The sequence below is a fragment of the Pseudomonas frederiksbergensis genome (assembly GCF_900105495.1).
GTDB lineage: Bacteria > Pseudomonadota > Gammaproteobacteria > Pseudomonadales > Pseudomonadaceae > Aquipseudomonas > Aquipseudomonas frederiksbergensis.
The window spans coordinates 3,459,031-3,513,885 of record NZ_FNTF01000002.1 but is presented as its reverse complement, the minus strand read 5'-3'; the positions used below and the strand labels follow the sequence as shown (position 1 = coordinate 3,513,885).

The following is a 54,855-nucleotide window of genomic DNA, read 5'->3' as shown; positions in this document are numbered from 1 at the left end:
CGAACAGCAGCAATCGATAGAGCATCAGCGACCCGCCCGAGTACCATGGAGCCATTCGCATAACGCACCAGGGAGTCGACATGCTTTACCGAATCGCCGCCGACGGGCTGGTCCTGTTCCACCTGTTGTTCATTCTGTTCGTGCTGTTCGGCGGGCTGTTGGTGCTCAAATGGCGCCCCCTGGCCTGGTGGCACCTGCCCGCGGCTGTGTGGGGCGTGTCGGTGGAAGTCTTCCACTTGCCCTGCCCGCTGACGCAGTGGGAAAACCTCATGCGCGACGCAGCCGGGCAAACCGGTTATGGCGGCGGTTTCATCGAACATTACGTGTGGCCGGTCATTTACCCGGCGGGCCTGACGCCGGCGATCCAGCTGGGATTGGGCAGCGTCGTGCTGGTGATCAACGTGCTGGTCTATCTTCGGTTGATCAAGCGGTGGAAGTTGCGTCGCGCAGCCTGAAACCGATTCGGATCATGTTATCGATTGAAGGTCGCACCTGGCTGGAAGCCATCCGGGCCGTTGGCAGCCTTGTTTGAATTCAATTGGCAATGACGCTCATGTTCCGACCGCTGGCCTTGGCCACGTACAGCGCCTTGTCGGCAGCCCCCACCAGGTCGCTGGGCTGGGCTTGTGACGCCGGATTGTAAGCGGCGACCCCCAGGCTGACCGTCACCGTGCCTTCAACCCCTTCACTGTGCCGGATGCCGGCCAGATGAACCGCGCGGCGGATTTTTTCCGCCACCAGAAACGCTCCCACATAGTCCGTCCCGGGCAGTACCACCGCAAATTCTTCACCGCCATAGCGAGCAGCCAGATCGCCGGGGCGCTTGATGTTGTCCCTGATGATCGTGCTGATGTTGCGTAAACACTCATCACCGGCCACATGGCCGTAAAGATCATTGAAGCTCTTGAAGTGATCGACATCGATCATCAGCAGCGCGAGATGGGTCTGGTTGCGTCTGGCGCGGCCCATTTCGGCGAGGATGAACAGATCGAACTGACGCCGGTTGGACAGCCCGGTCAGTGCGTCCTCCAGCGCCAGCAACTCAAGACTGCGGTTGACCTCGATGAGTTTTTCCTGCGCGTCCAGCAATACGCCCTGCACGTGATTCTGCTGCCTCATGAGGCGAATCAGGCGATAACCGAGGACCCCGAGAAACCCCAGGAATAACGAGACGATCCCGGCACTCAGCAGTACCTCCTTGCGCCAGGCGGCCAGGACTTCATCTTTATTCAGCGCCGCATAGATGATCAGCGGATAACCGTCGACCCTGCGAAAACCGACCACCCGCTCGACGCCATCCACATAGGACGGGACCATCGCCGTGCCTGAATTGCCCTTGGGCAACAGTTGCGTAAACAGCGGTCCCTTGGCGACGCTGATGCCGATTTCAGTTTCTTTGAACGGCCGGCGAACGACGATACTGGCGTCATCGGCGATCAGATTGATCACGCCGTTTTGCCCCATGTCGATACTGTCGTAGAGCCCGAGGAAATGACTGAGATAAATCGTTGCCAGCGCCACGCCGGCAAACCGGCCATCCGGATGATTGACGCGACGGGACACTGTCATGATCCATTCACCGCTCGAACGGCTCTTGATCGAGGGACCGATGTGAGGGCCACGGTCGGGATGATTGCGGTGGAAGGTGAAATACTCACGATCGGCGTTGTTGGCACCGGGCATGACGGCACCGTTGGAGTTGGCAATCCAGCGCCCGTCTTCGCCGTAGACAAACAAGCCATGGAGCTGGCTCAACTCACTGCGCTGGGCCTTGAGCAAACGCTCCAGTCGGGGTACCCGAGCCTGGTCGATGCCATCGTTTTCAAGGCGATCCACCAGGGTCAACAGCAACATATCGGCTTGCTTGATCGACGCTTGCGCTTGCGAGGCCAAAGTCTGGGCAAGGTTGGACATCGCCACTTCTTTGTCGTGCAGATGGTACTGGCGCGAGTTCCAGGCTTCCCAAATCACGATAGCCGCCATGGACAGGCACACCGCGACCAGCAGAATCACCGCAGAGCGAACCTTGAGTGTGACCCCGGCTTGCTCGGCGACCCGAGGCACACCATGGCGGGATTGTTCAATTCGATTGTTGACGGACGGATGACCCATGACGTTCCCTGAAATATTGATCACAGGGCGAATCTTCCCGTTCGCCCTTTTTACGACCCCTGATGGGTATGAGCTGCCTGGTGCCAGGCAACTATGCTTCATCAAACACCCGAAAGCTGATTTGCGCGAGAACTAATCTCACCTACGGCTCGCCAAGCCTGCGGCTCAGCAGTTCAGCGGTTGTCGACGAATCAGGGTTTATCCCGAGGCGTCTGCTTCACGGCCTCGATCCAGGCCGGATTCAATCGCGTTTGATCAGTCTCGATGCCTAGCGCTTCCATCCGTGCCTTGTGCTGATCCATCTCGCGGGTCAATTGGCTGTGATCACTGGAGTTGCCGTCCAGCTCGTGCATCTGACTCAATCCCAGATGGTAGAAACGCAGCAGCTTCATGGCCGTAGGATCTTCCTTCTCCACCGCCGCCGTCACCTGATGCATGACGTTGGTGATGCTCATCAGGCTGCGCTTGAGCTGCCAGCCATAAACCGCCGGGGCCATCCATGGCTGGGTCCAGAAGGTGCCGCGCATCAGGGCGGCCATCAGCAGCACCGACACAAACACGCCGCCGACGTTAAATCGCAGATTGTCGCCACCGGGTTCGCCGAACAGCGCCACCGCCGTGGTGGACAACACCATCGCCAGGGCCAGGAAAATCAAGGCTATGATTATCGTGCTGCGTCGCGTCTGGCTTCGATAGCGTTCGGGGTTCTGCGGCTGGATTTCGAACATCGCGACGGGGTTCCTTGAGGGCGTGGGTAAAAAGGCTGCGGCGCATTATCGCCTCTGCAGGGGATTTAGCTATGCTGGGGCTCCTTTTCATCTTTTCATCGTCAAACGGGGAAATGGCGATACAGCGCAGTTCGTGCCATCTTCTTTCATGGATACATACTATTCGGATGCCGGTTATCTGTATGAATGGCATCGTTTTAAGGATCATTGAATGACCCAACGACAAGTAATCAACGCCTCGGTCAGCCCCAAAGGCAGCCTGGAAACCCTTTCTCAACGTGAAGTACAGCAACTGAGCGAAGCCGGATCCGGCAGCACCTACACCTTATTCCGCCAGTGCGCCCTGGCCATCCTCAATACCGGCGCCCATGTCGATAACGCCAAAACCATCCTCGAGGCCTACAAGGACTTCGAAATCCGCATTCACCAGCAGGACCGCGGCGTACGCCTCGAACTGCTGAACGCCCCGGCCGACGCCTTCGTCGATGGCGAAATGATTGCCAGCACCCGGGAAATGCTCTTCAGCGCCCTGCGCGACATTGTCTACACCGAAAACGAACTCGACGCCCAACGCATCGACCTGAGCACCTCCCAGGGCATCAGCGACTACGTGTTCCACCTGCTGCGCAACGCCCGCACCCTGCGGCCGGGTGTCGAGCCGAAGATCGTGGTGTGCTGGGGCGGCCACTCGATCAACACCGAAGAATACAAATACACCAAGAAAGTCGGCCACGAACTGGGCCTGCGCAGCCTCGACATCTGCACCGGTTGCGGCCCTGGCGTGATGAAAGGCCCGATGAAAGGCGCGACCATCGCCCACGCCAAACAGCGAATCCACGGCGGCCGCTACCTCGGCCTGACCGAGCCGGGCATCATCGCCGCCGAAGCGCCCAACCCGATCGTCAACGAACTGGTGATCCTGCCGGACATCGAAAAACGCCTGGAAGCCTTCGTTCGCGTCGGCCACGGCATCATCATTTTCCCGGGCGGCGCCGGCACGGCCGAAGAGTTCCTGTACTTGCTCGGCATCCTGATGCACCCGGACAACGCCGGCCTGCCCTTCCCCGTGGTCCTCACTGGTCCGAAACATGCTGCGCCGTATCTGGAGCAACTGGATGCGTTTGTCGGCGCCACCCTGGGTGAAGCCGCCAAGCAACACTACGAGATCATCATCGACGACCCGGCTGAAGTCGCACGTCAAATGACTCAAGGCCTGAAAGCGGTCAAACAGTTCCGTCGCGAGCGCAATGACGCGTTCCATTTCAACTGGCTGCTGAAGATCGACGAAGGCTTCCAGCGCCCGTTCGATCCAACCCACGAAAACATGGCCAACCTGAAACTGAGCCGCAACCTGCCGGCCCACGAACTGGCCGCCAACCTGCGCCGCGCGTTCTCCGGCATCGTCGCCGGCAACGTAAAGGACAAGGGCATCCGCCTGATCGAAGAACACGGGCCGTACCAGATCCGTGGCGATGTGGCTGTCATGCAACCGCTGGATCAGCTGCTCAAGGCCTTCGTCGCCCAGCACCGGATGAAGCTGCCAGGTGGCGCGGCGTATGTGCCGTGTTATCAAGTGGTTGCGTAACTCGGCTAAAGATCGTTCCCACGCTCCCCCGTGGGAACAATCAGCAACCTTGAGCTGTAACGTCTATGGAAAGAGAGTTTTTTGATGCGCCAACGCAACTCTGCACGACTCCTCGTGATCAACCCCGCCCGCCAGGTCTTGCTGTTTCGCTTCCAGCACAAGGGCGATGCGCTGGACGGATGTGACCATTGGGCTACGCCGGGTGGCGGTCTTGAGGAAGGTGAAACCTTTGAAGCCGCCGCCATACGCGAATTGCACGAAGAAACCGGACTGCACATCGACGCGGTGGGCACTAGCGTGGCAGAGCGCAGCTTTCCGATGATGTTGCCCAGCGGCGAAACCGTCTTGTCCGTGGAACGCTATTTTTTCGTCCGCGCCGACGGTGAGCGGCTGACGCGTGATGGCTGGACTGCCGATGAAGCCCGGGTGATGACTGAACACAAATGGTGGTCCGTCGCCGAGCTGCAAGAGACCGCTGAAACAGTCTGGCCAGAAAACCTGATCCAAATGATGGAGCAGGCCTGACCAGTGCCTGACGAATAACAAAAATCGAGTAAAGATCGTTCCCACGCTCCCGCGTGGGAATGCCTCAACGGACGCTCTGCGTTCGGCTGTCGAGGGACGCAGAGCGTCCCGGGCTGCATTCCTTTGCTGCGCGTGGGAACGATCTCGCGGCACTCATCTCAGAGGTGATCCGCATCGATCACTGCCTTGGCAAAGGCTTGCGGATCTTCCTGCGGCAAGTTGTGGCCGATACCACCGTTGATGAGTCGGTATTCATATTTGCCGGTGAAACGCTTGGCATAATCCTCGGCTGCCGGATGTGGCGCCCCGTTGGCGTCACCTTCCATAGTGATGGTCGGCACCGTAATCACCGGCGCCTTGGCCAGCCGCTGCTCCAGCGCTTCATATTGAGGTTCGCCCTGAATCATGCCCAACCGCCAGCGATAGTTGAAGATCGTAATAGCCACATGATCGGGGTTGTCCAGGGCCACCGCGCTGCGGTCGAAAGTCGCGTCGTCGAACGTCCACTTCGGGGAGGCCAGCTCCCAGATCAACCTGGCGAAGTCGTGGCGATTTTTTTCGTAACCGGCCTGGCCGCGTTCGGTCGCGAAGTAGAACTGGTACCACCATTGCAGCTCGGCCTTGGGCGGCAACGGATTCTTGCCGGCCGCCTGATTGCCGATGAGGTAGCCGCTCACCGAGACCAACGCATCCACCCGCTCCGGCCAGAGCGCCGAAACGATGTTCGCCGAGCGCGCGCCCCAGTCGTAGCCACCGAGCACCGCCTTGTTGATCTTGAGCGCATCCATAAAGTCGATGACGTCACTGGCCAACGCGGCGGGCTGGCCGTTGCGAACAGTCTTGTCGGACAGGAAATGCGTGTCGCCGTAGCCGCGTGCATACGGGATCAACACCCGGTAGCCTTTGGCCGCCAACAAGGGCGCCACTTCGCTGTAGCTGTGAATGTCGTAAGGCCAACCGTGCAGAAGAATCACCACCGGACCATCGGCGGGGCCGACTTCGGCGTAAGCCACATTCAGCAATCCGGCGTTGACATGCTTCAGCGGGCCAAACGAATCCGCCTTGAGGGTGCCAGCGCTGGCCAACACTGGCTCTGGCGTTGCGGCCTGCGCATGGGCAGCACCAAAGGCACCTGCCTGCATCAGCGCGAAAGCGAGGACCGACGGGGCAAAGAAACGACGACGCGAGTCGTTTTTTTTGCTCAACACATTCATCTTCATGGTGGTTTCCCTGGAAGTCATTGACCTGCTGTTCTGGACGATGTGAGTCAGCCAATACGGGCTGATGAGCAGACTGCGCGGTCATCGTCTTTGACAGCGATCAGCGTAGAAGAAAGATCAGCCGCCCTGATTGCCGCACTCTGCGAATTTGCTGTAATCGAGGGCTTTCTGCATACCGCTGGAATCGAGATAGGTCAGGCGGGCATCGACAATGCCGCAATTGCCATCGCCGTTATCGACGACGGAAATCACTTTCTTGATATCCAGGTGGGTGCCGTGAGAAGTTTCTTGCGACGGCGCTTGAACATCGGCCTGGGCCGAAAACGCTGCAACGTTCAGGACTGCAAAGAAGCTGGCGGCAATCAGTGCGTTCCAGTTCATGGTGATTTCCTCTGGGTGGCAATGGGCAGTGGTTGTGAGGCAAGTCATCTTGTCTCGATGGAACCCATTTAATCGGCCCGAGGTATCTGCCATGTGTCGTAGAACCGGAATTAATAAGGCGTAAGGTGTCTCCGGGGGCATCAGATACAGTGCGATACAAAACCAACAACAAGAGGCTGAGCGATGGAACATGTGGACCACATCCTGATCGTCGACGACGACCGGGAAATTCGCGAGCTGGTCGGCAATTACCTGAAAAAGAACGGGCTGCGCACCACGGTGATTGCCGATGGCCGGCAGATGCGCAGCTTTCTGGAAACCAATCAGGTGGACCTGATCGTGCTGGACATCATGATGCCCGGCGATGACGGCCTGCTGCTGTGCCGCGAATTGCGCTCGGGCAAACACAAAGCCACGCCGATCCTGATGCTCACCGCACGCGACGACGAAACCGATCGCATCCTCGGCCTGGAAATGGGCGCCGACGACTACCTGACCAAACCCTTCGCCGCCCGTGAACTGCTGGCGCGGATCAACGCCGTGTTGCGCCGTACCCGGATGCTGCCGCCCAACCTGCTGATCACCGAGACTGGCCGGTTGCTGGGCTTCGGCCGCTGGCGCCTGGACACCACCGCCCGGCACTTGCTCGACGAAGACGACACGATGGTGGCCCTCAGTGGCGCCGAATACCGTCTGCTGCGGGTGTTCCTCGATCACCCGCAACGGGTGCTCAGCCGTGACCAGTTGCTCAACCTGACCCAGGGTCGCGACGCCGACCTGTTCGACCGCTCGATCGATTTGCTGGTGAGCCGTCTGCGCCAGCGACTGATGGATGACTCACGGGACTCGACCTACATCAAAACCGTGCGCAGCGAAGGCTACGTGTTCTCCTACCCGGTGGAATTGCTGGGCGCAGAATCATGAAGCTCTCCCCCAAGCAAACCTGAGGAGACTTTTTCATAGGGCTTTGTATCCGTCTGTATAAGAACCCGCGACAGATACGCAGACACCGACTTCGGCGTGTTCGAGCACACATCACCGATACACCCGAGCGTTTAACTGTGATCACCGGATAGCAACAGCTACCGACCCACTCAAACTAAACGCACGGAGAATTACCCATGTTCAACTTCTCGAAAGTCTCGTCCCTGGCACTCGGTCTGGCCCTGGTTAGTGGTCTCGGTCTGTCGAGCCTGGCTTCGGCCACCACTGGCAATGCCGCGTCCCCTGGCCAGGTTAAACAACTGTTGGTTGAAGGCGGTTCCGATCGTCTGATCGAGAATCGTGTGGCCGAAGGCGGTGCCGACCGTTTGCAAGAGCTGCGCGAACGTGTGGCGCTAATCAGCCCGAACAACGCCGTACTCAGCGGTGTGGTCGTCGCGGAAAACCGCGCCGAGTTCGGCTCGAAATATCAACGATATTGATTGCCAGGGCTTTTGGCTGAGCTTGGCGATCCCCATGATCATTCCCGCGCTTTGCGTGGGAATGCGTTCAGACAATGAATCATCGCTCTCGATAACAACTATGCGTCAGAGTGTTTTTTCATCGCGCAGCTCCAGCACTAGAGTGGCCCCCATCTTCTCCCCACACTCTGGAGCAACTTCATGAAAAGCATCATCAGTCTTGGTTTCGCCCTTTCGGTTCTTGGCGCCACCTCCGCCATCGCCGCCCCACACGCCACCCCGCAGGTCGTTGCAGCGGCCAAAGTCAGCCAACCGGCCACACTGAACGTGAACGCCGTCGGTGTTGATCACAAAGACAGCCAGGCGAGCACACTCTATGTCGCTGAAAACCGCCCTGAATTCGGTTCGAAGTATCAGCGTTATTGATCAATGGCTTTGCGCCGCTTGAAACAACAAACCCCGGGGAGATCCGATCTCCCCGGGGTTTGTTGTCTTTAGTGTTGAAATACAGGCTCGAGATATTCGTAGCAGCTGCTACAGGGACGGCGTTGTTGTCAGGCGAGCGGCGAGTGCCTTGGCCTGGCTCGCGACGTCGGTCACTGCGGTGCTTTCCCACCACATGCCGCGCAACGGTGGGCCCATGGCGAATAGACGGCTCGCGGCTTGTTGATCGGCGCCCAATACCGCGCCATCGACTGCCGCCGCAATCCCCAGCGCCAACGGCCCCGGCCGGACAAGTCCGCGGGCGAGCAGTTGCTGTGGCAGAGGTCGGGCGACGCGTCGCCAGTCGTATTCGATGCCGCTGGAATTGATCAATGCCGCGCCGCTGACAACGCTGCTTTCTGCTTCGCCTCGACGCCGAAGGCGGATGCTCACTGCTCCGTCCGCTGAGGGCTCCAGCCCTTTGAACGACGCCGCCTGAATCCGCAACCGCCCCTCTTTGTGCAACCGCGCCACCAGTTCGGCACTCAACGGCGGCGAGCGATGGTGATGACTTTCCCACCACGGCCGCACATGCCGCACGAACTGTCGACGCTGCACGTCCGTTGCCTGATTCCACAAACGGCCAATATGCGCGCGCACGGTGTCGAGCGGTGCCTGCCAGTCGATGCCTTGAGCGATGGCGTCCCGGCAATGCCGACGCAGCTCGCGCATCAACTGTCGCGGTGTACGAACGCTCTGATCCTCGGCGAGAAAATCCACCCAGGCCGGTGGCTGCCGACGTACATGAGGCAGCAAACCATGCCGCGAAAACACTTCGATCGGCCCGCGATGCCCGGCCTGTTCCAGCGACACCACTGCATCGACCATGGTCAGGCCCGAACCGATGATCAGTACGGTCGACTGCGGATCGAGTTGCTGCATGGCCGCGACGTCCCACGGATCAAGCGCCGCCGCGTTCAAGCCGCTGGACTCGGTCTGTGGCGTACGCGCAGCGGGGAACATCCCCGTGGCCAACACCGCATAAGCGCCCTGCAAGTGTTGCCCGTCGCTCAACGTCAGCAACACAGAATCGTCCCCGTTCTGCAGGTCAACCACCTCGGCCCGCACATGCTCGACCGTTGACCCGTTCAACGCCCCCACCGCTTGCGCTTCGGCCAAGCGCTGCTGCACGTACAGGCCGAAAATCCCCCGGGGCGGGAACAATTCGCTGACCGGCATTTGTTGCTCGTCAGACTCCGGCCAACCACCGGCCGCGATGTATTCGGTGAGCCATTGGGTCAGGTCATCGGCGTTGTCCGGATCGACGCTCATCCGCGCCGCATTGCCGTTGAGCGTATGGCCCAGTTCGACCGCGCTGTACGCCTCGCCCCGTCCCAGTTCGGCGCGGGGTTCGATCACCAGCACCTGGCGTTTGCCCGGCAGGCGCAGCAACTGCGCCGCCAGCATCGCGCCGCTGAGGCCGCCGCCGACGATCAGGATGTCCGCATGGCGGATGGCGTCGGTGGCCAGTCCGCTTTGGGTTTCAGTCATGGCGTTCTCACTGCTCAGTGTTTACCTAAATGGAAGTCATGCCGCCGATGCGTATTTGAGCGCCACAAAAATGTTTTGCTCGGCCATCAGGAAGCTCACCGACTCGGCGCGATTGAGCTGGGCGACGATCTCGAAAGTCTCCGGGACGATCATAGGCGCCAAAGCCATGGAAGGTTCGTCAAGCAGTACCAAAGTAGGACAGGAAAATATCGCTGACGAATCTTTGTATTGAGCCTCTGCGTTCGGCGTCTGTGGGCGATAGCTTCGGCGTGAGAATGGATGACGTGGGCGCTGCGAGAGGGTGAGACTGAAATTGTCATGGCGCGCCCCCGGCGACGGGTGAACACCCAAGAGCCAAGACAGAGGTCGTGCCAATTGATTTTTACCTATGTCAATGTTTTATCATAAACAACTAAATCGATTTGCAAGAGCACGCGAAACAAACTCCAGATTCACTGTTGCCAGTTAAACATTAATAACAGCAATTGTTCGACATCATCAGCGAAGTCGAACAACTGCTTTTGAGTAACTCGTCAAGAATGCAAAATGTCATACTCGGTTGATTCAGAGTAATCTGCGTTACCACCACCTTCAGCGTACAAGATATATGTAAACGCCTTATTCAGTCCTGTGTGATTCAATAAGCCGCTCCTTGGCACCAGGACTTTATAAAAACCGCTTTCTGGTTCCCCAACGGGTTGCTGGGCTACAACCTGGTCAGCAATTAACACTTCGATATTGCTATTAGGATTCGGATTTAGAGGTAGCGGAATGCGTGCGGTAGCGCCTTGAACCGGAACATTCGTCAGTTTGATTTCCTTTCCTACAGCCTCTTGGATTTCAAGCCGTTCCAATGCCATTTTTAAGTTTCCTTCCGTTGACGTTAGAAAAAGTTATTCTGCCCATCAGGCAAGAACTGTGAGCAGCGCGCTGAACTCCATTTGAAGAGCAATCGCGCGGCGCGTCTACTGTCATAAATAACAGGTATCTCATCATTTCCGATGAACGGTTACCAACTATCAGATCACCACATTTCGCACAAACCACGCCGCCCCCTCGTTGCGATAGGCACGGAGCTGTTGCTGGCAAACTTGTAGAAGTGGCCGGCAGCGATCAATCGCTGCTGCCCTGCCAACAGCCAGGCCTGCCTCACAAGCGCATCGACACGCCTAAATCGAGCACTTCGCTTTGTTGGAATGGATCGTCGACCCAATATCGAATCCGCATTCCCACACTGTTAATAAACGCGCAAGCAGGAATCACAAATAATGCCCCACCACCAGTAAGTGGGGTCGTTAATGTTTTGGAAGTGCCGCCATTGCTGTATTCGAGGGTCACCTGGATGCCCGGATAAACACCCCGGTTCAGTACAATCTTGACCTGAGCGCCGGCTAAGACATCTTCGAGAAAGACCATGTCACCGCAGGCCACCGGCAGTACGGGTGCAGGTAAAAGCGCTGACGACTTTCTGTGATGAATAGGCATACGTGAACCCAATGTTGAGGAGTGGACCGCCATCCGCCGGCGCACTCATCATTGTCTGGATCCAAAGCCAATCGTCTACTGTAAGAAGTAACAGGTCTATATATGTTTGATGTGGAATCAGCGCAGATCAAATCACCACATTACGCACAAACCGCGCCGCCACCGCCCCATCGTTGCGATAGGCGTGTGGCTGGTTGCTGGCGAACATGTAGAACTCGCCGGCAGCGATCTCATGGGGTGTATCACCCAGCATCAGGGTCAGGCAGCCTTCGAACACGTAGATCTGCTCACTCCAACCCTCGGCGTCCGGTTGCGACGGGTAAATTTCCCCCGGTTGCAGGCACCATTCCCACTGTTCCACTTCGCGGACAGCCGTGGCTTTGGATAACAAAACGGCTTTGCTGCCAGGAATTTTCCCGGCCCAGGCCACTTCGTTGATGCGGCTCGGGTCTCGGGCATCCGGGGCCTGGATCAGGTCGCTGAATGCGACATCCAGCGCTTCGGCCACGCGGTCGAGGGTGGTCAGGCTGACGTTCTTTTCGCCGGCCTCGATCGCCACCAACATCCGGCGGCTGACGCCGGATTTTTCCGCCAGCGTCGCCTGGCTCATGTCGGCGGCGTGGCGCAAGCGTCGAACGTTCTGGCTGACGTGCTGGAGGACCGAAGCCCGCTGGGTAGAATCTTTGTGCACTATATTGCTCACTTGATGGGGTTGGGCAGTATACTGCGCAACATTCGGCGCATTGTGCGTCCCCCTCAGGTAGCGCGCAAGGTCATGACGTCGGTGAATCCCCCTCACACTTCCTCCCGTTTCTCGCGGTTCAGCAAAGCCGAGTGCGTGCTGGTGCTGATCACCATGGTCTGGGGCGGCACCTTCTTGCTGGTGCAGCATGCGATGACGGTCAGCGGGCCGATGTTCTTCGTCGGCCTGCGCTTTGCCGCAGCGGCTATCATTGTTGCGCTGTTTTCCTGGCGGCATCTGCGGGACCTGACCCTGTTCGAACTCAAGGCCGGGGCCTTTATCGGTGTGGCAATCATGCTCGGTTATGGTTTGCAGACCGTCGGGTTGCAGAGCATTCCCAGCAGCCAGTCAGCGTTTATTACCGCGTTGTACGTGCCCTTCGTCCCGTTGCTGCAATGGCTGGTGCTGGGACGGCGTCCGGGGTTGATGCCGAGCATCGGGATCATGTTGGCGTTTACCGGGTTGATGTTGCTGTCGGGACCGGCCGGCGCTTCGTTCAATTTCAGCCCTGGCGAAATCGCCACGTTGATCAGCGCCGTGGCGATTGCGGCGGAGATCATTCTGATCAGCACCTATGCCGGCCAGGTCGATGTGCGACGGGTGACGGTGGTGCAATTGGCGGTCACCTCGGTGCTGGCGTTTTTGATGGTGGTGCCGACTCAGGAAATGATTCCGGATTTCTCATGGCTGCTGTTATGCAGCGCACTGGGGTTGGGCGCAGCCAGTGCGGCGATTCAAGTGGCGATGAACTGGGCGCAGAAGAGCGTTTCGCCGACCCGGGCAACGCTGATCTATGCCGGTGAGCCGGTGTGGGCCGGGATTGTCGGAAGGATTGCCGGGGAGCGGTTGCCGGCGATTGCGCTGGTGGGTGCGGGATTGATTGTGGCGGCGGTGATTGTCAGTGAGTTGAAGACCAAGGGTAAGGCTGTTACGCCTGAGACCGAGGGCGACCCGGAAGGCGAAGCCGAGCATTGATCGTTCCCACGCTCTGCGTGGGAATGCCTCAACGGACGCTCCGCGTTCGGCTCTAGAAGGGACGCGGAGCGTCCTGGGCTGCATTCCCACGCAGAGCGTGGGAACGATCAAAGTCCCCCCTTGGAAACAACGGGAATCAGGCTTTTTCCGCCTACCTTGTAGGATTCTGCGACAGCTTGGCGTTTGGTGATCCGGGAACTGGCACGTATGATGCTTCACAAACTTCCGCAGATTAGAAGCCTATGTCCCTGATAGTTCTACTGCTTCTGCCTTTTATCGGCAGCTGTCTGGCAGCCTTGCTGCCGCACAACGCGCGTAACACCGAATCTTTGTTGGCTGGCCTGGTTGCCTTGATAGGCACCGTTCAGGTCGCCCTGCTGTACCCGCAAATCGCCGATGGCGGCGTGATCCGCGAAGAATTCTTCTGGCTGCCCAGCCTGGGCCTGAACTTCGTCTTGCGCATGGACGGTTTCGCCTGGCTGTTCTCGATGCTGGTGCTGGGCATCGGCACTCTGGTTTCGTTGTACGCCCGCTACTACATGTCGCCGGACGATCCGGTGCCGCGGTTCTTCGCGTTTTTCCTGGCGTTCATGGGCGCCATGCTCGGGCTGGTGATCTCCGGCAACCTGATCCAGATCGTGTTTTTCTGGGAGCTGACCAGCCTCTTTTCATTCCTGTTGATCGGCTACTGGCACCACCGCGCCGATGCGCGACGCGGTGCTTACATGGCGCTGATGGTCACTGGCGCAGGCGGTTTGTGCTTGCTGGCGGGGGTCATGCTGCTCGGCCATGTGGTCGGCAGCTATGACCTGGACAAGGTCCTGGCCGCCGGCGATCTGATTCGCGCACATGCCCTCTACCCTATTCTGCTGCCCCTGATCCTGATCGGCGCACTGAGCAAAAGCGCACAATTCCCCTTCCACTTCTGGCTGCCGCACGCCATGTCGGCACCGACACCGGTATCGGCCTATCTGCACTCGGCGACCATGGTCAAGGCCGGGGTGTTTCTCCTCGCACGGCTTTGGCCGTCGCTGTCGGGCAGTGAACAATGGTTCTACATCGTCAGCGGCGCCGGTGCCTGCACCCTGTTGCTCGGCGCGTACTGCGCGATGTTCCAGAACGACCTCAAGGGACTGCTGGCTTACTCGACCATCAGTCACCTGGGCCTGATCACTCTGCTGCTGGGCCTGAACAGTCCGTTGGCCGCCGTGGCCGCGGTGTTTCACATTCTCAACCACGCCACGTTCAAGGCCTCGCTGTTCATGGCCGCCGGGATCATCGACCACGAAAGTGGCACCCGGGACATTCGCAAGCTCAGCGGCCTGATCAAGCTGATCCCGTTCACCGCCACCCTGGCCATGGTCGCCAGCGCTTCGATGGCCGGTGTGCCGCTGCTCAACGGCTTCCTCTCCAAAGAGATGTTCTTCGCCGAAACCGTGTTCATCAATGCCACGGCCTGGATCGAGATGACGCTGCCCATCGTCGCGACCATCGCCGGCACTTTCAGCATTGCCTACTCGTTGCGCTTTACCGTCGACGTGTTCTTCGGCCCGACCGCCACCGACTTGCCGCACACCCCACACGAGCCGCCACGCTGGATGCGCGCGCCGGTGGAGTTTTTGGTGTTCGCCTGCCTGGTCGTGGGAATTTTCCCGGCGCAGGTGGTCGGCCCGTTGCTGGCCGCGGCGGCCTTGCCGGTGGTAGGCGGCACCTTGCCTGAATACAGCCTGGCGATCTGGCACGGCTGGAACGCGCCGATGATCATGAGCCTGATCGCCATGTCCTGCGGCATCGTGCTTTATCTGCTGTTGCGCAATCAGCTCAAACTCGGGCGTTTCAAGTACCCGCCGGTCATTGGCCGGTTCAACGGCAAGCGCCTGTTCGAACACAGCCTGGTGATCATGATGCGCCTGGCCCGTCGTCTCGAGCGGCGGATCAGCACCAAGCGCCTGCAAACCCAATTGTTCCTGGTGGTGTTCGCGGCCGTGTTGGCCGGGTTGATCCCGATGCTCCACAGTAGCCTGAGCTGGGGCGACCGGCCGAAGATTCCGGGTTCGATCGTGTTCGTGACCCTCTGGCTGCTGGCGATTGCCTGCGCCCTCGGCGCGGCGTGGCAGGCCAAGTATCACCGTCTCGCGGCCCTGACCATGGTCAGCGTCTGCGGCCTGATGACCTGCATCACTTTCGTCTGGTTCTCGGCGCCGGACCTGGCGCTGACGCAATTGGCCGTGGAAGTGGTGACCACGGTGTTGATCCTCCTGGGACTGCGCTGGCTACCGCGCCGGATCGAAGAGGTCTCGCCGCTGCCGAGCACCCTGCGCAAGGCGCGCATTCGCCGTATCCGCGACTTGCTGCTGTCGACCGTGGTCGGTGGCGGCATGGCGCTGCTGGCCTATGCGATGCTGACGCGCCAAACGCCGAACGATATTTCCTCGTTCTACCTCAGTCGCGCCCTGCCCGAAGGTGGCGGCAGCAACGTGGTCAACGTGATGCTGGTGGACTTCCGCGGCTTCGACACCCTCGGTGAAATTACCGTGCTGGTGGCCGTGGCCCTGACCGTATTCGCCCTGCTCCGACGCTTCCGACCTCCGAAAGAAAGCCTGCAGTTACCGGCCCAGCAGCGGTTGCTGGCACCGGACGTGGTCACCGATCTGGTCAACCCGCGTCACGCCAGCGATACAGCGCTCGGGTTCATGATGGTGCCGGCGGTGCTGGTGCGTCTGCTGCTGCCGATCGCGTTCGTGGTGTCGGTCTACCTGTTCATGCGCGGCCACAATCAACCGGGCGGCGGTTTTGTCGCAGGCCTGGTGATGTCGGTGGCGTTCATCCTGCAATACATGGTCGCCGGCACCCAGTGGGTCGAAGCGCAAATGAGCCTGCGACCGCTGCGCTGGATGGGCACCGGCTTGCTGTTTGCCACGGTCACCGGGCTCGGGGCGATGGCCGTCGGGTATCCGTTCCTGACCACCCACACCTGGCATTTCGAACTGCCGGTGTTCGGTAACATTCACATCGCCAGTGCGCTGTTCTTCGATATTGGCGTGTACGCCGTGGTGGTCGGTTCGACCCTGTTGATCCTCACCGCCCTCGCTCACCAATCGGTACGGGGTCACAAGACCGCTGCCCTGCCTCGATCCGTCGCCATGCAAGGAACCGTCTGATGGAAGAAGTCATCGCAATCGCCATCGGCGTGCTGGCCGCGTCCGGGGTCTGGCTGATCCTGCGGCCACGGACGTTTCAGGTGGTGATGGGCCTGTGCCTGCTGTCCTACGGCGTCAATCTGTTCATCTTCAGCATGGGCAGTCTGTTCATCGGCAAGGAACCGAACATCAAGGACGGCGTCCCGCAGGATCTGTTGCACTACACCGACCCGCTGCCGCAAGCACTGGTGCTGACCGCCATCGTGATCAGCTTCGCCATGACCGCGTTGTTTCTGGTGGTGCTGCTCGCTTCCCGGGGCCTGACCGGTACCGACCATGTGGATGGCCGGGAGCCTAAAGAATGAATCTGATGCCGCACCTGATCGCTGCACCGATTCTGCTGCCACTGCTGACCGCCGCCCTGATGCTGATGCTGGGCGAAAAGCACCGTCCGCTGAAGGCCAGGATCAACCTGTTTTCCAGCCTGGTGGGGTTGGGCATTGCCGTGCTGTTGCTGCAATGGACTCAGGAGACGGACGTCCCCGGTTCCATCGGCGTGTACCTGCCGGGCAACTGGCAAGTGCCGTTCGGTATCGTGCTGGTGGTCGATCGGCTGTCGGCGCTGATGCTGGTGCTGACCGGGATCATCGGCGTCAGCGCCCTGCTGTTCGCCATGGCCCGCTGGGACGGCGCCGGTTCGAGTTTCCACGCGCTGTTCCAGATTCAGATGATGGGCCTGTACGGCGCGTTCCTGACGGGGGACCTGTTCAATCTGTTTGTGTTTTTTGAAGTGCTGCTGGCGGCCTCTTACGGCCTGATGCTCCACGGTTCGGGTCGGTCGCGGGTGTCGTCGGGACTGCATTACATTTCGATCAACCTGCTGGCCTCGTCGCTGTTTTTGATCGGCGCGGCGCTGATCTACGGCGTCACCGGCACCCTGAACATGGCCGACCTGGCGTTGAAAATTCCACTGGTGCCGGAAGCCGATCGCGGCCTGTTGCATGCCGGCGCGGGGATTCTGGCCGTGGCGTTCCTGGCCAAGGCCGGGATGTGGCCGCTGAACTTCTGGCTGGTGCCGGCCTATTCCGCAGCGAGCGCACCGGTAGCGGCGATGTTCGCGATCATGACCAAGGTCGGCGTCTACACCTTGCTGCGTCTGTGGACCCTGCTGTTCTCCGGTCAGGCTGGCGCGTCGGCGTACTTTGGCGGCGACTGGCTGATCTACGGCGGCATGGCGACCATCGTCTGCGCCGCCGTGGCGATTCTCGCCGCACAACGGCTTGAGCGCCTGGCCAGCCTGAGCATTCTGGTGTCCGCCGGGATTCTGCTGTCGGCCATCGGTTTCGCCCAGCCGAACCTGATCGGCGCGGCACTGTTCTACCTGGTCAGCTCGACCCTGGCGTTGAGCGCGTTGTTCCTGTTGGCCGAGTTGATCGAGCGTTCGCGTTCGGCCAATGAAATGCCGTTGTTCGATGACGGCGATCTGCCGCGACCGATGGAATCCTTGCAGCCGCCCAAAGGCATCAACCTCGATGACGAGCAGAAAGCCGTGGTCGGCCAGGTGATTCCCTGGACCATGGCTTTCCTCGGGTTGAGCTTCATTGCCTGCTCGCTGCTGATCATCGGCATGCCGCCACTCTCGGGATTCATTGGCAAACTCGGCTTGCTCAGCGCCCTGCTCAATCCGCTGGGCCTGGGCAATGGCAGCGATGAGCCGATCTCGAACGCCGCGTGGGGCTTGCTCGCGTTGCTGATCCTGTCCGGGCTGGCGTCGTTGATTGCCTTCTCGCGCTTGGGCATCCAGCGGTTCTGGACGCCCGAGGAGCGGCCTTCACCGTTGCTGCGACGTTTCGAATGCGTGCCGATCATTGCGCTGCTGGGGTTGAGCATTGCGCTGACCTTCAAGGCTGAACCGCTGCTGCGCTACACCCAGGCGGCCGCCCAAACCTTGAACAACCCGCAGCAATACGTGATGGCGGTGCTCGGTACCCGTGCGATTCCAAGCCCGGAAGCCAAAGCCGCGGTAGCGGAGCTGACACCATGAAGCGTCTGTTTCCTGCTCCCTGGTTGTCGCTGGCCCTGTGGTTGCTGTGGCTGGTGCTGAACCTGTCGATGAGTCCCGGCAATCTGCTGCTGGGCGCGGTGCTGGGGTTCTGCGCGCCGTTGATGATGCGCAAACTGCGACCACTACCGATCCGCATTCGTCGGCCGGGGGTGATTGTACGTTTGTTCTTTCTGGTCGGGCGCGATGTGGTGGTGTCCAACGTCGCCGTGGCCTGGGGCGTGCTCAACGCCGGCCGCCGACCACCGCGCTCACGCTTCATCAAGGTGCCGCTGGACCTGCGCGATGCCAACGGCCTGGCCGCGTTGTCGATGATCTGCACCGTGGTCCCCGGCACGGTCTGGTCGGAACTGGCGCTGGATCGAAGCATCCTGCTGCTGCACGTCTTCGATCTGGATGACGAAGCGCTGTTCATCCAGCACTTCAAGGCGACCTACGAGCGCCCCTTGATGGAGATCTTCGAATGAGCGCCTTGCTGTCGAACGCAATCCTGCTGAGCCTGTTCTTCTTTTCCCTGGCGATGATTCTGACCCTGATCAGGCTGTTCAAGGGGCCGTCGGCCCAGGACCGGGTTCTGGCGCTGGATTATCTGTACATCATCGCGATGCTGATGATGCTTACGCTGGGCATTCGTTATGCCAGTGACACTTACTTCGAGGCGGCGCTGCTGATTGCGCTGTTCGGCTTCGTCGGTTCGTTTGCCCTGGCGAAATTCCTGCTGCGCGGCGAGGTGATCGAATGAGCGCTGAACTGTCTCTGTGGGTTGAAATTCCGGTGGCAATCCTGCTGGTGCTCAGCAGTCTGTTTGCGCTGATCGGCGCCATTGGCCTGGTGCGGATGAAGGACTACTTCCAGCGCATGCACCCGCCGGCGCTGGCGTCGACCTTGGGCGCCTGGTGCGTGGCGCTGGCCTCGATCATTTATTTTTCGGCACTCAAGTCCGGGCCGGTGCTGCATGCCTGGCTGATTCCGATTCTGTTGTCGATTACGGTGCCGGTGACCACGCTGTTGCTGGCGCGGGCGGCGCTGTTTCGCAAGCGTATGGCGGGGGATGATGTGCCGGCCGAGGTGAGCAGTCGGCGCACGGAGAGCGGGAGTTAAACGCGAAAAAAGATCGCAGCCTCGTTTCACTCGACAGCTCCTACAGAGGAATGCATAACCTATGTAGGAGCTGTCGAGTGAAACGAGGCTGCGATCTTTTGATCTTGCATTACCTCAGATCAAATCCAGGCGACTGCCAACAACCCCGCCCCCAACACCACGCACAACGGCGAATAAGCCCAGGTGTCGAGTCGGGCAAACTTCGAGTCCTTCACCTGCTTGAAGAACCCCATCAGATGCGAGTCGCCGATCGCCCTGGCGAACATCAGCATTGCAATCGCGCTGATCACCCATTGCAGCGACCAGTGATGCACCGCCGGCAGATACAGGCCGACTCGCATGCACACCAGCATCGCAATCAGCAGCAACCCGACCGCCACCAGTAACGTGGCAAAGCCTGAAGGCTTGAAGGCCGGCCGGGCTTGCGCGCTGTCCTCTGCGGATATTCGCGGGACCGCCGCCTCGCTACCCAACTTGCCGCCCGCCGCCCAATACAGGTGGATCAGACTGATCAACAGGAAGATGGCAGCCATCCATTGCGCGATCAATAGGCTCATGTTCGGACTTCCAGCGTGAAATGTCGCAGCACAATGAACTTCCTTGAACGATTTTGTAAGGGTATTCGTCAGCAATGGCGCACGGCCATCAGCGCTGATCGATGACTTTGCGTCGCCATGGCCCATCCTTTACTTCAATTTTGCGGACACCTTGTCGGCCACATCCTTGGGCACCCAGGCCTGCCACACGTCCGGGTGCGCCTTCATGTACGCCTGCGCCGCCTGACGTGGCGGAGTGTGCTTTTCGCTCATCTCGGCCAGCGCCTTGTTCAATGAATCGATTGGCAAGTCGACCTTGCTGAAGAACTCGGCGATCTGCGGATACTGCTTCTGGAATGGCGTCGACACACCGATGGACAATTTCGAGGGCAGCGAGCGTGTCGGTTTCGGATTCGGGTTGTCGGCGTCGGTCAGGGTTTTCCAGGCATCAGCGTCGAACGGCGGCTCTTCAAGCTGAATCAGTTTGAAGCGGCCGAGCAAAGGGGTTGGCGACCAGTAATAGAACAGCACCGGTTTGCCGCGCCGAATCGAAGAACTGATCTCCGCATCCAGCGCTGCTCCTGAACCGCTGCGGAAATTCACATAGCTGTCGTCCAGCCCATACGCCTTGAGTTTCTGTTTGTTGACCACTTCCGACGTCCAGCCGATCGGGCTGTTGAGGAAGCGCCCCTTGCCCGGGGTTTCCGGATCACTGAACACGTGCTTGTATTTCGGCAGGTCGCTGACACTGCGCAGGTCCGGCGCCAGCGGCTTGATGCCTTTCGCCGGGTCGCCTTTGATCACGTATTCGGGCACCCACCAACCCTCGGTGGCGCCCTTGACCGTATCGCCCAGACTCGCGACTTTGCCTTCAGCCTCAGCCTTGACCCAGACCGGACTGCGACCGGCCCATTCTTCGCCAATCACCTGAATGTCATTGTTGGCCAGTGCGGTTTCCAGGGTAATCGTCGTCCCCGGCAAGGTATCGGTCGGCAGCCCGTAGCCCGTCTCGACGATAATCCGCAGGATATCGGTGATCAGGCTGCCACTTTCCCAGTTCAGGTCGGCGAAGTGGATCGGCGCCTGGGCAGCGAACCCCGGAACGGGTGACACCAACAATCCGAAAGTGGCCAGGGTAGCGGCCAGCAACCGTCGAAATCCGTTCATGCTTTTGCACCTCGTGCTGTTCACAGCAATAGCGGGATGGCCTGGCAGAAGACCGCAAAGCCTCTGAATACTCAGTCAACTGACTGTAGTAGAGGTTCCTGCTTTCGAGGGAGGTCAATCAATTTTCGGAAAGTTCCTGCAAGTGCGCCAACGCTCTTCGTACCATGCTGGCGTACTCCGCCGGACGCAACGTATAGATCTGTGACGCCACCCAACCCAGCCATGCACCTTGCAAAACAGCCTTTTGGTCGAACAGTCGCTGGGCTTCGGCTTGCGCACGGGCCTGGTGCAGTTCGTGGAAGTCGACGCGGGCCAGGGTCACTATTCGCTGGCCTTGAAGGTCACCAGTTCCCCTTTGCGCCACTTGGCAGCCTTGGCGGTCACGGCTTTCAAGGTTTTGGTCAGGCCTTCCTGCAACTGTTGGTGAGCGGCGAACACCATCACCACGCCATGACCTTCCTTGAATACGATCCCGTGGCCATCAGCGGTGGTGACGAACGCGTAATCACCCAGGCCGTACACCGTCAGTTTGATTTCACGGAACTTGATGTCCAGCTTGCCGCCTTCGCGACTGGGTAATACGGAGGCGCTGAAATGATCGCCGACCTTGAGCTTAAGCCCTGGTTTGTCATCGACCACCAACGCCTCTTCGGTGTCGATCTCGGCAATATAAATGCCTTCAGCGCTCTGTTCGGTGATGTAAACAAAACGTGACTGGAACTGTTTAACCAGCTTTGCGCGCAAATCACCCAGCACGAACAAAGCATGCATATCGAGATTACTTACTGCCAAGGAAACATCCCCACATTTGAAAATGATGCTGCACGCAGGAAAACAGCGCACAGCAGAAAAAAGCGGCAATGCCGAAGGTGTCGCAAAAAGACCCGGGTTGAAATCCTGAAACGAGCAGAGGGCTCATCCATCGCGAGGCTTGAGAAGACTACTGGAACCACACTCACGTCGTCTTGCCCGGCGTTCGTCAGAGGTTGAAGGAAAAATCCCTTCCGACGGCCAGAAAAACGGGACTACCAACCTTAGGGAAAAATCTCTTTAACAAAAGCACTTTTCCGACATATCGCCAGCAAAAAATTGCTTTAGATGAACATCGATCGCCAGACACTCACGGTGATTCTAGAGCAGCGATGCTCATCGAGACTACCCAAAACCACGTACGCACGTCGGTAAAACAACGAAAAGGACTTCATATGTGCACGCTGACACATTTTGCTTACCCTCAGGCGCCTGACACGAACAGCTCGACGCCCCTGCCCCCCGGGATGTTTCAACCGTATGAATACTACCCTGAACAGCTTGCCCGGCCACGCTTTCAGGTCATTCTGGCCGGCAATGCCTTTTTTCATATCAAGGAAATTTCCACCGGCCGCGTCAGAGGTTTCCGCGGCAATCATAACGACGCCTGTGCCCTTGCCCGCTCGCTCGAGTTACGCGGTTGACGGTCCCGCCACGTTCATTTCCATAGACGCTTCGTCATGCCGGCGACTTATCTCAGCCGCCGGCATGCAACTACTGCCATACTGCCCGACCAATGAAACCCGCCCCCAGGGTGGGCTGCGCTCAAAACAACAGAATATTTTCAAGGGAAGGCTGCTACGTGACGGAATTTGATATCGGTGAATTTTTTATCCGGGGCGAAGCCAGAGAAGTCGAAGGCGAATTCCAGGCAGTCATTATCATGCGCGCCAAACCACCGCTGACTACCGTGACGTATCACCAGGTCGAGAAGGATCGCTGGTTCAAGACCTCGGACGTCGCTGCCGTTGCCGCCCAGGATGCCGCCAAGGCGCTGAAGGTTGCCGTCGATGAAGGGGCCTTGAAGGCCTGAGATGGGGTGCACAAGTCCGGGAGCCGCGCTGGATCAGCGCGATTTTCATGACCGTCAGCGTGCTGTAGCAGACCAGGGCCTGCCTCGCCGGCAGAATCGACACCCCGGCCCGTGAGGTGTCTGCGGCGTGCCAACCTTGCACAGATTGCACGCCTTCATGTCGACAAATGATCAGATCAGCTTGCGCTTGACCGCTTCATCCAGCGTGCTTTGGGTCAGATGCTTGAGCAACACGTCCCCTCGTTCATTGAACGGCAACCCGACAATCAGCAGGATCTGCATCCAGGTGCGAGTGCTCTCCTGTTTGACGATTTTACCCAGCACCTTGCCTTCCTGATCCTTGAACACCGTTTCCAGCGTGAAGGTATTGCTGAACGTCGTCGGGATCACGAACAACGTGAACCCCGTCAGCCAGGCACTGGCGATATTGCCCTGCTCGTTGTTGGTCAAGGTACTCGTGACGTACAGGTTCGAGTCGACTTTGTCGGTGGTCACGTTTTTGAACTGTCCGGATTCCTTAAAGGTTTCCAGCATGTTCTTTTCCACCAGCGCCGCATTGCCCACGCCCCCCGACAGTTCACCGTTGAACTGCTGCTGAGTCGTCACGTGCAGATAAGCACTGGGCTTGTCTTGCCTGGCCTGGGTCGGTGGCCATTGATCCACCGGTGGCAAGTCATGCTGGGAGTAGGAAATGCAGCCCGTCAGGGCGCTGCTGACCATCAACAGCAAAACCAAAAAGTATTTATTCATGTGCAGCCAATTCCTTTGACGGTGTACGCAATTGAGGGGTAGCACTCGCCAGCAAGTGAGCGATCAACTCACGCAACTGGGTACCGCCCAGGCGGGGATTGAGGTAATCGGCGTTCCACAGGCCGACATTCTTGTCGAGCTTGACCTGCTCGACCGACCTGGCCAGTTGCTTGCCCTGACGGTCTTCGATGACCAGTTCGCCCGCGAGGTCGTATTTGTCGACGTAGATCGGACCGTCAACCCAGATCCAGAGGGTCAAGGTCACCAGCGCACCGGGAATATAAGCCGGATGCATGGTGCGTTTGCCTGCCAGCGAGGTCAGGTTGAACTTGAGCACCACGTCGTCCTGACCGGCCTTGGCCGGGAATACTACGATTCGCTTGAAGTAATCGCTTTTATCGACATAGGTGCTGATCTGCTCGGTCAACTGCCGGCTACCGGCGACACGCACCTTATCGTCCAGCTCGGGGGCGGAAATCACCACGTCACTGATCTCGGCACTGCGATCAAGAGTGGATGGCGCGGGGCTCAAGGGTTCGCCGATGGGACCCAGCGGGGTGAAAGACACACAACCCGTCAACGACAGGCCTAGCGCGACGGCCATCAGATAAACAAGACGCTTCACTGCATACATCCTTTTCATGCGGGATCGGGGATGCGTCGGCTCGAAAGAAAATCGTGCAAGGGATGGGCAATTCAGTACTGAACGGCGGTAAACCTGAGGGACCGAGTGTCGCCTACATCCTTGTTCGAACTCTTTGAATGGCGGCTCAGTGACGCCAAAAACGCGACGGCATCGTAATCGGTGGACCCCCCGACAGGCAATAGCCCAGTGCTATCACGGTGGCAAATCCACAGAAAGCTGCTAAACCCCTATCGAACTCTTGGCGCGCGGTTCCCTCAGATGCAATGACGCTGCACTGCCGATTGCGCACTCGATGCGACTGAATACTCTCAAGGAGATGAAGATGGATTCACCTACACACGACTTGAAAGGCTTGTTCGACCAACTCGGTCTGGACTCCAGCGAGAAGGCCATCGACGATTTCATTGCCAGCCATTCACCCCTGGCCGACGACAAGAAACTCATCGATGCCGAGTTCTGGACCCCGCAGCAAGCAGGCTTCCTGAAAGAACAATTGCGTGAAGACGCGGATTGGGCGCGGGTGGTCGACGATTTGAACCTGCGTATGCATCAGATCCACTAACCACTGATTCCATGCAGGCTGTCGGGTGTTTTGGCGTTCAGTTGCGCCAACCAGGCAGCCCTGCACGCCTGCGCTTCTTCGCGACTTGAGAATGCCGTTCCGCGGCGCTCGCCATTAAGCAGCACCACCCAACAGATGCTCTTGCCCAGCGAACGCAAACTGGCAGGCACACCGCTGCCTATCATGACCGCGACATCGACTCTGCTTTGCATGCTGACCTCTCGAACTTCATTAGCAACCTAACTATGTGGGCATGGTAATGAGTTCATCGGTGAGGAAACAGCAATGCAACTGCACAGCTTTGTTGTTCAACCGGTAACAATGGGCGGTGGATCAGGGGCTGACCTGTTTTTTGTTTTTTGTGTACATATCCGTTTCTGCGGTCACGGCGGCTTATGGTTCCGCTCTTACAGCGGGTCACTTTCGAAAAGCCTGCGCGGCCCGGCGGAAAGTAACAAAAGCGCTTCTGCCCCTTTCGTTCGGTGCCTCGCCTAGGCGAGGCACCGAATGGAGGGGCAAAGCCTTTTGGTTCCTTTTTGGCGTTTGAAAAAGGGACTCGCTGTAAGAGCGAAACCGTAATCAGCCATCACCGCAGAAACGGATATGCACCCCAACCTTAAATGAACAGCCGGCCAATCAACGAGGGCTTTCCGGCTTGTAACCCAACCGCAAACCACCCCAATGCCGGCCCTTGAGCATGATCGGCACCGAAAGGTCGTGCATCAGTTCCCCGGTGTCGCGGGTGTAGGTTTGCAGCAGTACGGCCTGTTGATGGCTGCCGCAGCGGATCCCGGTGCGGTCGGCGAATTTGCGTTTGGTGCGGTTCTGCAAGGTATCGACCTGGGCATCACCAGTCAGGGGTTGGCTGAAGACCTTGTTGTGGGTCGGCACATAACCCTGCTGCGTACAGGCGATGGCGAACACCAGGCCTTCATGACGCGGCAACAAGGGTTCCTGGATCGCCGGCAAGACCTGATCGGCGTAGCGATCGAAGCGGGTCTGGTATTTGGCCGGGCTGGTGCCGGGAATGGTTTGGTAATTGCGGTCGAACAGGTCATCGAGGCTCACGCGGCCCTCGTCGATATCCGCTTCAAAGCGTGCCGCAATCTGACTCGCGCCTTCGCGGGCCAGGTCATAAACCCGCTGGTGATAGTCATCCAGCCCGACTTCGGCGAGGCGTTCGCTGATGGTTTCGGCCTGACCTTCCATTTGCACGGCGGCCTGGGCCAGGCGTTGGGTCTGTTGATCGCTGATTGCAAGGTCGCTGCGCATCTGTTCGATGGCGTGGAACAGGCTATCGAGTTGTTCGCGGTTGGTGTCGGCGCCCTTGGCTATTTCCCCCACCTGGCTTTCGACGCCGGCAGCCAGACGCGCAATGTTCTCCAGATGCTGACCGGTGTGCTCGACCTGCTCGACCCCGGTGTCGAGGTCGCTGGACAATTGACGGATCTGCTCCACCACTTGCGCGGTGCGTTGCTGAATATCAGCGACCATGTCCCCGACTTCGCCAGTAGCCGTCGCCGTGCGCGCGGCCAGACCGCGAACCTCATCGGCCACCACCGCAAATCCGCGACCGTGCTCGCCGGCCCGGGCCGCCTCGATAGCCGCGTTCAATGCCAGCAGATTGGTCTGGCTGGCGATGGACTGGATCACCAGGGTGACCCGCTGGATATCATCACTGCGCAGGCTCAGGGCTTCGATCAGTTCCCGGCTGTTACTGGCGCGCTGACTGAGTTGATGCATACGGGCGATCGACTCGATCAGCTCCGTACGCCCTGCCGCGCTGCTCCGATGAGCCTCACTGGCCGCACTGAGGGCTTCCCGGCTGAGTGTCGAGGTGGCTTGTTCGGTCGCGATCATCACTTCGGCGTTGCTGACAATTTGCGCTGCAGCACCGAGTTGCGACTGCAGTTTGTCGGCCAGTTGCTTGACCGAAAAGGCCACACCGGCGGCAGACAACGCGTTATGACTGGTGGTGTAGGAAAGATCGCGAGTCAACTCGGCAATTGCACTGGCGCTGTCGACGGGGGTTGCCTCAGGGAGGGCGCGCGAGCGCAAGCGAGGTAGCCAGATAATCAGCACGGCCAATGGCAGGCCAAGGTAAAGCGACCAGCCGCCCAGCGTCATGCCGCACAACAACAGCATCAGGGCGATGCTTTGCAGGGTCGGCGTCAACCAAAGGTTTTTCGGCAAAAGCACGGGTGCAGACGATGCTGCAACCAGAGATCCGTCACGCGTCATCTTCGTCACCCATTATTCTGATTGTTGTATCGGCATTAAACGCCACTACAAGGCCATTATCTATGGTCCCTTAGTAGTGGGCATTGCAGCAGATCAATAGAAGTGCGGGGGTTTTTCACAGACGAAAAAAAGCATCGCGGGCCAGCCTTGCTCCTGACAGGAGTGAGGCTTGCCCGCGATGCGGGGCGTTACGAAATCAGGCCTGACGCTGGTGCTTGTCGATCTGTTCGTGACGCTCTTGAGCTTCGATGCAGTACTTGGTGGTCGGGCTGATCAGCAGGCGCTTCAGGCCAATGGCCTCGCCGCTGTCGTCGCACCAGCCAAAGCTGTCTTCCTTGATGCGTTCCAGAGCCTGTTCCAACTGAGGCAGCATGCGCTGGTCGCGATCGATCGCGTTCACCAGCCAGGTGCGCTCTTCTTCAACAGAAGCAGCGTCGGCCGGATCGGCCGGAGTGTCCAGGCTTTCGATGGCGATGCGGTTCTGTTCGATGCGCTCATGGGTTTCGACTTTCATGTTCTGCAACAGCTCAAAGAAAAAAGCATGTTGCTCGGCATTCATGTAGTCATCCGCCGGCATGGCCAGCAACTTGTCCTTTGTCATTGATATCTCTATAAAAAAACGTGCATTAAGGCGAATTAGGGAGCGTTCCGGCGGACCTGGGTCGGCCATCGGAACGGCGCCGTTTAATTCCAAGCGCCACCCGGCACTCAATTTACGAGGGGCGGCAGTCTAAGGCCGACTTGAGGCCTCAGCAACTGAAAAGACAGCGAATTTGTCCGACAAAGCCCTGAAAGTGCTCTAAGGCAGCCTTTGCGGTGGTTATCGGAGTGCGTTTATAGCAAGAAATTCAATCGAGCGGCTGTATATAGAAGACAAATGGTTGCGCCACGCGGGTCAGGCGTGGCGCGTTGGCTGCTTTAGTCTGAGGCTCAGCGCTTGAGTTTGCGCTTGTTGCGGTACTGATCGATGACCACAGCCACCACGATGATCAGGCCTTTGATGATGTCCTGAATGTAGGCATCGACGCCGACGAAGGTGAAACCGCTGGCCATGACCCCAAGGATCAGTGCGCCGATGACCGTGCCGGTGATGCGCCCTACTCCGCCGGCCAGGCTGGTGCCGCCGATCACTGCCGCGGCAATCGCGTCCAGTTCATAGGACATGCCCATCCCGGCCTGCCCGGTCGCGGCCCGTGCCGATGCCACCACACCCGCCAGGCCTGCCAGCAAACCGGCGATGCTGTAGACGATCACCAGATGCCGCTTGACATTGATCCCCGAGGTGCGCGCCGCCTGCATGTTGCCGCCGATGGCGTAGGTGTACTTGCCATACTTGGTGTAACGCAGGGCGATGTGAAAGATCACCGCGACCACCAGGAAAATGATCACCGGCATCGCGCCGTGTCCGATCGCCGTGTAGGAATCCGAGAGCATGCTCACCGGTTGACCTTCGGTGTAGTAACGCGCGAGGCCACGGGCCGAGACCATCATGCCGAGGGTGGCAATGAACGGCGGGATACCGGTAATGGCAATGATGCTGCCGTTGATCGCCCCCGCCAGCAGCCCTACCCCGAGCCCGACAATCACCGGGATCCACACTGGCAAGTCAGTCAGCGACGGGAACACCGCCCGGGTGAAGTCCGATGTCTGCGCCAGGCTGGCAGCGATCATCGCCGACAGCGCCAGCACCGAGCCGGAAGACAGGTCGATACCCGTGGTGATGATGACCTGGGTCACGCCGATCGCCAGCAGACCGATGATCGACACCTGCAGGATCATCAGCACCAGACGCTGGGAGTTCATCAGGAAGCTCTGGTCGCGCACGATCCAGCCAAACACTTCAAAGACCAGGCCGATGCCAATCAGCACCAGGAAAATACTCAACTCGGTTGGAAAGCGCCGGCGACTCTTGACCGGTGCGGTTGCTGGCTTGTTTTCCAGTATCGCGTTCATAAACACTCACCCTTCTAAAAAATCCGGCATCGAATACATACCCTGTGGCGAGGGAGCTTGCTGTGGCCACAGAATCCCTACTCACCCCTAAACTGCGTCCACCCTTGATTTAGTGAACTGCGGACATACCCGAGGCCAATTGCATCACTCGTTCCTGGGTCGCTTCGCTGCGGTCGAGGGTGCCCATCAGGTCGCCCTCGTGCATGACCATCACCCGGTCGCTCATGCCGAGCACTTCGGGCAATTCCGAGGAAATCATGATCACTGCCATGCCTTCGCTGGCGAGATAAGAAATAAGCCGGTAGATCTCGGCCTTGGCGCCGACGTCGATACCGCGAGTCGGCTCGTCGAGAATCAGGATTCGTGGGTTGGTCATCAGCCAGCGCGCCAGCAAGGCTTTCTGTTGATTACCGCCGGAGAGCGTGTCGATGCACTGCTCCAGCGACGGGGTTTTGACCCGCAGCTTCTTGCACATGTCTTCGCACAAGGCGCGCAAAGCTTTTTGCTGGATGAAACCGTGGCCGGCGTAATGCGGCAACACCGCCATTTCCATGTTCTCCAGCACCGACAGGCACGGGAACAGGCCGCTGAGCTTGCGATCCTCGGTCAGTAACGCGAAGCCCTTTTCGATCGCCATGTGCGGATCGCTGATGCGCACCACTTCGCCGTCGAGGCGAATCTCGCCACCGTCGCTCGGGGTGATACCGAAAATCGCTTCGGCGACGTTAGTCCGCCCTGAGCCCATCAACCCGGCAATGCCGAGGATCTCGCCGGCGTGCAGGTCGAAGGAAACATCCTTGAAAATGCCGTCCAGTTTCAGGTCGCGCACCGACAGCAGCAGATCGCCGATCGGTTTTTCACGCACCGGGAACAACTGGCTCAGCTCGCGGCCGACCATCATCGAAATCAGGCTGTCGCCGTCCATGCTGTCGGCCCGTTGCAGGCCGATGTAGGCGCCGTCGCGGAACACCGCCACTTCATCGGCGATGCTGAACACTTCGTTCATTTTGTGGGTGATGTAGATGATGCCTTTGCCCTGGCTCTTGAGGTCGGCAATGATCGAGAACAGATGCGCGACTTCCTTGTCGGTGATGGCCGAGGTCGGTTCATCCATGATCAGGATGTCGGAATCGTAGGACACGGCCTTGGCGATCTCGACCATCTGCCGTTCGGCGATGCTCAGGTTGCCGACCAGCTCTTCTGGATCGAGGTTGATCCGTAGGCGTTCCAGCAGTTTCGCTGTGCAGCGGTGCATTTCACGGTGGTCGATCATGTGGAAACCGTTGAGCTGCTCACGGCCGATCCAGATGTTCTCGGCGATGCTCATATGTGGCATCAGGTTGAGTTCCTGGTGGATCATCGCGATCCCGGCCTGGAGCGCAGCCAGTGGCGTTTCGAAAACCACCGGTTTGCCGCGCAGGCGTAATTCACCGGCGTCCGGTTGATAGATGCCGGCAATGATTTTCATCAGGGTGGATTTGCCCGCGCCGTTTTCGCCCATCAGCGCCAGCACGGAACCGGGACGTACCCGAAGCTGTACATCGGACAAGGCCACCACACCGGGAAATCCCTTGCTGACGTTGATGATCTCCAGCAGGTACGGCTCATCGACAGGTGTTGCAGCTGGCTGGATACCCACCAACGGGGTGCTCGAAGCAGTCGCTGAAGCGAACATGATCAGGTACTCCATCAGCAAGGTCGCGGTCGCAACCTTGCGTGTTTATTGTTGTTATTGAACGGACGGGGCTATTTGAACGTGTCGACGTTCCGCGGGGTGATCAAGCGGTATGGCACCCACACGGCCTGTTCGACCGGCTCGTTTTTGGCCATTTTCACAGCGGTGTCGATCGAACCGTCGGCCTGACCCTTGGCATCCTGGAACACCGAGACGGCCATGTTGCCTTTCTTGATCGCATTCAGACCGTCCGGCGTTCCGTCGACACCGGCGATCAGCACACTGCCTTTCTCGACGCCGGCCTGTTGCAGGGCCATCGCAGCACCAATGGCCATTTCGTCGTTGTTGGCGATGACCGCGTCGAACTTGCGGCCCTGGGTCAGCCAGTCGTTGACCAGGGTCATGCCCTTGTCCCGCAACCAGATACCAGTCTGCTCTTGCTCGATCTTGATGTTCGGGTATTTGGCCAGAACGTCTTTGACGCCCTTCGTACGGTTGGTGGTGGAGTTGTTCGCGAGGTCGCCCAGCAGAATCACGATGTCGCCCTTGCCGCCCATTTTGTCGGCCAGGTACTGCATCTGCATTTCACCGGCCTCCAGATCGTTGGAGGCGACAGTGACCACGCCTTTGGGCAGCTTCAGGTCATCGGGGCGGCGGTTGACGTAGACCAGCGGGATGCCGGCCTTGACCGCGGCTTCAGTGATTTTTTTGGTGGCGGCGGTATCCACCGGGTTGACCACGATGGCATCGACCTTCTGGCTGATGAAGCTTTCGACCTGGCTCAACTGCTTGACCACGTCGCTGCGGGCGTCTTCGAATTGCAGCTGCACGCCCTCGGGGTAGGACTTGGCTTTCTTGTCCATGGATTCGCGCAGGTAGGTCAGCCAGGTGTCATCGAATTGGGACATGCTGACGCCGATCTTCATATCGGCAAGCGCCGCGCCACTGGCGAACATCAGGGACAAGGCAAGTGAGGCGAAGCGGATCTTGGTCTTCATGAAAAGTCTTTCTCCACATTCTTGTTGGTTTTATGGATGAGGCGTGACGATTTCAGTAAGCAGGCAAGCGGGAAAAGGGTTGAAACAGGTGGCGAGGCAGGTCGCTGGAAATGACTCTATTAGAATATAATTTCTATATCAACTCATTTTAGAATTTTATTCTAATTTTATTCCATGACTCTTGAACGGGCTCAATTCCACCGCCTGATGCCGCTCGGCACTCAGTCGCGCAGCGTCTAGCACGCGGGTGGTCGCCAGTGCATCACGGGCATCCACGGGCAGTGGGCCACCGCTCTGCAACGCGGTTTGTAGCTGTAAATAGAACTGATTCCAGCAGCCGCGCTCGGAAGGAACCCGCTCGCGCACTTCGCCCTGCTCGAACCAGCCCCAACGGCGATGCTCTTCAACGCCCCAGCGCTCACCTTCGGTTTTCGGCGAGAGCCCGGCGAGCGCCGATGCTTCTTGCCCGTCCAGGCCATCGACGCTGTAACAGCCTTGGCTGCCGGTCACCCGAAAGCGCGGGCCAGGGGTGTTTTGCAGGCAACTGCCACCCAGGTGGGAGGTGACGCCACTGGCGTGGGTCAGTGACATAAAGAAGCCGTTATCGAAAACCTGGCCTTTTTCCAGGTAATCCAGTTCGGCGTAGACCCGTGTCACCGGGCCGAACAACAGCAACGCCTGATCCACCAGATGGCTACCGAGATCACGCAGGAAACCACCGCCACTGCCGTTGTTCACCGCCTGCGGCGAGTAACGCTCGATCCGCGATTCGAAACGGGTCACCTGGCCCAGCGCACCGGATTCGATGAGTTTGCGCACAGTCAGGAAGTCCGAATCCCAGCGCCGGTTCTGGTAGACGCTGAGCTGCACGCCCTGGCGCTCGGCCATGGTGATCAGGGTTTGCGCCTGTTGCGCATCGGCCGCAAACGGTTTGTCGCTGACCACCGCTAAACCGTGTTCAATGCCATCGAGCACCAATGCCGGGCGGCCCTTGAGTGGCGTCGACACCACCAGCACATCGATCCCGGCCTCCACCAGTTGGCCGATGCTGTCGAACGCCGGCACCCCAGGGTACTCGGCCGCCAGCAACTGTCGGCGCTCCGCTGAACGGGTGACCACACCCACGAACGTCGCCGCCGGCAAACTGCTGATCAGCGGAGCATGGAAAAACCGGCCGCCATGGCCGTAACCGACAAGTCCGATACGCATATTGTTCTCCTGATGATCGTTCCCACGCTCTGCGTGGGAACGATCATTACCGGGGGTTAGCCGTAGAAGTGTGGGCGGTCAGGGAGGGCAACTTTGACGATGGCCCCGCTGTTCTGGGCTTCGATGCACGCGTCTGCTGCGACGGCGGCGGCAAAGCCATCCCACGCCGACGGGCCACCGACCTGCCCGGCCCGCACACCATCGATGAACGCCTGCAACTCAACGTCGTACGCGGCAATAAACCGATCCTTCCAGTCCATCAAAATCGCATTGGACAACTTCGCCCCGCTGCGCAACTGAACCTGCGACGGTTCCGGCAGTTTGGCGATGCCGGTCTCCCCCACCACTTCGCACTGGATGTCGTAGCCGTACTGGCAATTAACGAACACCTCCACATCGATGCGCGTGCCCTTGGCGGTTTCCAGCAGCACGATCTGCGGGTCTTTCAAATGCGCGAGCGCCTTGCTGCTCTTGCGCGGGAACACCACTTGCACCGAGACGTAATCGTCATCGAGCAACCAGCGCAACACGTCCAGCTCATGGATCAGCGTGTCGGTGATCGCCATGTCGGTCTTGTAGTTTCCCCCCACGGTCGGGTTGCGGTGCGCGCAGTGCAACATCAACGGCTCACCAATCTGCCCGCTGTCGATCACCGCTTTGAGTGCCCGATAGCCCTCGTCATAAGGGCGCATGAATCCGACCTGCACCAGGCGTTTGCCGTGGGCCACTTCGGCCTCGACGATTTTGCGGCAGCCATCAGCGGTGACCGCCAGCGGCTTCTCGCAGAACACCGGCTTACCTGCCGCAATCGCCGCCAGCACGAACGCTTCGTGGCTCGGGCCCCAGGAGGTGACGAGGATCGCTTCGACCTCCGGCGCCTGGATCAGCGCGTGGCCGTCGGGATAGACCTCGGCGGTCAGTTTCAGGTCGGACACGACCTTCGCGGCTTGCTGCAAGTTGATGTCGGTCACCGCAACGACCTGGCTATTAAGCAAGGTCTGGCTGCAACGACGGATATGGTCCTGGCCGATGGCCCCGGTGCCGATGACGCCAAGCTTCAAAGACATTTAATGACTCCTAGATTTGTTGTTGTTCGTTCAGGGCAATCAGTACTGACGGGCCTTTGCCAGTCGTTCATTCAGGGTCTTGGCCACCGCATCGGTGCGAGCGCTGGTGGAGACTTGCGCCACGCCGACTCGCCACCACGACAGGTAGCCATGAATCATGGTTTTGGGCAGGACCTTGATGTCGATCAGCGTCGACACCGTCTGCAAGCGCGCATCGGCCAATGCGGCTTGCAACTCTTCAACGGTGTGCACCTTGTAGGTCTTGCAGCCATAAGCCGCCGCGCTCATGGCGAAATCCACCGGCACGAACCCGCCGTCGAGCTTGCCGGTTTCCGGGTTGCGGAACCGGAACTCGGTGCCGAAGCTGTCCATGCCGTTGCCCATCTGCAGGTTGTTGATGCAACCGAAGGTCATGTTGTCCAGCAGGACCACGTTGATCTTGCGTCGCTCCTGAATCGAGGTCGCCAGTTCCGAATGCAGCATCATGTAAGAGCCATCGCCGACCAGCGCATAGACCTCGCGATCCGGCTCGGCGAGTTTCACGCCCAGTGCGGCGTTGACCTCGTAACCCATGCAGGAATAGCCGTACTCGACGTGATAGGTGTTCACGCCCTTGCTGCGCCAGCTGCGCTGCAAGTCACCAGGCAAACTGCCGGCGGCGGCGACGATCACGGCGTCATCGGCGAGGGTTTCGTTGAGCACGCCGAGCACGCGGCTCTGGGTCAGGCAGGAACCGGTCAGCTCGATGAATTCGCGCAGCACCGTCGGGTCCATGTGGTCGTTGATTTCCGGGATGAAGTCTTTGCTCTGGTATTCGACCTGATAGAGGCGGTCGACTTCCTCGTCCAGTTGCGCCTTGGCCTGACGCGGTTGATCGCCCCACGCAGAACGATAATCGCCCAAGGCTTCAGCCAAGGCTTGCAAGCCGACTCTGGCATCCGCCAGCAGCTGCACGCCGTCGAGTTTCAAGGCATCGCAGGGGCTGATGTTCAGATTGAGAAATTGCACGTCGGGGTGCTGGAACAGGGATTTCGACGCGGTGGTGAAATCGCTGTAGCGGGTGCCGATGCCGATGATCAGATCCGCGTCTTTGGCCAACAGATTCGCCGCCAGGCAACCGGTTTCGCCAATGCCGCCGACGTTCAGCGGGTGACTGGACACCACCGCACTCTTGCCGGCCTGGGTTTCGGCGAAGGGAATATCGAAGCGCTCGGCAAACGCCTGCAACGCGGCATTGGCACCGGAGTATCTGACCCCGCCACCGCAAATGATCAGCGGCTTGCGCTTGCCTTTGAACAGCGCCAGCGCATCACCGAGCATCGCTTCTGTCGCCGGACGACGCTCGATGCGGTGCACGCGTTTTTGCAGGAAATAATCGGGGTATTCGTAGGCCTCGGCTTGCACATCTTGTGGCAAGGCCAGGGTCACCGCGCCGGTTTCGGCAGGGTCGGTGAGCACGCGCATAGCGTGGATCGCCGCCGTCATGAGTTGCTCGGGACGGTTGATACGGTCCCAGTATTTGCTCACGGCTTTGAACGCGTCGTTGGTGCTGATGCTCAGGTCGTGGAACTGTTCGATCTGTTGCAGCACCGGGTCTGGCTGGCGGCAGGCATAAACGTCGCCGGGCAACAGCAGCAAGGGAATACGGTTGGCGGTCGCCGTCGCGGCGGCGGTCAGCATGTTCGCCGCGCCCGGCCCTACCGATGAGGAGCAGGCGTAGATCTTGCGCCGCAGGTGTTGCTTGGCGAAACCGATGGCCGCGTGGGCCATGCCTTGCTCGTTGCGCCCCTGATGGACGATCAGGTCGCCGCTGTCCTGTTCCAGGGCTTGCCCCAGGCCCAGCACATTACCGTGGCCGAAAATGGTAAAGATCCCGGCGATGAATTTGCTCTGGACCCCATCGACCTCGATGTACTGGTTATCGAGGAATTTCACCAGGGCCTGGGCCATGGTCAGTCTTGTTGTGGTCATGCTTGCACCTTCCTTTGAAGCTAAATCCGGTGTGGGCTGTTGAATGCGATCAACTGTGGGAGCGGCAGTGCGGCGACCCGACTTGCCCGCGATAGCGATCTACCTGACACATCAATGTTGAATGTGCTGCCGCCATCGCGGGCAAGCCCGCTCCCACAGGGTTCTCCATTAACCTTGGGATTTCTGCAGGTGATCCATACTCGCGCCAATCGCCGTCTGGATATCCGCCAGGCCATGGACGCTGTCGGCGAACGGCTCGAACGACAGGTAGCCGCTGTAGCCAGTAGCGAGCAAGGTCTCGATCTGCGCCGCGTTGCCGAGGATATCGCCCTCGCCCACCAGCACCCGATGGCCGTCGCGGATTGTCGCCAGTGGCGCCTCGGCATCTTCGACGCCGGAGATGTGCACCAGCCCGGTCAGCTCGGGGAAGAATTCATGTTCGCTGGCCAAGTGATGGTGAAAGGTGTCATGCACCAGACGGAACACATCCAGCCCACCGATGGCCTTGATCGCGTCGACCGCCGTGCGTTTGCGCCGCAACGAGCACTCTTCGAAACCCAGCGGTTCGATGAAACCGAGGATGCCGTGATCGCGCAGGATCGGCGCCAGTTCAGTCAACGCCGTGCGCAGGCCCGAAGCACGTGCGGCCTCGGTACGCGGGTCGGCACGGTCGTTGAGCGGGCACATGACCAGCCCTCGGGCGCCGCAATCACGGGCATAAGCGGCCAGCTTCAAGGCGTGCGCACGGCGCTCGTCATTCCACACATCAAACGGATACAGCGCGTTGATCGACAGCACCGTGATGCCTTTGGCGGCGCACAACTCACGGACGCGCTCGGGGGCGGTGCCGTCTTCGATCTCGACGCCTTTAAGGTCGTTGCGAATTTCGATGGCGTCGGCCTTGAGGGTCACCGCCAGCTCGATGAACGCGGGCAGGGACAAACGTGGGGCGACCATACGGTTCAGGGCGAAACGCAGGGGCTTGCTCATTATTGTTGTTCTCCGCACAGGTGAATTAGTTGGCCGTCGGCATGCTGAATTCAGGGCCCTTGGCAATGCTGTCGGGCCAGCGCTGCATCACGCTTTTGTAGCGGCTGTAGAAGCGAATGCCTTCCTCGCCGTAAGCGTGGTGATCGCCAAACAGCGAGCGCTTCCAGCCGCCGAAAGAATGCCAGGCCATCGGCACCGGAATCGGCACGTTGATGCCGACCATGCCGACCTTGATCGTGCGGGCGAAGGCCCGGGCGATGCCGCCATCGCGGGTGAAACAGGACACGCCGTTGCCGAACTCATGGGCGTTGATCAACGCGACGGCACTGGCGAAGTCCGGCACCCGAACGATGCCCAGCACCGGGCCGAAAATTTCCTGTTGGTAGATGCTCATCTCGGTCGTGACGTTATCGAACAGTGTCGCGCCGACAAAAAAGCCGTTTTCGGCGCCCGGCACCTTGAAGTTGCGACCATCGACAATCAGCTGCGCGCCCTGGGCCACGCCTTCGTCGATGAAACCTTCGACTTTGGCCTTGTGCTCGGCGGTCACCAGCGGCCCCATGTCACTGTCAGCCTTCAAGCCATTGCCGACTTTCAGTTGATCGATACGCGGCAGCAGTTTGGCAATCAACTGATCGCCGACATCGCCCACCGCCACGGCAATCGAAATCGCCATGCAGCGCTCGCCGGCCGAGCCGTAAGCCGCGCCGATCAAGGCATCCGCCGCTTGATCCAGATCCGCATCCGGCATGACGATCATGTGATTCTTCGCCCCGCCCAGCGCCTGCACACGCTTGCCGCGGGAGGTGGCTTGCTGGTGGATGTACTCGGCAATCGGCGTCGAGCCGACAAAGGAAATCGCCTCGATGTCCGGGTGTTGCAGCAACGCGTCGACGGCAGTCTTGTCGCCCTGGACCACGTTGAACACACCGTCCGGCAAACCGGCTTCGCTCAACAGACGGGCCATCAGCACACTGGCGGACGGGTCGCGCTCAGACGGTTTGAGGATGAAGCAGTTACCGGTGATCAGCGCCAGCGGGATCATCCACAGCGGCACCATCACCGGGAAGTTGAACGGCGTCACGCCAGCGCACACGCCCAGCGGTTGACGCAGGTTCCAGTTATCGATGCCGCCACCGATGTTGTCGCTGAACTCGGTTTTCAGCAGGTTCGGCGCACCGCAGGCGTACTCGACGATTTCGATGCCCCGGGTGACTTCGCCCTTGGCGTCGGAAAACACTTTGCCGTGTTCGCGGCTGATGATTTCGGCCAGCTCATCGTGATGTTGGTCGAGCAATTCCTTGAACTTGAACATCACCCGCGAACGGCGCAGGGACGATTGTTCGGACCAGGCCGGAAAGGCTTTCAGGGCCGAGGCGACCGCTTCGTCGACGGTCTTCTGGCTGGCCAGCCCGACGCGTGCCTGAATGCTGCCGGTGGCCGGGTTGAAAACGTTGCCGAACCGTTCGCTGCTGCTGTCTTGCACTTGACCGTGGATGTAGTGGCCGATGATCGGGGCGTTGCTCATTGATCGTGTTCTCCGTGCAGAGGTTGGAATTCAGAGATCCATCAGCCAACTGTGCTGCGGATCGTTATGGAACTGCCAGACGCGTTTGGGTCCGGCCATCACGTTCAGGTAGTACGACTCGTAGCCGTACGGCACGCTGACCGGGTGATAGCCTTTGGGTACAACCACGAGGTCGCTGTTTTCCACGGCCATGGCCTGATCGATGCTGCGATCGTCGGTGTACACCCGCTGGAACACGAAGCCCTGGGGCGGGTTGATCTGGTGGTAATAGGTTTCTTCGAGAAAACTCTGGTGCGGCAAATCGTCGGTGTCGTGCTTGTGCGGCGGGTAGCTCGACGAGTGCCCGGACGGCGTGCGCACTTCCACCACCAGCAGCGAATGGGCCGGCTCGGTGTCCGGCAGAATGTCGCAGACGTAACGGGTGTTGGCGCCTTTGCCGCGCACGCTGCGCTTCATTGCGTCGGGTTTGATCAGCCGCGGGCCGAGGCCATTGCTCGTTGAACCGGGCGCGGCGCAAACAGCGATTTGCACATCGCTGAGCGCGACCACTTGCGCCTGACTGCCCGGTGGCAAGTACGCGGCGAACGGGGATTTGTCTTCGAACACAGACTGACGATCGCCGATGTTGTCCCAGTCGAACGCCCCCTGCCCCGGCGCTTCACCCTTGATGCTGACCCGGCCACTGAGCAGCACCAGGCACAGTTCCTTATCACCGGCCGACACCGGCAAGGTCTCGCCCAGACTCAAGCGATAAGCGGCGAAGCCGACGTATTCCAATTCACCTTTCCCCAGCTCGACCATGGTCCGGCCACGGGCGTTGCTTTTGACCAGCAGGCTCATATCGCAACCCTCTCGTCGAGCAGCGCACGCAAGGTGTCGTAGCCTTTTTTGGCGTAGACATAACTGGGCGCCACTGCCGGGTCCTGTTCCGCTTCGACCACCAGCCAGCCGTGGTAACCGGCTGCCAGCAGCACGTCGAGCAAGGCGCCGAAGTCGATGTCACCATCGCCGGGCACAGTGAAGGTGCCGTTGATGATGCAGTCCGGGAAACTCCACAGGTTGTTGCGCGCCAGTTGCACCACCGGTTTGCGCACGTCCTTGAAATGCACGTGGCAGATGCGTTCGATGTGTTTGCGCAGCACCTGCAACGGTTCGCCGCCACCCATGTAGCAATGGCCCGAATCAAACAGCAGGCCGACTTCACTGCCGGTCAGCGCCATCAATTTGTCGATGTCGGCCGGGGATTCGACGTAGGCGCCCATGTGATGGTGGTAGGCCAGGCGCACGCCTTGGGACAAGGTGAAGCGCGCCAGTTCGGTGAGCTTGTCGGCGTATTCCTGCCAGGCGTGTTCGGTGTGAAATCGCGGGCGTTCCACCAACGGAATGCGCTGGCCTTGAATGGAGTCGGCGACTTCGCCGTACACCAGCACCTTGGCGCCGTTTTTGGCCAGCAGCTCGACATGGCTGCCAATGGCATCAATTTCTTCGGCCACCGAGCGGCGGGCCAGACGGCTGGAATACCAGCCGGACACCAGCGCCAGGTCATAAGGGCGCAGTACGTCGCCGACACCTTTGGCGTCCTTGGGGAATTTGCCGTTGAGTTCGAAACCTTCGTAGCCGATTTCCTTGCCTTCGCTCAGGGCGGTGCTCAGCGGCGTCTCGCCACCGAGGGACGGCAGGTCGTCGTTGCTCCAGGAGATCGGGTTGATGCCAATTCGAATAGCGGGCATGGCTGCACCTTTTATTGTTTTACATAACCATTGAATGCGGCGCGAAACCCTGTGGGAGTGAGCCTGCTCGCGATAGCGGTGTGTCAGGCGACTTTAATATTGACTGTCTGTCCGCTATCGCGAGCAGGCTCACTCCCACAGGTTCAGTGTTCACATATTGAAAATATTCAACTCCGGGCCGTGCGCCAGGCATCGATCAGTTCAACGAACGTGCCCTGCACCTGACGGATCAGCGCTTCATCGTCGATTTCACCGGCCATCCACGCGCGGCTCGGCTCCTGGAAAATCGTCCGGCCGACTGCAAACCCACGACACGTCTGGCTCTGGCTGGCCTGTTGAAACCCTTCGGCCAGTGCCGCTGCCGGTGCATTCAGCCCCAGCAACACCACGCCTCGGCAGTACGGATCACGTTCCTGGATCAGCTCGTCGAGTTGCTTCCACTCCTCGGCGCTCTGCGCTTCGATCTTCCACCACGCCGGGTAGATGCCCAGGTTGTAGAGCCGTTTGAGGGCGCGATACAGCACGTCCGGATGGGTCGACGGATGATCCTTGGGCGGGATGATTTCCAGCAGCAGTTCATGACCGCTGACCTGAGAGGCCTGGTACAAACCCTTGATCTGCGCTTCCTGTTCCAGGCGCAGCAGCGGCTCGTCGTCGGGGTGGAATTGCACCAGGCACTTGATGATTTGCTCCTGCGGCCAGGCGATCAGGTTGCTGCCGATGGAGCGCCCATGTTCGAAGGCCAATGGCCGCGAACCCTGCACTTCCACCGGACGCGCCACCCACCAGCCGCGACCGGTGGCGGCGTTCAGCGAATCCTGGCCGAAGCGTTGATCGGCCAGCAACCCGACATCAGCCTCGACGCCCTGCTCGCGCAAATCGGCTTCGACCCGTTCCACAGCCTTGATAAACAGTTGCTTGAGTTCGCCGATGGCGCTCAGGTCGCGACCGCCCTTGTGCGCCAGCTCCACCAGTTGCCCGCGATGGTCGAACGCAAAGATGAACAGCTGCTTCCACTGTTTGCGCGGCACGCTGACCTGATGCAGACGCTGCAACACCGCATCTTGATCCGGCCGGGTAATCGGCACCGGGCTGTTGAATAGATAGTCGAGTTCGGCGCGGGTCGGCATGGCCGGCGCACAGGCATGGCGCGACACCACCAGGCCGCCACAGGCATTGGCCAACTGGCAGCAGCGCTCGTCGCTCGCGTCCTCCAGCCAACCGGCAAGGAAGCCCGACATGAAGGCATCGCCGGCCCCCAGCACGTTCAACACTTCCACCCGGACGCCGGGGTAAATGGCGCCGTCTTCAAGACGGTCCGGGATCGCTCCGTGAATCACCGTGCAACCTTGCGGGCCGAGCTTGACCACCAAGGTCGCCGCGCTCAGGCGCCGCACATTACGCAGCGCGGTGAGCAAATCTTCGGAGCCACCGGCAATCAGGAATTCTTCTTCCGTGCCGACGATCAGGTCAAAACGCGGAAGGATTTTCTGCACATGCAAGCTGACGTTCTGGTCGGCAACGAAACGGGTTTCGCCGTCGGCCTTGCCAGCCAGGCCCCACAGAACCGGGCGATAGTCGATGTCCAGCACCCGTTTGACGTTGTGCTTCTCGGCGTAATCCAGCGCCTGGATGCTCGCCTTGTAGACGCCGTCGGTGGAGAAATGGGTGCCGGTGATCAGCAAGGCTTTGCTGGAAGCGATGAAGGCTTCGCTGATGTCTTCGGCCCGCAGCGCCATGTCGGCGCAGTTTTCGCGGTAGAAGACCAAGGGAAAGGTTTCGCGATCCTTGAGACCCAGCAAGACCATGGCAGTCAGGCGCTCCGGATCGACCTTGATGCCGCGGACATCGCAACCTTCGCGGGTCAGGGATTCAATGAGAAAGCGGCCCATGTGGTCGTCCCCTACCCGGCTCAGCATCGCCGATTTAAGGCCCAGCCGAGCGGTGCCGAAAGCGATGTTGGCAGACGATCCGCCGAGGTATTTGGCGAAGCTGCTCACATCCTCCAGCCGCGCGCCGACTTGCTGTGCATAGAGGTCGACGCCTAGGCGCCCCAGGCAAATCAGATCCAATTGACGCCCACTGGCAAAACGAGTCTGGCCCATGCTGGCTCCTGTTATTTTTATCAGCCTGCGTTCGGGGCGATGGCCGCGCCGAACACTCTTGGTGGGATGCAGACTAAAACGTCCGGGGCCGAACAATCAATAATTATTCCAAATAATTTTTACGTGGAATATTTTTTCCAATAAACTTGGCCACAGGTGCTCCAGGGGCAGTGCATCGTTTCAGCACACCTCGTACTGACCGCAAGCTCAAGATTTTTTTCCGGCCTACCCTGTAGACTGCGCACAGCCAACCTATTGTCAGGGGATGACGCTTTCTGTCGTCCCTATAAGAACAAGCCAGAAGGATTCCTTATGACCCGCACCGATCAGCCGGCGACGACCGAGAGCACGCCCGACAGCGATCTCGCCAGCCCTCCGATCAACGCCGAGCGTCTGCTGCAACTGATCACCAACGAATACGAAAGCCTGCCGCGCCAGCTCAAGCGCATCGCCAGCTACATGAGCCAGCAGAGCGACCGGATCATGGTCGACCGCATCAGCGACATCGCCCGCGAGTGCGAAGTGCACCCGTCGGCGATCGTGCGGTTTTCCCAGCGTTTCGGCTTCAGCGGCTTCAGCGAAATGCAGGCACTGTTCCGTGAGGCCTATACCCACAAGACCACGCCGGTGCAGAACTACCAGCAGCGCATTCGCAGCATGATTGCCAACAAGTCGCAGAAGGCCAGCGGCGGCGACCTGGCGCGCGAGTGCATCAATGCGACCCTGTCAGGTATTGAACGGCTGGGGCTGGAACTCGATGACCAGGCCTTCGACAAGGCTGTCGACCTGGTGGTAAATGCCGACAACATCTACGTGGTCGGGGTGCGCCGTTCGTTCGCGGTGGCCGATTACCTGGTCTACAACCTGCAACACACCAACAAGCGCATTCATCTGGTCTCGGGGCTCGGTGGCAGCTACCGCGAGCAGATGCGCAGCGTGCGCGCCAATGACCTGGTGATCGCCATCAGCTTCACGCCCTATGGCAAGGAAACCCAGCACTGCCTGCGTATTGCCCAACACAACCAGGCGAAAACCCTGATCATCACTGATAGCAACCTCTCGCCCTTGGCCAAGCGCGCCAATACGGTGCTGCTGGTCAACGAAGGCAGCTCGTTTGCCTTCCGTTCCCTGAGTGCCACACTGTGTTTATGCCAGGCGCTGTTTATCGCCGTGGCCTATCGCCTTGAATTGAAGGTCGATGAGATTCACGAACAAGTCGGCTTCGAGGATTAGCCCGGCGCCAGTTGCAGGTCGCTGAACCTCAGCTAAGGTAGTCCGTCCTGAAACGGACATCTGAAGGAGGAGCGGTTAAATGAAGCTGATCGGCATGCTGGATTCGCCCTATGTGCGGCGCGTCGCCATTTCTGCCAAATGCTTGGGGATAGACCTGGAACACCAGCCGGTCTCGGTGTTTCGGCATTTCGAGCAATTCCAGCAGATCAACCCGGTGGTCAAGGCGCCCACCCTGGTGCTGGACGACGGTGAGGTGTTGATCGACTCGACGCTGATCATCGAATACCTGGAAGCCTTGGCCGGACCCGGCAAGAGCCTGATGCCCGACGATCTCGATCAACGCTTGCGCTCGTTGCGCCTGATCGGCCTGGCGTTGGCGGCGTGTGAAAAGTCCGTACAGCTCTACTACGAACGCAATCTGCGGCCAGCGGAGATTCAGTTTGAACCGTGGGTGGAGCGGGTCGAAGGACAATTGGCGGCCGCCTATTCGGCGCTGGAGCGCGAGCTGGAAATGCAGCCGCTGAAGACTGACGGGACGATTGCTCAAGACGGGATTACGTTGGCGGTGGCCTGGAGTTTCACCCATCTGGTGGTGCCGGATCAGGTGGATGAAAATCGGTTTCCACAGATCAGTGCGTTTACCGCGTATGCCGAAGGGCTTGAGGGTTTTGTCAGTACGCCAATTGAGTAGATGGATTTGTTGTGTCCGATATGCCCTCATCGCGAGCAGGCTCACTCCCACATTTGATCTGTGTCGCTCAGATCTACTATGGGAGCGAGCCTGCTCGCGATAGCGCAATGACAGTCGACATCAAAGTCAAGGTCAGTCCCGATTACACAAAAACGCCGCTTCCACCCAAGGCAGAAGCGGCAAAGACCTGTGCCCCAACCCAAGTCACATGAACAGGGCGATCAGGATGATGATCGGGATCGGTACGCCGAGAAAGAACAGCAGTAATGAGCGCATGGTAGTTCTCCTGGTTTAGCGAACAGAGGTGGAAGTGTTGGTCACGTAAGTGTCGGTTTCGATGTACTCGACCGCATCCCGACGACGACCGCCAAAGGTGGCAGCGAGGCTGGCGAAAAACGCACCGATCAGCAGCGCAATGAACATCCACAGCGACGTCCAGGCCGCGACTTTGGCGGCAGTGTCGGCAGCTTCCTGGGCGGCGAGTTTGGCGTCGGCCACGGCTTTTTGCGTGCGGGCATACACTTCATCAACGCGACGTTCTGCGTCCGCTTGGGTAAGGTTGGTCCGCTGGGCCACCAGTTGCGCCAGGTAGATGCGGTCTTCGGCAGCCAGTTGACCGTTGTTCCTCAGGCTGCGCACGAAGATGCGCGTCACGGTGCCTCGAACAGCGTCATCACTGACTTCTGCCGGACGATCATCGCGGAACAGACTGTCGACGAAGTATCCATACTGATCATTGTCTGCGTTGCCGACAGCCGTACCGGCTGCTTGAGTCGCGGCACTCGCAGCGCCGCCAACCACACTCGCTCCGGCCTGCACGCCACCGCCGATGATGTTGCTGACCGAACCGACCAACAGCATCGCCGTCACCAGCGTCGCCACGCACCAGGCCAGGAAGCCATGGGCAGTGTCACGGAAGTAAACCTCATCACCGTGCATGTACGCCCACTTCACCCGCAGACGACCGGCAATGTAACCGCCCAGCCCGGACGCCACGATTTGCGTAGCGGCCAGCCAGACAATCGTTGAAATGCCCAGGCCCTTGGCGCTCATCCCTTCATTGGCCCACGGCGATACCGCCGAAAAACCCAGGCCAAAGCCGAGCAACACGAGGATCAGCGACAACGCCGCCGCCGCAGCGGCCCCCGCGAAGATCGCGCCCCAGGACACGCCAGAGACCGTGCTCGTTTCTTCGAGGGCCGGATAGAAACCATCAGAGGATCTATTCATTGTGATATCGCTCCAGGCAGGAAAGATGGTGTTACAACTCTTCAAGGGAGCAAGTGCAGTCACCGTGCCAGTCGGCAACTTTAAATAAATTGCTTACTTTCAATCAGTTATAAAGTTTGAACTTTCAATGGCCTTGCATTTTGCAAGGAACTCTCTGTATCGGCGGGTTTTATGCATTGACCGGGATCGGTGTTTTCAATGGAAAAATCCCTTTCGTTTCACATGAAGTTTTATTTAGAAAGCCTGCGGTCATTTCTTGGCAAAATGCCGTTCAATGTTGAGCACTCCTAATCAGGCCCGCCCTATGACCCGCATCTTGACCATAGAAGACGACGCCGTGACCGCCCGGGAAATCGTCGCCGAATTGAGCAGCCACGGCCTCGACGTGGATTGGGTCGACAACGGCCGCGAAGGCCTGGCGCGCGCGGTCAGCGGCAACTATGACTTGATCACCCTTGATCGCATGCTCCCGGAGCTCGATGGCCTGGCGATAGTCACCACGTTGCGGACCATGGGCGTGGTCACGCCGATCCTGATGATCAGCGCCCTCTCCGACGTCGATGAGCGTGTGCGCGGCTTGCGGGCGGGCGGTGACGATTACCTGACCAAACCGTTCGCCACCGATGAAATGGCCGCCCGGGTCGAAGTCCTGCTGCGCCGGCAGAACACCGTGACCGCCAAGGCCACCACCTTGCGGGTGGCAGATCTGGAGCTGAACCTGATCAGCCATGAAGCCAGCCGCGACGGCCAGCTGCTGACGCTGTTGCCCACCGAGTACAAGTTGCTGGAATTCCTGATGCGCAACACCGGGCAGATTCTGTCGCGGATGATGATTTTCGAAGAGGTCTGGGGTTACCACTTCGACCCCGGCACCAACCTGATCGACGTGCACATCGGCCGGTTGCGCAAGAAGATCGACCCGCCAGGCAATGTCCCACTGATTCGGACCGTGCGAGGCTCGGGTTATGTCATTGCTGAACCCCTCTAACGGCTGGCGTTCGTCCAGCAGCCGTTTGCTCGCGCTCTACAGTTCGCTGTTCGTGGTCTGGAGCGGGATTCTCATGGGGGTCATGTACTACGAGGTTTCCGCCTACCTGGACAACCTGGCCAAACATTCGCTGATGCAACGCCAGCATTTGTTTTCGCACTTTCAGGGCGACCAATTGGCGGATGCCCTCGCCGTCAGCATGACCTTCGACATTCGCGGCATCGACGCTTATGGCCTGTTCGATGCTCAGCACCGCTACCTCGGCGGTGCGCTGCGTCACATGCCCAAAGGCCTGCCGCTGGATGGCAAGATTCACATGCTCGGCGACTGCGCCGATTCTGACGACCCAAGCCTGCCCGCCGACAGCTGCGACGCGGTAGCGACCCAGACAAAGGACGGTCGCTGGCTGGTCCTGGTGCGGGATAACGGTTCGTTGTTTGCCGTGACCCGGATCATTCTGCACGCGCTGCTCTGGGGTGTGACGCTGACCATCCTGCCCGGCATCGCCGGTTGGCACCTGTTGCGGCGGCGTCCGTTGCGGCGGATTCGTGCGATCCAGGCCAGTGCCGAGGCCATCGTCGCCGGCGACCTGACCCGCCGCCTGCCATTGTCCGATCGCCGCGATGAGCTGGACATGCTCGCCGCCATCGTCAACGCCATGCTCGAACGTATCGAACGCTTGATGAACGAGGTCAAGGGCGTCTGCGACAACATCGCCCACGACCTGCGCACGCCGCTGACGCGCTTGCGGGCGCAGCTGTACCGGATTCAGCAGCAGGCTGATGAGGGTTCGACGCTGGCGGTGCAACTGGACTCGGTGCTCGGTGAAGCGGACACCTTGATGGCGCGCTTTCGAGGGTTGCTGCGGATATCCGAGCTGGAAGATCGTCAGCGCCGCTCGGGTTTTGTGCAGCTGGATCCGCTGCCGTTGCTGCAAGAGCTGCACGACTTTTATCTGCCGTTGGCGGAAGAAGGCGAGCTGGTTTTCAAGCTGCAATTGCCGACGTCGTTACCTTCGCTGAACGGTGATCGAGCATTGTTGTTTGAGGCGATAGCGAACCTGCTGAGCAACTCGATCAAGTTCACGCCTCCGGGTGGCGAGGTGATTTTGCGGGGGGTCAATGAGGCGGGATTTACGCGGATCGAAGTGCTCGATTCGGGCCCTGGTATTCCGATGGCCGAACGAGAGGCAGTGTTCCAGCGCTTCTATCGTGCCGAGGGCGGCAACCAGAAAAGCGGGTTTGGGTTGGGGCTGTCGATCGTTGCGGCGATTGTCAGCTTGCATGGGTTTACGCTTGAAGTCAGCACCAGTGAACTCGGCGGTGCGCGGTTGGTGCTTGATTGTCAGCAACGCTTGATCCCCCAGACGTGACGCTAACTCAAGAACAACGTAGACCAGGCATACGCCAACGGCCAGGCCAGCGGTGAAACCTGCAACGGTCGGTCCAGCAACAACCGGGCATCGCTCAGCGGCAACGGTTCGGCCTCGGACTGCTGCAGCGCCATCTCGACCCACTCGTAAACACCGCCATCGCGGGCAAGCCGGGCTCCTACAGGGGGCAGCGTCAAACCAGATCTTCCTGCCACCGGGATTTCGTCGCTCCAGACGGCGGCCCACGGCCCCCGGACTAAACTTACTGCACGCAGGACGTGCTTATCGTCCTGTTCATTCCCACGACCACGGTTCAGAGGTGAACGCCTCGAAAAACAAGGCCTCTGGACTGTGATCCTGCTGAAGGAGCACATGTGATGGACGAGGCCAGACTCAATGATTTCATGGGCAAACTGGTGAACGACATGGGCGGCGCAGCGATGCTCGCCAACGTCATCCTCGGTGAAGAGCTCGGACTGTACCGGGCCATGGCCGACAGCCAGCCAGTCACCCCTGAAATCCTCGCCGACAAAACCGGCTGCAACACCCGCCTGCTGCGCGAATGGCTCAGCGCCCACGCCGCTTCCGGTTACATGGAACACCGCGACGGCCAGTTCCGCCTGCCCGAAGAGCAAGCCCTGGCATTGGCGATCGAAGACTCACCGGTCTATATCGCGGGTGGCATCGGGGTGGTCGCATCGTTTTTCCATGACAAGGACAAACTGGTCAACGCCATGCGCGGCGACGGTGCCCTCGCCTGGGGCGATCACCATCCGTGCATGTTCAGTGGCACGGAGCGGTTCTTCCGGCCAGGTTATAAAGCGCACTTGGTCGCCGAATGGCTACCGGCGCTCGAAGGCGTGGTCGGCAAACTGGAGGCTGGCGCCAAAGTGGCGGACATCGGCTGCGGCCACGGCGCATCCACCGTGATCATGGCCCAGTCGTTCCCGAATTCGCGATTCGTCGGTTTCGACTACCACGCACCCTCCGTCACCGTCGCCACCCAGCGCGCCGAAGAAGGTGGCGTGGCCGGGCGTGCGCGGTTCTTCCAAGGCACGGCAAAAAGCTTCCCCGGCGATGACTATGACCTGGTTTGCTATTTCGACTGTCTGCACGACATGGGCGACCCGGTGGGCGCGGCGCGGCATGCTTATGACGCACTGAAACCGGACGGCACGGTGCTGCTGGTAGAACCGTTCGCCAACGACTCGCTCGACGACAACACCAACCCGGTTGGCCGCTTGTTCTACGCTGCCTCGACCTTTATCTGCACCCCGAACTCGCTGTCCCAGGAAGTCGGCCTCGGGCTCGGCGCCCAGGCTGGCGAGGCGCGGCTGCGCAAGGTTTTCACCGAGGCCGGGTTCAAGACGTTCCGGCGGGCCACGGAAACGCCGTTCAACCTGATTCTGGAGGCGCGCAAGTAAACACCGCTGACGGCTGACGGCTGACGGCTGACGGTCTACTGTAGGAGCTGCCGCAGGCTGCGATCTTTTGATCTTGATTTGGCGATGCTCAAATCGCTGAAGATCAAAAGATCGCAGCCTGCGGCAGCTCCTACACGTCCACCGGAGTGTTGAACATGCTCGACAGCCTCATCCGCGAACAACTCGATCGCCTTCAGCAGTTAATGGCTGACCAGCCGTTTGTGGTCCTGACCGGCGCCGGCATCAGCACTCCGTCGGGCATTCCGGACTACCGCGACAATCAGGGCGTGCGGCGTGGCCGGCAACCGATGATGTATCAGGAATTCCTATCCGCCCCCGAATCCCGGCGACGCTATTGGGCGCGGGCGATGCTCGGTTGGCCGCGAGTGCGCCAGGCCCAGCCGAACGTGGCCCATGAGGCCTTGGCCAGTTTGCAACGCTCGCAGCAGATCAGCGGGCTGATCACGCAAAACGTCGACACCCTGCACGACCAGGCCGGCAGCCATGACGTCATCGAACTCCACGGCAGCCTGCATCGAGTGTTGTGCCTGGACTGCGGAAAACGCAGCGAACGGGATTCGATCCAGCAATTGATGGAAACGCAGAATCCGTATCTGGCCGGCGTGGATGCGGTGCAAGCCCCGGATGGCGACACGCTGCTGGATGCGGCGTTTGAGGCGCGGTTTCAGGTGCCGCAGTGCCCGTACTGCGCGGGTGAGCGGATGAAGCCGGACGTGGTGTTTTTTGGCGAAAATGTGGCGCAGGTGACAGCGGCCAAAGCGATGGCAGCGGTCGAAAAGGCGGCGGGGTTGCTGGTGGTCGGATCTTCGTTGATGGCGTATTCGGCGTTTCGGTTATGCCGGGCGGTGGCGGATCAGGGCAAGCCGTTAATGGCGATCAATTTGGGGAAGACACGGGCGGATGACTTCCTTGATTTGAAAATAGAGGCGTCGTGCGAGCAGCTACTCCCCCTCCTGACACAACACCTGTCCCAATGATCGTTCCCACGCTCCGCGTGGGAATGCCTCAACGGACGCTCCGCGTTCGGCTTTGGATGGGACGCAGAGCGTCCCGGGCTGCGTTCCCACGCGGAGCGTGGGAACGATCAATGGAGGCGTTGGCCGAGGTTTTCGGCTTTAAGGATATCGAACAACGCCTGCGCCGCCGCCGACAGTTCCACCCCTGGCTTGGTCAGCACCCCGATCGCCCGCTCCACCACCGGGTCGCGCAAAGTGATGCACCGCGCTCCGAGTTCCAGCATCTGCCCGACACACAACGCCGGCACTGCACTCACCCCCAACCCGCTGGCGACCATCCGCCCCACCGTCGCCAACTGATGACTTTCAAACTCCACCGGCAATTTCATCCCGCGTGCCTGCAAGTGCTCTTCGAGCATCACCCGCACCGTCGACGGTCGCTGCAAGGTGATGAACGGTTCCTCGAGCAGGGTCTGCCAATCGATGTCTTGTCGTTCGGCAAAAGGAGAATCTTTCGGCACCACAGCCACGAAACGGTCCATGTATAACGGCGTGAATGCCAGCGATGAACTCTGATTCGGTTCAAACGCCACTCCCAGTTCAACCTGCCGGTCACGCACCATCTCCAGCACCTGCTCGTTGATCACGTCATTCACCGTGACGTTGACCTTGGGGTAGCGCGCCCGAAAGGTTTTCAGGATCGGCGGCAGCAGGTTGCCGGCAAACGAGGGCATCGCCGCCAGCGTCACGCGTCCACGCTGGAGAGTGAAGCGTTGCCGCAGCTCATCCTCGGCGTTATCCCAGTCAGCGATCAGCCGACGTGCCAGCGGCACCAGTGATTCCCCCTCTGCTGTCAGCGCGACATTGCGCGTGGTGCGGGTGAACAGGCGCCCGCCCAACCCCTCCTCCAGCGCCTTGATGGTCAGGCTTAATGCCGATTGCGACAGGTGCAATCGCTCGCAGGCCACGGCAAAACTCAGACTCTGGGCCACGGCCAGGAATGCGCGGATCTGCTTGACTGTCATGTGCGAATTGCTCCAGTAATCAGGAGCACGGTTTACCCGCGATGGCTTCCTTGAAATTGCCATCGCGAGCAGGCTCGCTCCCACAAGGGTTATTGGTGAGTTTTATCTATCAATCAACCTTAAAAATCAACTTAACAAATAAATTCTGCAGCGCGACACTCCTACCCCAATACGGCTAGCCAGCCGCCCACAAAGAATAAAAGAGGTGCATATGGCAGGTTTCGACAAACGCGTGAGTTCCTACGAGGAAGCTCTGGCAGGTCTTGAAGACGGCATGACCGTGATCGCTGGCGGCTTCGGTCTGTGCGGGATTCCGGAAAACCTCATCGCCGAGATCAAGCGCAAAGGCACACGCGACCTCACCGTGGTTTCCAACAACTGCGGCGTCGACGGTTTCGGCCTCGGCGTGCTGCTGGAAGACCGGCAGATCCGCAAGGTGGTGGCGTCCTACGTCGGCGAGAACAAAATGTTCGAGGAGCAACTGCTCAGCGGTGCTATCGAAGTGGTCCTGACTCCCCAAGGCACCCTCGCCGAAAAAATGCGCGCAGGCGGTGCCGGCATCCCGGCGTTCTTCACCGCCACCGGCGTCGGCACGCCGGTAGCCGACGGCAAGGAAGTTCGCGAATTCCATGGCCGCAAGTACCTGATGGAAGAATCCATCACCGGTGACTTCGCCATCGTCAAAGGCTGGAAAGCCGATCATTTCGGCAACGTCATCTACCGCCACACCGCCCAGAACTTCAACCCGCTGGCCGCCACCGCGGGCAAGATCACTGTGGTCGAAGTCGAAGAAATCGTCGAACCCGGCGAGCTGGACCCGGCGCAGATCCACACCCCTGGCATCTACGTCGACCGGGTCATTTGCGGCACGTTCGAGAAGCGCATCGAACAGCGCACCGTGCGTAAGTGATCCCCTGCCCCCGGACCGAATGAAGGAATAACAACAATGGCACTTTCCCGCGAACAAATGGCTCAACGCGTCGCCCGCGAAATGCAGGACGGCTTCTACGTGAACCTGGGCATCGGCATTCCGACCCTGGTCGCCAACTACATCCCCGAAGGCATGGAAGTCATGCTGCAGTCGGAAAACGGCTTGCTGGGCATGGGTCCCTTTCCAACCGAAGACACCATCGATGCCGACATGATCAATGCCGGCAAACAAACGGTGACTGCGCGTATCGGTGCGTCGATCTTTTCCTCCGCCGAGTCCTTCGCGATGATCCGCGGTGGTCATGTCGACCTGACTGTACTCGGTGCGTTCGAAGTGGACGTGGAAGGCAACATCGCCTCGTGGATGATTCCCGGCAAACTGGTCAAGGGCATGGGCGGCGCCATGGACCTGGTGGCCGGCGCAGACAACATCATCGTCATCATGACCCACGCCTCCAAGGACGGTGAGTCCAAGCTGCTGTCCAAATGCAGCCTGCCGCTGACCGGTGCCGGGTGCATCAAGCGTGTGCTGACCGACCTGGCTTACCTGGAAATCGAAAACGGCGCGTTCATTCTCAAGGAACGTGCGCCGGGCGTCAGCGTCGAGGAGATTGTCGCCAAGACCGCCGGTAAACTGATCGTGCCGGATCACGTTCCGGAAATGCAGTTCGCTGCCCAGTGAGGAATCATTCCATGCAAGAAGTCGTCATTGTCGCCGCCACCCGTACCGCCATCGGCAGTTTCCAGGGTGCCCTGGCCAACGTGTCCGCGGTTGATCTCGGTGCTGCGGTAATCCGTCAGCTGCTGGCGCAAACCGGCCTGGACGTTGCTGAAGTCGATGAAGTGATCATGGGCCAGGTGTTGACCGCCGGCGCCGGACAAAACCCTGCGCGCCAGTCCGCGATCAAGGCCGGCCTGCCGTTTACCGTGCCGGCGATGACTCTGAACAAGGTCTGCGGCTCGGGCCTCAAAGCATTGCACCTGGCTACTCAGGCAATTCGCTGCGGCGATGCCGACGTGATCATTGCCGGCGGCCAGGAAAACATGAGCCTGTCCAATTACGTCATGCCCGGTGCGCGCACCGGCCTGCGCATGGGTCACGCGCAAATCGTCGACACCATGATCAGCGACGGCCTGTGGGATGCGTTCAACGATTACCACATGGGCATTACCGCCGAGAACCTCGCCGACAAGTACAGCCTGACCCGCGAACAGCAAGATGCCTTCGCCGCGGCCTCGCAGCAGAAAGCCACGGCCGCCATCGAAGCAGGGCGATTTGCCGACGAGATCACGCCGATCCTGATTCCTCAGCGCAAGGGCGATCCGGTCGCCTTCCAGGTTGACGAACAACCACGGGCCGGCACCACCGCCGACTCCCTGGGCAAACTGAAACCGGCCTTCAAGAAGGACGGTTCGGTGACTGCCGGTAACGCCTCGTCCCTGAACGACGGTGCCGCCGCCGTGATCCTGATGAGCGCGGAAAAGGCCAAAGCCCTCGGCCTGCCCGTGCTGGCGAAAATCGCCGCTTACGCCAACGCGGGTGTAGACCCGGCGATCATGGGCATCGGCCCGGTCAGCGCGACTCGTCGCTGCCTGGACAAGGCCGGCTGGTCCATCGACCAACTGGACCTGATCGAAGCCAACGAAGCCTTCGCTGCGCAATCTCTGGCGGTGGCCAAGGACCTGGAATGGGACTTGAACAAGGTCAACGTCAACGGCGGCGCTATCGCCTTGGGCCACCCGATCGGTGCGTCGGGTTGCCGAGTGCTGGTGACGCTGCTGCATGAAATGATCAAGCGTGACGCCAAGAAAGGCCTCGCCACCCTGTGCATCGGTGGTGGTCAGGGCGTGGCACTGGCGATCGAACGGGCGTAAACGTTTTTTCGGTCACAAGGATCGTTCCCACGCTCTGCGTGGGAATGCCTCATCGGACGCTCTGCGTTCGGCTTTGGAAGTGACGCAGAGCGTCACGGGCTGCATTCCCACGCAGAGCGTGGGAACGATCAAACAGCGTTCAACAGATGGCGCGGGGACCCACGAATATCCGTTCGCCGTCTGGCAAAACACCCGGCGCGACTCACGTCGCACCGGGTTCTTTTTGTCTATCGTCAGGCGAATTTCACCAGGTTCAGCGCAGGCAAAGGACCGCCCGGAAACTGCACTAGTCGCGCCCCGACGCTCAATTCCCCAAGATCAATCCCGAAGAAGCCCAACTGTTCGATCAGCGCTGCCACTTGTGCTTTCGCATCGGCATCATCACCCGAGAGAAACAGCACCCGGCGCCCGCCCTCCGCGGTCGGATCACTCTCCAGAAAATGCGCCTGAAGGTGATTGAACGCTTTCACCACCCGCGCACCGGGCACCCATTCGGCAAACACTTCGCTGGACGTCCGCCCCTGCAAATCCACCGCTTTGAACGATGGCGCCTCGATTGAGTTGTTGGCGTCGATGACAATCCGACCGCCAAAATCCGGCAGGCCGGCGAGCGCGGTCGGCAGCTTCGACCAGTTCACCGCGACCAGCACGATGGCTTGCGCAGCGGCTTCCTCGCGGGTTCCGGCACGCGCCGTTGGCCCGAGTT

At 59.7% G+C, this 54,855-nt stretch carries 56 protein-coding genes and 2 pseudogenes (1 of these 58 only partly in view); 25 read left to right on the top strand and 33 right to left on the bottom strand.

Annotated features, from left to right (window positions below; translation table 11 throughout):
* Nucleotides 1–80: 80 nt before the first annotated feature.
* On the top strand, nucleotides 81–455 hold the full coding sequence (locus BLW70_RS16655) for a DUF2784 domain-containing protein (protein ID WP_074875687.1): 375 nt from the start codon (nucleotides 81–83) through the stop codon (nucleotides 453–455).
* A 79-nt stretch (nucleotides 456–534) separates the two neighbouring features.
* Here BLW70_RS16655 and BLW70_RS16650 read toward each other — a convergent pair whose 3' ends face one another.
* Both BLW70_RS16650 and BLW70_RS16645 read right to left on the bottom strand, forming a co-directional pair.
* A complete protein-coding gene (locus BLW70_RS16650; RefSeq protein ID WP_074875685.1) occupies nucleotides 535–2,112 on the bottom strand; it encodes a sensor domain-containing diguanylate cyclase in 1,578 nt (525 codons plus the stop codon).
* A gap of 191 nt (nucleotides 2,113–2,303) precedes the next feature.
* Nucleotides 2,304–2,840, bottom strand: a complete 537-nt coding sequence (locus BLW70_RS16645) for a DUF3087 domain-containing protein (protein ID WP_074875683.1) — start codon at nucleotides 2,838–2,840, stop codon at nucleotides 2,304–2,306.
* A 211-nt stretch (nucleotides 2,841–3,051) separates the two neighbouring features.
* On the opposite strand from BLW70_RS16645, the gene ppnN reads away from it, so the two are divergent.
* Both ppnN and BLW70_RS16635 read left to right on the top strand, forming a co-directional pair.
* On the top strand, nucleotides 3,052–4,425 hold the full coding sequence (gene ppnN / locus BLW70_RS16640) for a nucleotide 5'-monophosphate nucleosidase PpnN (protein WP_056744871.1): 1,374 nt from the start codon (nucleotides 3,052–3,054) through the stop codon (nucleotides 4,423–4,425).
* Between the two features lie 84 nt (nucleotides 4,426–4,509).
* Complete coding sequence (locus BLW70_RS16635; protein ID WP_074875681.1) at nucleotides 4,510–4,950, top strand: NUDIX hydrolase; 441 nt, start codon at nucleotides 4,510–4,512, stop codon at nucleotides 4,948–4,950.
* A gap of 158 nt (nucleotides 4,951–5,108) precedes the next feature.
* On the opposite strand, the gene BLW70_RS16630 is transcribed toward BLW70_RS16635, so the two are convergent.
* Nucleotides 5,109–6,170, bottom strand: a complete 1,062-nt coding sequence (locus BLW70_RS16630; RefSeq protein WP_074875679.1) for an alpha/beta fold hydrolase — start codon at nucleotides 6,168–6,170, stop codon at nucleotides 5,109–5,111.
* Between the two features lie 117 nt (nucleotides 6,171–6,287).
* Nucleotides 6,288–6,551 (bottom strand): DUF2790 domain-containing protein, encoded by a 264-nt coding sequence (locus tag BLW70_RS16625; protein WP_074875677.1) that lies wholly within the window; start codon nucleotides 6,549–6,551, stop codon nucleotides 6,288–6,290.
* Nucleotides 6,552–6,734: 183 nt separating this feature from the next.
* Here BLW70_RS16625 and BLW70_RS16620 point away from each other — a divergent pair, with 183 nt between their 5' ends.
* The 3 genes from BLW70_RS16620 (at nucleotide 6,735) to BLW70_RS16610 (ending at nucleotide 8,380) form a co-directional block, all read left to right on the top strand.
* Nucleotides 6,735–7,475 (top strand): response regulator, encoded by a 741-nt coding sequence (locus tag BLW70_RS16620; protein ID WP_074875675.1) that lies wholly within the window; start codon nucleotides 6,735–6,737, stop codon nucleotides 7,473–7,475.
* A 197-nt stretch (nucleotides 7,476–7,672) separates the two neighbouring features.
* Nucleotides 7,673–7,975 carry a phage infection protein gene (locus BLW70_RS16615; protein ID WP_074875673.1) on the top strand — a complete coding sequence of 101 codons (303 nt, stop codon included), beginning with the start codon at nucleotides 7,673–7,675 and terminating at the stop codon, nucleotides 7,973–7,975.
* A gap of 180 nt (nucleotides 7,976–8,155) precedes the next feature.
* Nucleotides 8,156–8,380, top strand: a complete 225-nt coding sequence (locus BLW70_RS16610; RefSeq protein ID WP_074875671.1) for a hypothetical protein — start codon at nucleotides 8,156–8,158, stop codon at nucleotides 8,378–8,380.
* A 108-nt stretch (nucleotides 8,381–8,488) separates the two neighbouring features.
* On the opposite strand, the gene BLW70_RS16605 is transcribed toward BLW70_RS16610, so the two are convergent.
* From BLW70_RS16605 to BLW70_RS16585, 5 genes and pseudogenes are all read right to left on the bottom strand, one after another.
* The gene (locus tag BLW70_RS16605) at nucleotides 8,489–9,928 is read right to left on the bottom strand and encodes an FAD/NAD(P)-binding protein (RefSeq protein ID WP_074875669.1); all 1,440 of its coding nucleotides are present in this window, start codon (nucleotides 9,926–9,928) and stop codon (nucleotides 8,489–8,491) included.
* 39 nt (nucleotides 9,929–9,967) lie between these two features.
* Nucleotides 9,968–10,132: pseudogene (locus BLW70_RS16600) on the bottom strand (ABC transporter ATP-binding protein); the annotation flags it as partial.
* Between the two features lie 329 nt (nucleotides 10,133–10,461).
* Nucleotides 10,462–10,788 carry a hypothetical protein gene (locus BLW70_RS16595; RefSeq protein WP_074875667.1) on the bottom strand — a complete coding sequence of 109 codons (327 nt, stop codon included), beginning with the start codon at nucleotides 10,786–10,788 and terminating at the stop codon, nucleotides 10,462–10,464.
* A gap of 289 nt (nucleotides 10,789–11,077) precedes the next feature.
* A complete protein-coding gene (locus tag BLW70_RS16590) occupies nucleotides 11,078–11,413 on the bottom strand; it encodes a hypothetical protein (RefSeq protein WP_139273392.1) in 336 nt (111 codons plus the stop codon).
* 127 nt (nucleotides 11,414–11,540) lie between these two features.
* On the bottom strand, nucleotides 11,541–12,104 hold the full coding sequence (locus BLW70_RS16585) for a helix-turn-helix domain-containing protein (protein ID WP_074875665.1): 564 nt from the start codon (nucleotides 12,102–12,104) through the stop codon (nucleotides 11,541–11,543).
* A 15-nt stretch (nucleotides 12,105–12,119) separates the two neighbouring features.
* Here BLW70_RS16585 and BLW70_RS16580 point away from each other — a divergent pair, with 15 nt between their 5' ends.
* The 7 genes from BLW70_RS16580 to BLW70_RS16550 all read left to right on the top strand — a co-directional run bounded on the left by BLW70_RS16580 (nucleotide 12,120) and on the right by BLW70_RS16550 (nucleotide 19,433).
* Nucleotides 12,120–13,130: a DMT family transporter gene (locus tag BLW70_RS16580; protein ID WP_174553783.1), complete on the top strand. Its 1,011-nt coding sequence runs from the start codon at nucleotides 12,120–12,122 to the stop codon at nucleotides 13,128–13,130.
* A gap of 242 nt (nucleotides 13,131–13,372) precedes the next feature.
* The gene (locus BLW70_RS16575) at nucleotides 13,373–16,291 is read left to right on the top strand and encodes a monovalent cation/H+ antiporter subunit A (RefSeq protein WP_074875663.1); all 2,919 of its coding nucleotides are present in this window, start codon (nucleotides 13,373–13,375) and stop codon (nucleotides 16,289–16,291) included.
* Nucleotides 16,291–16,635: a Na+/H+ antiporter subunit C gene (locus tag BLW70_RS16570; protein WP_007935994.1), complete on the top strand. Its 345-nt coding sequence runs from the start codon at nucleotides 16,291–16,293 to the stop codon at nucleotides 16,633–16,635. Before BLW70_RS16575 ends, BLW70_RS16570 begins: the two co-directional genes overlap by 1 nt.
* The gene (locus BLW70_RS16565) at nucleotides 16,632–18,314 is read left to right on the top strand and encodes a monovalent cation/H+ antiporter subunit D (protein WP_074875662.1); all 1,683 of its coding nucleotides are present in this window, start codon (nucleotides 16,632–16,634) and stop codon (nucleotides 18,312–18,314) included. Before BLW70_RS16570 ends, BLW70_RS16565 begins: the two co-directional genes overlap by 4 nt.
* Nucleotides 18,311–18,799 (top strand): Na+/H+ antiporter subunit E, encoded by a 489-nt coding sequence (locus tag BLW70_RS16560; protein WP_074875661.1) that lies wholly within the window; start codon nucleotides 18,311–18,313, stop codon nucleotides 18,797–18,799. Before BLW70_RS16565 ends, BLW70_RS16560 begins: the two co-directional genes overlap by 4 nt.
* Nucleotides 18,796–19,074 carry a K+/H+ antiporter subunit F gene (locus tag BLW70_RS16555; protein WP_074875660.1) on the top strand — a complete coding sequence of 93 codons (279 nt, stop codon included), beginning with the start codon at nucleotides 18,796–18,798 and terminating at the stop codon, nucleotides 19,072–19,074. The genes BLW70_RS16560 and BLW70_RS16555 overlap by 4 nt, the downstream gene beginning before the upstream one ends.
* Nucleotides 19,071–19,433 carry a Na+/H+ antiporter subunit G gene (locus BLW70_RS16550; RefSeq protein WP_033057651.1) on the top strand — a complete coding sequence of 121 codons (363 nt, stop codon included), beginning with the start codon at nucleotides 19,071–19,073 and terminating at the stop codon, nucleotides 19,431–19,433. Before BLW70_RS16555 ends, BLW70_RS16550 begins: the two co-directional genes overlap by 4 nt.
* Before the next feature lie 119 nt (nucleotides 19,434–19,552).
* Here BLW70_RS16550 and BLW70_RS16545 read toward each other — a convergent pair whose 3' ends face one another.
* The 4 genes from BLW70_RS16545 to BLW70_RS16530 form a co-directional block, all read right to left on the bottom strand.
* Complete coding sequence (locus BLW70_RS16545; protein WP_074875659.1) at nucleotides 19,553–19,990, bottom strand: DUF3995 domain-containing protein; 438 nt, start codon at nucleotides 19,988–19,990, stop codon at nucleotides 19,553–19,555.
* Nucleotides 19,991–20,119: 129 nt separating this feature from the next.
* Nucleotides 20,120–21,136, bottom strand: coding sequence for an ABC transporter substrate-binding protein (locus tag BLW70_RS16540; RefSeq protein ID WP_074875657.1), 1,017 nt, complete (start codon nucleotides 21,134–21,136; stop codon nucleotides 20,120–20,122).
* Nucleotides 21,137–21,254: 118 nt separating this feature from the next.
* Nucleotides 21,255–21,458 carry a hypothetical protein gene (locus tag BLW70_RS16535; RefSeq protein ID WP_074875655.1) on the bottom strand — a complete coding sequence of 68 codons (204 nt, stop codon included), beginning with the start codon at nucleotides 21,456–21,458 and terminating at the stop codon, nucleotides 21,255–21,257.
* The gene (locus BLW70_RS16530; protein ID WP_074880620.1) at nucleotides 21,458–21,928 is read right to left on the bottom strand and encodes a hypothetical protein; all 471 of its coding nucleotides are present in this window, start codon (nucleotides 21,926–21,928) and stop codon (nucleotides 21,458–21,460) included. Before BLW70_RS16530 ends, BLW70_RS16535 begins: the two co-directional genes overlap by 1 nt.
* A 413-nt stretch (nucleotides 21,929–22,341) precedes the next feature.
* Between BLW70_RS16530 and BLW70_RS16525 the strand changes: the two genes are divergently transcribed.
* Nucleotides 22,342–22,590 carry a hypothetical protein gene (locus BLW70_RS16525; RefSeq protein ID WP_074875653.1) on the top strand — a complete coding sequence of 83 codons (249 nt, stop codon included), beginning with the start codon at nucleotides 22,342–22,344 and terminating at the stop codon, nucleotides 22,588–22,590.
* A gap of 158 nt (nucleotides 22,591–22,748) precedes the next feature.
* On the top strand, nucleotides 22,749–22,979 hold the full coding sequence (locus BLW70_RS16520; protein WP_008151675.1) for a hypothetical protein: 231 nt from the start codon (nucleotides 22,749–22,751) through the stop codon (nucleotides 22,977–22,979).
* A 171-nt stretch (nucleotides 22,980–23,150) separates the two neighbouring features.
* Here BLW70_RS16520 and BLW70_RS16515 read toward each other — a convergent pair whose 3' ends face one another.
* Nucleotides 23,151–23,729 carry a YajG family lipoprotein gene (locus BLW70_RS16515; RefSeq protein ID WP_074875651.1) on the bottom strand — a complete coding sequence of 193 codons (579 nt, stop codon included), beginning with the start codon at nucleotides 23,727–23,729 and terminating at the stop codon, nucleotides 23,151–23,153.
* Complete coding sequence (locus BLW70_RS16510) at nucleotides 23,722–24,354, bottom strand: hypothetical protein (protein ID WP_074880617.1); 633 nt, start codon at nucleotides 24,352–24,354, stop codon at nucleotides 23,722–23,724. The genes BLW70_RS16515 and BLW70_RS16510 overlap by 8 nt, the downstream gene beginning before the upstream one ends.
* A 343-nt stretch (nucleotides 24,355–24,697) precedes the next feature.
* Here BLW70_RS16510 and BLW70_RS16505 point away from each other — a divergent pair, with 343 nt between their 5' ends.
* A complete protein-coding gene (locus BLW70_RS16505) occupies nucleotides 24,698–24,937 on the top strand; it encodes a DUF2789 domain-containing protein (protein WP_033057641.1) in 240 nt (79 codons plus the stop codon).
* On the opposite strand, the gene BLW70_RS16500 is transcribed toward BLW70_RS16505, so the two are convergent.
* The 14 genes from BLW70_RS16500 to BLW70_RS16435 all read right to left on the bottom strand — a co-directional run bounded on the left by BLW70_RS16500 (nucleotide 24,934) and on the right by BLW70_RS16435 (nucleotide 42,404).
* Nucleotides 24,934–25,149 carry a hypothetical protein gene (locus BLW70_RS16500; RefSeq protein WP_074875649.1) on the bottom strand — a complete coding sequence of 72 codons (216 nt, stop codon included), beginning with the start codon at nucleotides 25,147–25,149 and terminating at the stop codon, nucleotides 24,934–24,936. The two genes, BLW70_RS16505 and BLW70_RS16500, sit on opposite strands and share 4 nt — an antisense overlap.
* Nucleotides 25,150–25,573: 424 nt before the next feature.
* Complete coding sequence (locus BLW70_RS16495) at nucleotides 25,574–27,178, bottom strand: methyl-accepting chemotaxis protein (protein ID WP_074875647.1); 1,605 nt, start codon at nucleotides 27,176–27,178, stop codon at nucleotides 25,574–25,576.
* Between the two features lie 196 nt (nucleotides 27,179–27,374).
* Entirely contained in the window at nucleotides 27,375–27,779 is a 405-nt protein-coding gene (locus tag BLW70_RS16490) for a TraR/DksA family transcriptional regulator (protein ID WP_074875645.1), read from the bottom strand.
* A 329-nt stretch (nucleotides 27,780–28,108) separates the two neighbouring features.
* Nucleotides 28,109–29,131, bottom strand: coding sequence for an ABC transporter permease (locus BLW70_RS16485; protein WP_074875643.1), 1,023 nt, complete (start codon nucleotides 29,129–29,131; stop codon nucleotides 28,109–28,111).
* Nucleotides 29,132–29,240: 109 nt separating this feature from the next.
* On the bottom strand, nucleotides 29,241–30,806 hold the full coding sequence (locus BLW70_RS16480; RefSeq protein ID WP_074875641.1) for a sugar ABC transporter ATP-binding protein: 1,566 nt from the start codon (nucleotides 30,804–30,806) through the stop codon (nucleotides 29,241–29,243).
* Between the two features lie 71 nt (nucleotides 30,807–30,877).
* Complete coding sequence (locus BLW70_RS16475) at nucleotides 30,878–31,804, bottom strand: sugar ABC transporter substrate-binding protein (RefSeq protein ID WP_074875639.1); 927 nt, start codon at nucleotides 31,802–31,804, stop codon at nucleotides 30,878–30,880.
* A 156-nt stretch (nucleotides 31,805–31,960) separates the two neighbouring features.
* Nucleotides 31,961–33,013 (bottom strand): Gfo/Idh/MocA family protein, encoded by a 1,053-nt coding sequence (locus tag BLW70_RS16470; protein ID WP_074875637.1) that lies wholly within the window; start codon nucleotides 33,011–33,013, stop codon nucleotides 31,961–31,963.
* A 56-nt stretch (nucleotides 33,014–33,069) separates the two neighbouring features.
* Nucleotides 33,070–34,080 (bottom strand): bifunctional inositol 2-dehydrogenase/D-chiro-inositol 1-dehydrogenase, encoded by a 1,011-nt coding sequence (iolG, locus tag BLW70_RS16465; RefSeq protein WP_074875635.1) that lies wholly within the window; start codon nucleotides 34,078–34,080, stop codon nucleotides 33,070–33,072.
* A 39-nt stretch (nucleotides 34,081–34,119) separates the two neighbouring features.
* Nucleotides 34,120–36,051, bottom strand: a complete 1,932-nt coding sequence (gene iolD / locus BLW70_RS16460) for a 3D-(3,5/4)-trihydroxycyclohexane-1,2-dione acylhydrolase (decyclizing) (RefSeq protein WP_074875631.1) — start codon at nucleotides 36,049–36,051, stop codon at nucleotides 34,120–34,122.
* Nucleotides 36,052–36,219: 168 nt separating this feature from the next.
* Complete coding sequence (locus BLW70_RS16455) at nucleotides 36,220–37,041, bottom strand: TIM barrel protein (RefSeq protein WP_074875629.1); 822 nt, start codon at nucleotides 37,039–37,041, stop codon at nucleotides 36,220–36,222.
* Nucleotides 37,042–37,066: 25 nt separating this feature from the next.
* Nucleotides 37,067–38,569, bottom strand: coding sequence for a CoA-acylating methylmalonate-semialdehyde dehydrogenase (locus BLW70_RS16450; RefSeq protein WP_074875627.1), 1,503 nt, complete (start codon nucleotides 38,567–38,569; stop codon nucleotides 37,067–37,069).
* A gap of 30 nt (nucleotides 38,570–38,599) precedes the next feature.
* Nucleotides 38,600–39,409, bottom strand: a complete 810-nt coding sequence (gene iolB / locus BLW70_RS16445) for a 5-deoxy-glucuronate isomerase (protein ID WP_074875625.1) — start codon at nucleotides 39,407–39,409, stop codon at nucleotides 38,600–38,602.
* Nucleotides 39,406–40,299: a myo-inosose-2 dehydratase gene (gene iolE, locus BLW70_RS16440; RefSeq protein WP_074875623.1), complete on the bottom strand. Its 894-nt coding sequence runs from the start codon at nucleotides 40,297–40,299 to the stop codon at nucleotides 39,406–39,408. The genes iolB and iolE overlap by 4 nt, the downstream gene beginning before the upstream one ends.
* Before the next feature lie 167 nt (nucleotides 40,300–40,466).
* Nucleotides 40,467–42,404, bottom strand: coding sequence for a bifunctional 5-dehydro-2-deoxygluconokinase/5-dehydro-2-deoxyphosphogluconate aldolase (locus tag BLW70_RS16435; RefSeq protein WP_074875621.1), 1,938 nt, complete (start codon nucleotides 42,402–42,404; stop codon nucleotides 40,467–40,469).
* Between the two features lie 312 nt (nucleotides 42,405–42,716).
* On the opposite strand from BLW70_RS16435, the gene BLW70_RS16430 reads away from it, so the two are divergent.
* Both BLW70_RS16430 and BLW70_RS16425 read left to right on the top strand, forming a co-directional pair.
* Nucleotides 42,717–43,637: a MurR/RpiR family transcriptional regulator gene (locus BLW70_RS16430; protein WP_074875619.1), complete on the top strand. Its 921-nt coding sequence runs from the start codon at nucleotides 42,717–42,719 to the stop codon at nucleotides 43,635–43,637.
* Between the two features lie 79 nt (nucleotides 43,638–43,716).
* Nucleotides 43,717–44,328, top strand: a complete 612-nt coding sequence (locus tag BLW70_RS16425) for a glutathione S-transferase (RefSeq protein WP_074875617.1) — start codon at nucleotides 43,717–43,719, stop codon at nucleotides 44,326–44,328.
* A gap of 291 nt (nucleotides 44,329–44,619) precedes the next feature.
* Here the strand turns inward: BLW70_RS16425 and BLW70_RS16420 are convergent, their stop codons facing one another.
* Nucleotides 44,620–45,558, bottom strand: a complete 939-nt coding sequence (locus BLW70_RS16420; RefSeq protein WP_074875616.1) for a hypothetical protein — start codon at nucleotides 45,556–45,558, stop codon at nucleotides 44,620–44,622.
* A 304-nt stretch (nucleotides 45,559–45,862) separates the two neighbouring features.
* Here BLW70_RS16420 and BLW70_RS16415 point away from each other — a divergent pair, with 304 nt between their 5' ends.
* The gene (locus BLW70_RS16415; protein ID WP_074875614.1) at nucleotides 45,863–46,546 is read left to right on the top strand and encodes a response regulator transcription factor; all 684 of its coding nucleotides are present in this window, start codon (nucleotides 45,863–45,865) and stop codon (nucleotides 46,544–46,546) included.
* Nucleotides 46,524–47,918 carry a sensor histidine kinase gene (locus BLW70_RS16410; protein WP_074875611.1) on the top strand — a complete coding sequence of 465 codons (1,395 nt, stop codon included), beginning with the start codon at nucleotides 46,524–46,526 and terminating at the stop codon, nucleotides 47,916–47,918. The genes BLW70_RS16415 and BLW70_RS16410 overlap by 23 nt, the downstream gene beginning before the upstream one ends.
* 23 nt (nucleotides 47,919–47,941) lie before the next feature.
* On the opposite strand, the pseudogene BLW70_RS30305 reads toward BLW70_RS16410, so the two are convergent.
* Nucleotides 47,942–48,067 (bottom strand): annotated as a pseudogene (locus BLW70_RS30305) (DUF2063 domain-containing protein); the annotation flags it as partial.
* 228 nt (nucleotides 48,068–48,295) lie between these two features.
* Here BLW70_RS30305 and BLW70_RS16400 point away from each other — a divergent pair.
* Complete coding sequence (locus BLW70_RS16400; RefSeq protein ID WP_074875608.1) at nucleotides 48,296–49,342, top strand: class I SAM-dependent methyltransferase; 1,047 nt, start codon at nucleotides 48,296–48,298, stop codon at nucleotides 49,340–49,342.
* Between the two features lie 155 nt (nucleotides 49,343–49,497).
* Nucleotides 49,498–50,340, top strand: a complete 843-nt coding sequence (locus tag BLW70_RS16395; RefSeq protein WP_074875606.1) for an NAD-dependent protein deacetylase — start codon at nucleotides 49,498–49,500, stop codon at nucleotides 50,338–50,340.
* 107 nt (nucleotides 50,341–50,447) lie between these two features.
* Here the strand turns inward: BLW70_RS16395 and BLW70_RS16390 are convergent, their stop codons facing one another.
* On the bottom strand, nucleotides 50,448–51,344 hold the full coding sequence (locus BLW70_RS16390) for a LysR family transcriptional regulator (protein WP_074875604.1): 897 nt from the start codon (nucleotides 51,342–51,344) through the stop codon (nucleotides 50,448–50,450).
* 211 nt (nucleotides 51,345–51,555) lie between these two features.
* On the opposite strand from BLW70_RS16390, the gene BLW70_RS16385 reads away from it, so the two are divergent.
* From BLW70_RS16385 to BLW70_RS16375, 3 genes are read left to right on the top strand one after another with little or no spacing between them, the layout of a single operon-like run.
* Nucleotides 51,556–52,254 (top strand): CoA transferase subunit A, encoded by a 699-nt coding sequence (locus tag BLW70_RS16385; protein ID WP_074875602.1) that lies wholly within the window; start codon nucleotides 51,556–51,558, stop codon nucleotides 52,252–52,254.
* A 36-nt stretch (nucleotides 52,255–52,290) separates the two neighbouring features.
* A complete protein-coding gene (locus BLW70_RS16380) occupies nucleotides 52,291–52,956 on the top strand; it encodes a CoA transferase subunit B (protein WP_074875601.1) in 666 nt (221 codons plus the stop codon).
* A gap of 11 nt (nucleotides 52,957–52,967) precedes the next feature.
* A complete protein-coding gene (locus BLW70_RS16375; protein ID WP_074875599.1) occupies nucleotides 52,968–54,149 on the top strand; it encodes an acetyl-CoA C-acetyltransferase in 1,182 nt (393 codons plus the stop codon).
* Between the two features lie 233 nt (nucleotides 54,150–54,382).
* Here the strand turns inward: BLW70_RS16375 and BLW70_RS16370 are convergent, their stop codons facing one another.
* A protein-coding gene (locus BLW70_RS16370; protein WP_074875597.1) for an NADPH-dependent F420 reductase crosses the window boundary here: on the bottom strand, nucleotides 54,383–54,855 show its 3' portion. 130 nt of this gene lie beyond the right edge of the window; 473 of the gene's 603 nt are visible here — the last part of the coding sequence; its start codon lies beyond the right edge, outside the window; its stop codon occupies nucleotides 54,383–54,385.

What these genes read in the sequence shown, in the direction of transcription:
- BLW70_RS16565 (WP_074875662.1), top strand. Translation starts at nt 16,632, where the DNA reads ATGAATCTGATGCCGCACCTGATCGCTGCACCGATTCTGCTGCCACTG.
- BLW70_RS16620 (WP_074875675.1), top strand. Translation starts at nt 6,735, where the DNA reads ATGGAACATGTGGACCACATCCTGATCGTCGACGACGACCGGGAAATT.
- BLW70_RS16630 (WP_074875679.1), bottom strand. Translation starts at nt 6,170, where the DNA reads ATGAAGATGAATGTGTTGAGCAAAAAAAACGACTCGCGTCGTCGTTTC.
- BLW70_RS16570 (WP_007935994.1), top strand. Translation starts at nt 16,291, where the DNA reads ATGGAAGAAGTCATCGCAATCGCCATCGGCGTGCTGGCCGCGTCCGGG.
- BLW70_RS16550 (WP_033057651.1), top strand. Translation starts at nt 19,071, where the DNA reads ATGAGCGCTGAACTGTCTCTGTGGGTTGAAATTCCGGTGGCAATCCTG.
- BLW70_RS16615 (WP_074875673.1), top strand. Translation starts at nt 7,673, where the DNA reads ATGTTCAACTTCTCGAAAGTCTCGTCCCTGGCACTCGGTCTGGCCCTG.
- BLW70_RS16425 (WP_074875617.1), top strand. Translation starts at nt 43,717, where the DNA reads ATGAAGCTGATCGGCATGCTGGATTCGCCCTATGTGCGGCGCGTCGCC.
- BLW70_RS16430 (WP_074875619.1), top strand. Translation starts at nt 42,717, where the DNA reads ATGACCCGCACCGATCAGCCGGCGACGACCGAGAGCACGCCCGACAGC.
- BLW70_RS16390 (WP_074875604.1), bottom strand. Translation starts at nt 51,344, where the DNA reads ATGACAGTCAAGCAGATCCGCGCATTCCTGGCCGTGGCCCAGAGTCTG.
- BLW70_RS16395 (WP_074875606.1), top strand. Translation starts at nt 49,498, where the DNA reads ATGCTCGACAGCCTCATCCGCGAACAACTCGATCGCCTTCAGCAGTTA.
- BLW70_RS16415 (WP_074875614.1), top strand. Translation starts at nt 45,863, where the DNA reads ATGACCCGCATCTTGACCATAGAAGACGACGCCGTGACCGCCCGGGAA.
- iolB (WP_074875625.1), bottom strand. Translation starts at nt 39,409, where the DNA reads ATGAGCCTGCTGGTCAAAAGCAACGCCCGTGGCCGGACCATGGTCGAG.
- BLW70_RS16540 (WP_074875657.1), bottom strand. Translation starts at nt 21,136, where the DNA reads ATGAACGGATTTCGACGGTTGCTGGCCGCTACCCTGGCCACTTTCGGA.
- BLW70_RS16420 (WP_074875616.1), bottom strand. Translation starts at nt 45,558, where the DNA reads ATGAATAGATCCTCTGATGGTTTCTATCCGGCCCTCGAAGAAACGAGC.
- BLW70_RS16495 (WP_074875647.1), bottom strand. Translation starts at nt 27,178, where the DNA reads ATGACGCGTGACGGATCTCTGGTTGCAGCATCGTCTGCACCCGTGCTT.
- BLW70_RS16380 (WP_074875601.1), top strand. Translation starts at nt 52,291, where the DNA reads ATGGCACTTTCCCGCGAACAAATGGCTCAACGCGTCGCCCGCGAAATG.
- BLW70_RS16655 (WP_074875687.1), top strand. Translation starts at nt 81, where the DNA reads ATGCTTTACCGAATCGCCGCCGACGGGCTGGTCCTGTTCCACCTGTTG.
- BLW70_RS16525 (WP_074875653.1), top strand. Translation starts at nt 22,342, where the DNA reads ATGTGCACGCTGACACATTTTGCTTACCCTCAGGCGCCTGACACGAAC.
- ppnN (WP_056744871.1), top strand. Translation starts at nt 3,052, where the DNA reads ATGACCCAACGACAAGTAATCAACGCCTCGGTCAGCCCCAAAGGCAGC.
- iolG (WP_074875635.1), bottom strand. Translation starts at nt 34,080, where the DNA reads ATGTCTTTGAAGCTTGGCGTCATCGGCACCGGGGCCATCGGCCAGGAC.
- BLW70_RS16455 (WP_074875629.1), bottom strand. Translation starts at nt 37,041, where the DNA reads ATGAGCAAGCCCCTGCGTTTCGCCCTGAACCGTATGGTCGCCCCACGT.
- BLW70_RS16515 (WP_074875651.1), bottom strand. Translation starts at nt 23,729, where the DNA reads ATGAATAAATACTTTTTGGTTTTGCTGTTGATGGTCAGCAGCGCCCTG.
- BLW70_RS16480 (WP_074875641.1), bottom strand. Translation starts at nt 30,806, where the DNA reads ATGTTCGCTTCAGCGACTGCTTCGAGCACCCCGTTGGTGGGTATCCAG.
- BLW70_RS16505 (WP_033057641.1), top strand. Translation starts at nt 24,698, where the DNA reads ATGGATTCACCTACACACGACTTGAAAGGCTTGTTCGACCAACTCGGT.
- BLW70_RS16485 (WP_074875643.1), bottom strand. Translation starts at nt 29,131, where the DNA reads ATGAACGCGATACTGGAAAACAAGCCAGCAACCGCACCGGTCAAGAGT.
- BLW70_RS16610 (WP_074875671.1), top strand. Translation starts at nt 8,156, where the DNA reads ATGAAAAGCATCATCAGTCTTGGTTTCGCCCTTTCGGTTCTTGGCGCC.
- BLW70_RS16560 (WP_074875661.1), top strand. Translation starts at nt 18,311, where the DNA reads ATGAAGCGTCTGTTTCCTGCTCCCTGGTTGTCGCTGGCCCTGTGGTTG.
- BLW70_RS16650 (WP_074875685.1), bottom strand. Translation starts at nt 2,112, where the DNA reads ATGGGTCATCCGTCCGTCAACAATCGAATTGAACAATCCCGCCATGGT.
- BLW70_RS16385 (WP_074875602.1), top strand. Translation starts at nt 51,556, where the DNA reads ATGGCAGGTTTCGACAAACGCGTGAGTTCCTACGAGGAAGCTCTGGCA.
- BLW70_RS16400 (WP_074875608.1), top strand. Translation starts at nt 48,296, where the DNA reads ATGGACGAGGCCAGACTCAATGATTTCATGGGCAAACTGGTGAACGAC.
- BLW70_RS16590 (WP_139273392.1), bottom strand. Translation starts at nt 11,413, where the DNA reads ATGCCTATTCATCACAGAAAGTCGTCAGCGCTTTTACCTGCACCCGTA.
- iolE (WP_074875623.1), bottom strand. Translation starts at nt 40,299, where the DNA reads ATGCCCGCTATTCGAATTGGCATCAACCCGATCTCCTGGAGCAACGAC.
- BLW70_RS16575 (WP_074875663.1), top strand. Translation starts at nt 13,373, where the DNA reads ATGTCCCTGATAGTTCTACTGCTTCTGCCTTTTATCGGCAGCTGTCTG.
- BLW70_RS16490 (WP_074875645.1), bottom strand. Translation starts at nt 27,779, where the DNA reads ATGACAAAGGACAAGTTGCTGGCCATGCCGGCGGATGACTACATGAAT.
- BLW70_RS16605 (WP_074875669.1), bottom strand. Translation starts at nt 9,928, where the DNA reads ATGACTGAAACCCAAAGCGGACTGGCCACCGACGCCATCCGCCATGCG.
- BLW70_RS16410 (WP_074875611.1), top strand. Translation starts at nt 46,524, where the DNA reads ATGTCATTGCTGAACCCCTCTAACGGCTGGCGTTCGTCCAGCAGCCGT.
- BLW70_RS16595 (WP_074875667.1), bottom strand. Translation starts at nt 10,788, where the DNA reads ATGGCATTGGAACGGCTTGAAATCCAAGAGGCTGTAGGAAAGGAAATC.
- iolD (WP_074875631.1), bottom strand. Translation starts at nt 36,051, where the DNA reads ATGACCACAACAAGACTGACCATGGCCCAGGCCCTGGTGAAATTCCTC.
- BLW70_RS16645 (WP_074875683.1), bottom strand. Translation starts at nt 2,840, where the DNA reads ATGTTCGAAATCCAGCCGCAGAACCCCGAACGCTATCGAAGCCAGACG.
- BLW70_RS16580 (WP_174553783.1), top strand. Translation starts at nt 12,120, where the DNA reads ATGGGGTTGGGCAGTATACTGCGCAACATTCGGCGCATTGTGCGTCCC.
- BLW70_RS16500 (WP_074875649.1), bottom strand. Translation starts at nt 25,149, where the DNA reads ATGCAAAGCAGAGTCGATGTCGCGGTCATGATAGGCAGCGGTGTGCCT.
- BLW70_RS16635 (WP_074875681.1), top strand. Translation starts at nt 4,510, where the DNA reads ATGCGCCAACGCAACTCTGCACGACTCCTCGTGATCAACCCCGCCCGC.
- BLW70_RS16435 (WP_074875621.1), bottom strand. Translation starts at nt 42,404, where the DNA reads ATGGGCCAGACTCGTTTTGCCAGTGGGCGTCAATTGGATCTGATTTGC.
- BLW70_RS16555 (WP_074875660.1), top strand. Translation starts at nt 18,796, where the DNA reads ATGAGCGCCTTGCTGTCGAACGCAATCCTGCTGAGCCTGTTCTTCTTT.
- BLW70_RS16625 (WP_074875677.1), bottom strand. Translation starts at nt 6,551, where the DNA reads ATGAACTGGAACGCACTGATTGCCGCCAGCTTCTTTGCAGTCCTGAAC.
- BLW70_RS16475 (WP_074875639.1), bottom strand. Translation starts at nt 31,804, where the DNA reads ATGAAGACCAAGATCCGCTTCGCCTCACTTGCCTTGTCCCTGATGTTC.
- BLW70_RS16450 (WP_074875627.1), bottom strand. Translation starts at nt 38,569, where the DNA reads ATGAGCAACGCCCCGATCATCGGCCACTACATCCACGGTCAAGTGCAA.
- BLW70_RS16375 (WP_074875599.1), top strand. Translation starts at nt 52,968, where the DNA reads ATGCAAGAAGTCGTCATTGTCGCCGCCACCCGTACCGCCATCGGCAGT.
- BLW70_RS16470 (WP_074875637.1), bottom strand. Translation starts at nt 33,013, where the DNA reads ATGCGTATCGGACTTGTCGGTTACGGCCATGGCGGCCGGTTTTTCCAT.
- BLW70_RS16545 (WP_074875659.1), bottom strand. Translation starts at nt 19,990, where the DNA reads ATGAGCCTATTGATCGCGCAATGGATGGCTGCCATCTTCCTGTTGATC.